The following is a 57,483-nucleotide window of genomic DNA, read 5'->3' on the forward strand; positions in this document are numbered from 1 at the left end:
GCGGCCGGGCGATGGTCGAGGCCGGGCTGATGACGCGCTGGAACATCGCCGAGATCTACGGCATGCACAACATGCCCGGCCTCCCGCCGGGGCATTTCGCGCTCCGCCCCGGCCCCATCATGGCGGCAACGGCCTATTTCGAGATCGTCGTCGAGGGGCGCGGCTGCCATGCGGCGAAACCGCATGAGGGGGTCGATCCGGTTGTCGTCGGCGCCCATCTCGTCGCGGCGCTCCAGACGATCGCCTCGCGCAATGTCGACCCGATCAAATCCGTGATCGTCTCGATCCCGATCTTCCAGGCGGGCGAGGCCGCGAATGTCATCCCGCAGCGCGCGCTGCTGCGCGGCACGGTTCGGACGCTCGATCCCGATATCCGCGAGACGGTGGAGGCGCGCTTCCGGGCGATCGTCGACGGCGCGGCGCGGATGTTCGGCGCCGAGATCCGGCTCGATTACCAGCGGCGTTACCCGGCGACCGTCAACCACCCGCGCGAGACCGGCATCGCGACGGACATCGCGCGCGGCGTCGCCGGCGCGGCGGCGGTGAACGCCGATGCCGAGCCGAGCATGGGCGGGGAGGATTTCTCCTACATGCTGCTGGAGCGGCCCGGCGCCTTCATCTTCATCGGCAATGGCGACAGCGCCGGGCTCCACCACCCGGCCTATGATTTCAACGACGAGATCCTCCCCGTCGGCATGCAATACTGGACCGAGATCGTGAAGGCGCGCAGCGCGGCGTAGGGCGGAACCGGTCTGCCTGAAATCAGGCCGCCCGCCCCTCCTCCACCGCGTGGCAGGCAACGCCGCCGCGCATGGCCGGCGCCTCGCGCCGGCAGCGGTCATCGGCGAGCGGGCAGCGCGGATGAAAGGTGCAGCCCGATGGCGGATCGATCGGGTTCGGGATCTCGCCCGAGACCGGGATCCGCCCCCGTCCCGACATGTCGAGATCGGGCACGGCATCGAGCAGCATGCGTGTGTAGGGGTGTCGGGGCGCCGCGAAGAGCTGGCGGCCGGGGCTGATCTCCACGATCCGGCCGAGATACATGACGCCGATCCGGTCGGCCATGTGGCGGACGACCGCGAGGTTATGGCTGATGAACAGGTAGGTCAGCCCGAATTCGCGCTGCAATTGCCGCATCAGGTTCAGGATCTGCGCCTGCACCGAGACGTCGAGCGCCGAGGTCGGCTCGTCGCAGACGATGAATTCCGCGTTCGAGGCGAGCGCACGGGCGATGGCGACGCGCTGGCGCTGGCCGCCCGAGAATTCATGCGGGAATTTTTGCCCGTCATCCGGGTGGAGGCCGACAAGGGTCAGCAATTCGCCAACCCGCGCCGCCACGGCCGCGCCCCTGAGCAGCCCGAAGGCGCGGATCGGCTCGGCGATGATCCGCTCGACGCGCCAGCGCGGGTTGAGCGAGGCGTAGGGGTCCTGGAAGATCATCTGGATGCGCCGGCGCAGCTTCTGTCGCGCGGCACCGTCGGCGGCCGCTTGCATCGAGACGCCGTCGATCGTCACCTCGCCGGCGCTCGGCGCCAGAAGCCCCACCGCCATGCGCGCGACCGTCGACTTGCCCGAGCCGGATTCCCCCACCAGCGCGAAGGTCTCGCCCTTGCGGATCGAGAAGGAGACACCGTCCACCGCCGTCAGGAGCGCCCTCGGCTGCCCCTCCAGCACGCGGTTGAGCCAGGGGCGCGAGACATCGAACACGCGGTGCAGCGCCTTGACCTCGACGAAGGCCGGGCCCTGGTCCGCGGCGGCATCCGGAACGGGCGGGCTCATTGTGGCGCCTCCGCGAGATGGCAGGCGACGCGGTGGCCGGGCTCGACATGCTCCCGCCGCGCGATCGCCGGATGCGGCGCGATCGGCTCCGGCCGCTCGGTGCGGCAGCGCGCGATCGCCAGCGCGCAGCGCGGGTTGAAGGCGCAGCCGGGCGGAATCCGGTCGAGACGCGGCATCGCGCCGGGGATCTGGACGAGCTCCTCCGCCTCGCTGGCAAGGGTCGGGATCGCGCCCATCAACCCCTTGGCATAGGGATGGAGCGGATGCTTGACCACGTCGCGGACCGGGCCGATCTCGGCGATGCGCCCGGCATACATCACCGCAACCCGGTCCGCCGTCTCGGCGATCACGCCCATGTCATGCGTCACCAGCATCACCGCGGTGCCGCGCTCGCGGCACAAGCGGCGGATCAGCGCGATGATCTGCGCCTGCACGGAAACATCGAGCGCGGTTGTGGGTTCGTCGGCGATGATGAAATCCGGCTCGGCGCAGAGCGCGAGCGCGATCACCACCCGCTGGCGCATGCCGCCGGAGAATTCGTGCGGATAGCCGTCGATCCGCCGCTCCGGCGCCGGGATCCCGACCTCGGCGAGCAGATCGATGGCGCGCGCCCGCGCCGCGCGCGGCGAAAGCCCGGTATGGGTGAGGATGGTCTCGACGAGCTGGTCGCCGACCCGGTAGAGCGGGTTGAGCGAGGTCAGCGGGTCCTGGAAGATCATGCCGATCCGCCGGCCGCGGATCCTGCGCATCGCCTCCGCCGGAAGATTGTCGATGCGCGCGCCCTCGAGCCGGATCTCGCCGCCGGCGATGCGGCCGGGCGGCTCGATCAGCCCTATGATCGCCGCGCCGGTGACGGATTTGCCCGCCCCGCTCTCGCCGACGACGCCGAGCACCTCGCCCTTCGCGATCTCGAAGGAGACGCCGTCGATGGCGCGCAGCACGCCGCGCCGGGTGACGAATTCCACGACGAGATCGCGGACGGAAATGACGGGCTCTGCCATGCCGGGGCCTTGCAGGTTCATCGCAGCTTCGGGTTGAGCGCGTCGCGCAGCCAATCGCCCAGCAGGTTCACGGCCAGGACGAGGATGGCGAGCGTCGCGCCCGGAAAGGCGACGATCCACCAATCCCCCGAGAACAGATATTTGTTGCCGATCGAGATCAGCGTTCCGAGCGAGGGCTGGGTCGGCGGCAGCCCGACCCCGAGGAAGGACAATGTCGCCTCGGTGATGATCGCCAGGCCGAGATTGATGGTCAGGATCACCAGAACCGGGCCGATCACGTTCGGCAGCACGTGGCGGATCATAATCACCGGCGCCGGCAAGCCAACGAGCCGGGCGGCGGCGACGTAATCCTTGCTCTTCTCGACCAGCGTCGAGCCGCGGATGGTGCGCGCATATTGCACCCAGAACGACAGGCCGATCGAGATCACCAGCACCGGGACCGCCGTCTCCTCGCGCGCATGGCCGCGCAGCAGCGCCTGGACGACGCCGTCGATCAGCAACGCGATCAGGATCGCCGGGAAGGTCAACTGCACATCCGCGATGCGCATGATGATCGCATCGACCCGGCCGCCGAGATAGCCGGCGACGAGCCCGAGCGTGATGCCGATCGCCGCCGCGAGCAGCACGCCGAGCCCGCCCACCACGAGACTGACCCGCAGGCCGTAGAGGATCGCGGAATAGAGATCGCGCCCCTGATCGTCGGTGCCGAAGAGGAAGCGCGGGTCGCCGCCTTCCTGCCAGCGCGGCGGGATCGAGGCATCGGACAGGAAGATCTTGGCGGGGTCGAACGGATCGAAGGGCGCGATCAGCGGCGCGAAAGCCGCGCCGAGGAACATCGCGACCACGATCACGGCCGCAACCATGGTCAAGCCCGAGGCGCGCAGGCTCAGCAGGATATCGGAGTCAATCAGCCGCGCGACGCGCCCGCCATGGCCCCCGCCGACCAGCCCCTTGCCCTCCTCCGATGTCGGATGCGGCATGGCGTGTCAGCTCCTGAGCGCGATCCGCAGCCGCGGATCGACAAGGCCATAGGCGAGATCGACGATCAGGTTGATCGTCACGAACAGGAAGCCGATCAGCATCAGATAGGCCGCCATGATCGGGATATCGACATTGTGCACCGCCTTGAGGAACAGCAGCCCCATGCCGGGCCAGTTGAACACGGTCTCGGTGATGATCGCGAAGGCGATGATCGAGCCGAGTTGGAGGCCGGCGATGGTGATGACCGGCACGAGCGTGTTCTTCAGCGCGTGTCCGAAATGGATCACCCGCGTCCGCAGGCCGCGCGCCCGCGCGAACTTGATGTAATCCGTCCGCATCACCTCCAGCATCTCGGCGCGCACCAGCCGCATGATCAGCGTCATCTGGAACAGGCCGAGCGTGATCGCCGGCAGGATCAGCGCCCTGAGGCCGGAGCGGGTGAGCAAGCCCGTCGTCCACCAGCCGCCGAGCGTCACCGTCTCGCCGCGGCCGTTGGAGGGCAGCCAGCCGAGCTGCACCGCGAAAAGATAGATCAGCAGTATGCCGATCAGGAAGGTCGGCAGCGACACCCCGACGAGGCTCACCGCCTGGAATACGCGCGCGAGCACGGAATCGCGCCTGAGCGCCGAATAGACGCCCATCAGCACGCCGACGACCAGCGCGAACCCGGCCGCGGTGAAGGCGAGTTCGAGCGTCGCCGGCGCGCGTTCGGCGAGCAGCCGGGTCACGGGCTGGCGGAACTGGTAGGAAATGCCGAAATCGAGCTGCGCCGCGTTGAGGATGAAGCGGCCGAACTGAACCAGCATCGGATCGTTGAGGCCGAGCGCGGCGCGCAGCCGCTCGACCTCGGCCTGCGGCGTGTCGACGCCGACCATCTGGTTCACCGGGTCGCCGACGAACCGGAACATGGCGAAGGCGATCAGGCCGACCGCCAGCATGACGACGACCGACTGCAGAAAGCGCCGGATGACGAAGGCGAGCATGGTCGAGGTTCCCGCTCGGCCGGCCGGCGGCGGCGCGGCTCAGCCCCGCCGGCCGGTCCGGCATTCCCTATTTCTTGGTCGCCCAGTAGAGCAGCACGGAATTGTCGGCGCGCTGCGAGAGGGTGACATTCAAATTCACGCCCCAGCTCAGCGCCTGCTGGTGGAGCGGCACATAGGCGAATTCCTTCGTCGTGATCTCGAAGGCCTGCTTGATCAGCGCGTCGCGCTTGGCCGGATCCGCCTCGACGAGGATCCTGTCGGTGAGCGCGTCGACCTCCTTGTTGCAATAGCCGCCGAGATTGCTCTCGCCGCGCGGCGATCCCTCGGCCCGGCAGCCATGGATGTCGTGCAGCACGTTATGGCTGTCGAAGGTGCCGGGCGTCCAGCCGAGCAGGTAGAACGAGGTCTTGTAGCCGCCGGCCTTCAGTACCTTGGCGAAATACTGCGCCTTGGGCTGGGCATTGAGGTTCACCTTCACGCCGATGCGGGCCAGCATGCCGACGATCGACTGGCAGATCGGGCCGTCATTGACGTAACGATCGTTCGGGCAATCCATCCCCACTTCGAAGCCATTCGGGTAGCCCGCCTCCGCGAGCAGCTTCTTCGCCCCCTCGGGATCGAATTTCGGGCTCGCGAAATCCTTCGAATGCGTGAACAGCGAGGGCGCGATCATCAGCGCCGAAGGCGTCGAGAGCCCGCGCATCACCGAGCGCTGGATCGCGGCCTTGTCGATCGCCATGTTGAAGGCCTGCCGGACCCGGACATCCTTGAACGGGTTCTTGCCCTTGACGTTCGATTCGAGCAGCTCGTCGCGCGTCTGGTCATAGCCGAGGAAAATCGTGCGCAGTTCCGGCCCGGCGAGAACCTTGGCATTGGCCGAGGAATTGACGCGCGGAATGTCCTGCACCGGCACCGGCTCGATCACGTCCACCTCGCCCGAAAGCAGCGCCGCGACGCGGGTCGCGTCGTTCGGGATCGGGGTGAAGATGATCTCGTCGAGATTGTGCTCCTTCTTGCCCCACCAGGCGGGGTTGACCTTGAACACGGTCTTGACGCCGGGCTGGTGGCTCTCGATCCGGAACGGGCCGGTGCCGTTGGTGTTGAGCGAGGCATGGCTCGGCGTCGTCGCCGAGGCCGGGGTCGGCGCGGCGGCGTTGTTCGCCTCCGCCCATTTCTTCGACATGATGTACCAGGTATCCCATTGCGCGTTCAGGATCGGGTTCGGGCTTTCGAGCAGAACCTCTACCGTGTGGTCGTCGATCTTGGTGAACTTGGCGCCTTTGGGCACGCGGGTCTGGAAATTCGAGCCCGTGGCCCGCACACGGTCGGCCGAGAAGATCACGTCATCGGCGGTGAAATCCTCGCCGTTGTGGAACTTCACGCCCTTGCGGAGATGAAACACCCAGCGCTTGGCGCCGTCGAGAACCTCCCAGCGCTCGGCGAGGCCGGGGCCGATCCTGAGATCCTTGCCGCGCGAGGTCAGCCCCTCGTAGACATGGCCGAGATGGGCATTCGCGGTCGTCTCGTTGAGCGTATACGGATCGAGCGATTTGAGATCGCCCTGGTTCGCGTAGCGCAGGGTGACAGCCTCGGCGGAAACGCCTGAAAGCGCGAATGCGGCGAGGGCCGCGAGCCAATGACGTCGGATGGACATTTTCCAGCTCTCCCGGTGGAAACCATATGATTTTTCTGCCACGGCAGCCATATGTGGGAACCTATTCTGCAATATGAATATTCCCGCGCTCTGCCGGCCTGACCCCGAGCCTAGACGGGTTCTTCTCCGGCGGTCAACGGTCCGACGCATTTTTGCCATCGCCGCGTCACGTGCCGGGACTTGGCGCCCGGGTGGCTGCCCTGTCCCTGGCCGTCATCCCGGCCCCTGCCCGCCTGTGCGCCAGCGCACAGCGCGTGCTTGGCCGCACATGCGAGCCGTGCGATCCTCGCCGCGTCGAGCCGAAAGAGAGACAGGGCCGTGAAACGCAAGATCACCGCGATCCTCGCGGCGGATATCGCCGAATATACCCGCCTGATCGCCGAGGATGAGGAGGAGACCCTCGCCCGGCTCGAAGCCTGGCGGCAGGTTTTCGACGATTTCATCCACAAGGCCGGCGGGCGCATCTTCAACACCGCCGGGGATGGCGTGATGTGCGAGTTCGCGAGCGCCGTCGAGGCGACCCGCGCCGCGATCGACATCCAGGAATCGCTGCGGACGCGCAATCTCGCCTATCCGTCGAGCCGGCAGATGCATTTCCGCATCGGCATCTCGATCGGCGACGTGGTCGAGCGCGACGGCGACCTGCTCGGTGACGGCGTCAATGTCGCCGCGCGGCTCCAGGCCATGGCGGAGCCAGGCGGAATCTGCGTCTCCCGCAACGTGCAGGAGGCGGTGCAGAACAAGATCTCGGTGCCGTTCCGCGATCTCGGCGAGCGCGAGGTCAAGAACCTGCCGCATCCGGTGCATGCCTATCGGGTCGAGATCAATCCGCGCGCCCGGATCGCGCAGCTGGCGGCGCCGCATCCGCGCACCGAGGCGGGGCGCGGGCTGCCGCTGCGCTGGGTGGCGGCGGCGCTGGTGCTCGCCGCCTCCGCCGCCGGCGGCGCCCTGCTCGTGAGCCGGACGAGCCCGCCGCCGCGCGAGGCGGCGGACCAGGCCGGGTCAGGCCGCGACGCGGCGGGGCGCACGGAGGCTTCCCGCATCGAGGCGACGCGGCCGCCGGCCACCGGCCAGACCGCGCCGCCGCGCCAACAGGCGTCGATCATCGTGACCGAGGCGCTCTCGCCGGCCCAGGCATTCGAGAAGCTCGCCAAGAGCGGCGGCCTCGTGAAGGATCCGGCGAGCGCACCGGAACTCTATCACAATGCCCGTTCCTTCGAGGCGCGCGGGGAATCCGCCGCCGCGCGGCGCGATTACCTCGCGCTCATGCGGCTCGGCGGCGAACAGATCGACCCCGTGCTGCGCTTCGCGGCGCTGCTGCGCGCGCAGGATGGCCGCGCCGGCGCCCGCGAACTCCTCGGCGAGATCGCGCAGGGCGGCGGCCGCGCCGTCGCGCTCGGGCAGATCCTGCAATTCGAGGGCGCCGAGCGGCAATCGCGGCTCGTCGCTTTCGCCGAGGCCAACCCGGATTATGCGCCGGTGCATGCGCTGTTGGCGCGCGAATTCGGCGAGGCGCGCCAGAACGGCCAGACGATCGACGAGCGGCGGCGCGAACTCGCGGCGTTGCGGCGCTTCCTCGCCGCCGAGCGCGAGGGGCGGCTCGTGCCCTTCTTCCTCGATCAGAGCGTGCTCGCAGGCTGGCTTGACGAGGCCCGCCGGCGCGAGGCGGCGGCGGCCGGCTTCTTCGCGGCGAACCGCGACCGGATCGATGCGCAATTCATGCGCTCCAATGCCGGCTGGCTCGTCTCGGTGATCGTGCCGGAAGCCGCGGGCCGGATCGAATACCGGCTTGGCGATGGCCGGTTCCGGGCGACCGGGACGCTGCAGGTCGCCGATCCGCGCACCGGCCGGCCGATGGCGAACCCCACCTTCGAGCTGCCTGACGCCCAGAACCCGGCCGAGATCGCCATCCGCTATCAGGATCAGAACGGCGTCGACAGCGCGGTGACGACGATCAGCTTCGATCCGCGCGCGGTGCTGATCCGCGGCCAGCGCGACATTCTCGAGCGCTTCACGCAGAGCTGGCTCGCCTTCGGCCAGGGCCACAATGCCGGCTTCCTCTATTTCACCCATCTCCTTTCCTATCGCTGCGCGATCGAGAAGGCCGAGATCGGCTTCAACGGCGCCGCGCCCGCCGAGCGCCTGCCCATGCCGCCCTGCGACGAGGCCAATCCCCACGCCATTCCGGCGAATGCCCTGCCCTATCTGCGCCTGAAGCCGGAGATCGAGAGCGCGACGATCCGGATCACCTTCGTCGGCGGCGAGGTTTCCGAGACCAAGACGTTCCTGCGGCCGAAATGAGCCGCGCCGCCGGCTTGCGCAGCCGGCGGCGATCCGCTTCCATGGCGGGACAGGACGGGAAACGCCATGCTGCCGACAGAAGAACAGCTCATGATCCGCGACGCCGCCCGGGACTTCGCGCGCGGGCGGCTGAAACCGCATTCCGCCGAATGGGACCGGGAGCGCCGCTTCCCCGCCGAGGCGCTGCGCGAAATGGGCGCGCTCGGCTTTCTCGGCATGACGGTTCCCGCGGAATGGGACGGATCGGAGACCGGGGATGTCGCCTATGCCATGGCGCTCGAGGAGATCGCAGCGGGGGACGGCGCGGTCTCGACCATCATGAGCGTGCACAATTCGGTCGGCTGCAAGCCGATCGCCGCCTTCGGCACGCCGGAGCAGAAGGAGCGTTTCCTGAAGCCGCTGGCGCGCGGCGAATGGATCGGCGGCTTCGCGCTGACCGAGCCGCAGGCCGGCTCGGATGCCGCGGCGCTCAGGACGCGCGCCCGCGCCGACGGCAACGCGCATTACATCCTCACCGGCACGAAGCAGTTCATCACCAGCGGGCGCAACGCCGATCTCGTGATCGTGTTCGCTGTCACCGATCCCGAGGCCGGCAAGAAGGGGATCTCGGCCTTCCTCGTCCCCACCGACACGCCGGGCTATGTCGTCGGCAGGGTCGAGGACAAGCTCGGCCAGCACGCCTCCGATACATGCCAGATCGTCTTCGAGGAGATGCGCATCCCGGCCGAATTCCGGCTCGGCGCCGAGGGCGAGGGCTACAGGATCGCGCTCGCCAATCTCGAAGGCGGGCGGATCGGGATTGCGGCGCAATCGGTCGGCATGGCGCAGGCGGCCTTCGAGGCGGCGCGCGATTACGCCCGCGAGCGCGAGAGCTTCGGCCGGAAACTGCGCGACCATCAGGCGATCGCGTTCCGGCTCGCCGACATGGCGACCGAGATCCACGCCGCGCGGCAGATGGTGCTGCACGCCGCCGCCCTGCGCGAGGCCGGGCGCCCGGCGCTGACCGAAGCCTCGATGGCCAAGCTCTTCGCCTCCGAGATGGCCGAGCGCGTCTGTTCGAAAGCGATCCAGATCCATGGCGGCTATGGCTATCTCGCCGATTACCCGGTCGAGAAGATCTATCGCGATGTCCGCGTCTGCCAGATCTACGAGGGCACGAGCGACATCCAGCGCCTCGTGATCGCGCGGGCCGTGGCGTGAGCGCGCCGCTCGCGGGGGTCCGGATCGTCGAATTCGCCGGGATCGGCCCCGCCCCGTTCGCGGCCATGATGCTCGCCGATCTCGGCGCCGACATCCTCCGCATCGACCGGCCGGGCGGGGCCGATCCCTGGACGGGGCCGATCATCCGGCGCGGCCGCCGGACTTTGACATGTAACCTCAAAGACAGCGCGCATCTTGCTGATGTAATTTCACTCTGTTCGGCTGCGGACGCGGTCGTCGAAGGGTTCCGGCCGGGCGTGATGGAGCGGCTCGGGCTCGGGCCGGCGGTTCTGATGGCGCGCAACCCGCGCCTCGTATATGCCCGGATGACGGGCTGGGGGCAGGACGGCCCCCTCGCACGCACCGCCGGGCACGACATCACCTATATCGCGCTGAGCGGGGCGCTGCACGCCATCGGGCCGCGCGAGCGGCCGATCCCGCCGCTCAACCTGCTCGGCGACATGGGGGGCGGCGCGCTCTATCTCGTGGCGGGCCTGCTCGCGGCGATCCTCTCCGCCCGCGCGACCGGGCATGGCCGGATCGTCGATTGCGCGATCACCGATTGCACCGCGCATCTGATGGCGATGATCGCCGATCTCGCGGCGCAGGGGCGCTGGGATCCCGCCCGGCGCGAGAACAACATGCTCGACGGTGCCGCGCCGTTCTATCGCAGCTATCCGTGCGCGGACGGCCGGTTCCTCGCCGTCGGGGCGCTGGAACCGGTCTTCTTCGCGGAATTCTGCCGGCGGATCGGGCTCGACCCGATTTCCGAGGCGGAGCGTCTCGACCGCACGAACTGGCCGGCGCTGACAGAACGGATCGCCGCGCGCCTCGCCACGCGGACGCGCGACGAATGGGCTGCGATCCTCGGTGATTCCGATGCCTGCGCGGCGCCGGTGCTGACGCTCGACGAAGCGGCCGGCCATCCCCACAACCGGGCGCGCGGCGTGTTCGCGACGCGCGACGGAATCAGCCAGCCGGCGCCGGCACCGCGATTCGACGGCGTCGTGCCGGTGCCCCCGCCCCTGCTTCCCGATTTCCCGGATGCCCGGGCGGCGCTGGCCGCCTGGGGCGCGGGCTGAGCCCGATCAGGGCGCGGGATTGCCACGGAGCTGGTGCACGGCATCGATCCGCGCGAGAAGATCGTCCGGCAGCCTGACCGCGATCGACCCCACGGCCAGCCGCAGCTGCTCCAGGCTCGTCGCGCCGATGATGTTCGCGGTGACGAAGGAACGGCTGTTGACGAAGGCATGCGCCATCACCGCCGGGTCAAGCCCCGCCTCCCGCGCCAGCGCGACGTAATCGCGGATCGCCTCCTCGGCGCCCGGCTTCTGGTAGCGCTGGCCGCGCCGGAACAGCGTCTCGCGCGCGCCGGGCGGGCGGGCACCGTCGAGATATTTGCCGGTGAGGAAGCCCTGCGCCAGCGGCGAATAGGCAAGCAGCCCGACCTCCTCGCGCAGGGTGATCTCGGCAAGCGCGGTCTCGTAGGTGCGGTTGAGAAGGTTGTAGGCGTTCTGGATCGATTGCATGCGCGGCAGGCCATGCACCTCGCTCTCGAACAGGAAGCGCATGGTGCCCCAGGCGCTCTCGTTGGAAAGCCCGACATGCCGGACCTTGCCGGCCCTGACGAAGCCGTCGAGCGTCTCGAGAATGTTGCGAAAGCTCTCGCCGTCATCGGGGCTCGTGTAATCGGCGGCCTTGAACCGCGTCGGGTTCGAACCCCAGGGCATCGGCCTGTCCGGGAAATGGAGCTGGTAGAGGTCGATGTAATCGGTGCCGAGCCGGGCGAGGCTGCCCTCGAGCGCCTCGGTCATCTGGGCGCGGGTCAGGCGGGATTTCGCGCCGTCCTTGCGGAACCAGGTCATGTCCGAGCGGCCGACGACCTTGGTGGCGAGGATGACACGGTCGCGGTTCTTCCGGGCGCGCAGCCAGGATCCGATGATCCGCTCGGTCGAACCCTGGGTCTCGGGACGAGGCGGGATCGCGTAGAGTTCGGCGGTATCGAGGACGTTCACGCCCTGCTCGAAGGCGTAATCCATCTGCGCATGGCCCTCGGCCTCGCTGTTCTGTTCGCCCCAGGTCATGGTGCCGAGGCAGATGACGGAGACATCGAGGCCGGTGCGGCCAAGCTTGCGGTATTCCATGGCGGGATCCTTGGATGACGGTCGGACAGGATGGGATGGCCGCAGGCGGCCGCCCTCAGGAGAATGGCGTCCCGCGCGAACGTGCCGGCAGGGCGACGGGCGCGGCGGGCTCGGCCTCCGCCTCATCCTCGCGCACCGGCACGGCGTAGACACCATTGAACCAGCGCGCGAGATCGAGATCGGCGCAGCGCTTCGAGCAGAAGGGGCGGAAGCGCTCGACCGTCAGCTTGCGGCAGATCGGGCAGCGTTGCGCGCGGATGGGTTCGGCGGCGGGATCGGGCATCAGGTGATTTTCAGCGTCAGGCCGCCATCGACGGGCAGTTCGACCCCCGTGATGTAGCGGCTTTCGTCGGAGGCGAGGAAGAGCGCGGCGCTCGCGACGTCGAACGCATCGCCCATATGCCCCATCGGCACCTGCGCGTCGCGCGCGCGCCACATCGCCTCCACATCGCCAGCGGCATAGGCGGCGGCGAGCCCGGCCGAACGCTCGACCATCGGCGTCTTCATCAGGCCGGGGAGGATCGCGTTCACGCGGATCTTCTGCGGGGCGTATTGGGCTGCGGTCACGCGCGTTAGATGGTTGAGGGCGGCTTTGCTCGCGGCATAGCTCGCATAGGCGACACCCGTGTAACGGATCGAGGCGACCGAGGAGATATTGATGATCGAGCCCCCGATCGCGGTGCGCGGGTCCGGCGCGGCCGCGAATTGCCGCGCCATGACCGGGATGACATGCTTCATCGTCAGGAAGCAGGAGGTGAGGTTCACATCCATGACCCGGCGCCATTCCGCCTCCGGCAGCTCGACGACGCCGCCGGTCTCGGCGATGCCGACATTGTTGTCGAGCACGTCAATCCGGCCGTGTCGGGCGACGATATCGGCAACGAGCGCGGCGATCTCCTCGGATTTCGTGACATCGCAGCGCCGGGCCTCGGCCCGCCCGCCGGCATTACGGATCAATTCGGCGCATTCCTCGGCGGCGGCGGGGTTGTAATCGGCGCAGATGACGAGGGCGCCCTCCTCGGCAAAGCGGAAGGCGGTCGCCTTGCCATTGCCCCAGCCGGGGCCAGACGAGCCGGCGCCCATCACGATCGCGACCTTGCCTGCGAGACGATCCGCCACGGCCATGCCTTTCTCAAGAAGCGGGAATCCGGCCGGGTCAGCCGGCGCGAGTCCAGCGAAGATGGACCGGGAAACCGGTTCCGGCAAGCAGCGCCGCGGTTTCATAGAGCGGCAGCCCGACGATTGCGCTGTAAGACCCGATCAGCCTGGTGACGAAGGCGCCGGCGATGCCCTGCACCGCATAGCCCCCGGCCTTGCCCTGCCATTCGCCGCTCGCGAGATAGGCGTCGATCTCGTCGAAGGACAGGCGCTTGAACCGCACCCGCGCCTCGACGAGGCGCTGGGATTGCCGCCCGGAGGGCAGCATCACCACGACGCTGGTATAGACGCGGTGCGCGCGGCCCGAGAGCAAGCGCAGGCATTGCGCCGCCTCCTCGGCGAGTTCGGTCTTGGGCAGGATGCGCGAACCGAGCGCGACGACGGTATCCGCCGCAAGGATATGGGCGGCGGCGCGGGCGGGCTCGTGGCGCGTCGCGCGATGCGCCGCCTCGGCCTTCTCCCGCGCCATGCGCTCGACATAGACGCGCGGGCGCTCGCGGATGCGCGGGGTCTCGTCGATCGAAGCGGCGATGACGTCATCCGGCGTGACGCCGATCTGCTCGAGGAGCTGGTAGCGGCGCGGGGAAGCCGAGGCGAGGATAAGCCGACCCAGACCCTCGACCGCCATGTCCGCCCTCCCCGCGCATCGCGCGCACCCTTCGCCGGCGCCGGTTCTAGCCCCGACGCCGCGCGAGAACAACAGGGCGTGCGGGCCCGGCATCGGTGTGACCGATCGCGCTCCGCGATTGTCGACAGGCAAAACAAGCCTTGCGTCGGCGGAAGAACTCGGATTTGCTTCGCGGGCTTCCGGTGCCTCCCCCAGGGGAGGTGAAACGGGAACGCCGTGCGGGCCGGGAATTTCGCTTTCCTGCCCAATTCGGCGGCTGCCCCCGCAACTGTGAGCGGCGAGCCCCACGCGAATCCACTGGCTCCGCCATGGCGGAGCCGGGAAGGCGCGCCGGGGCGTTCGAGCCGCGAGCCAGGAGACCGGCCGGAAGTTGAACGCAACCCCAAGCCTGGCGGTGGGCCAGGAAAGGTCTCCCATGTCTGATCAACGCACAGCTTCGTGCCGTGCGGCCTTTTTGGCCGTCGCGGCTTTCGTCACCGCTCCCGCTTTCGCCGAGGATGCAGCCCCCTCGCCGGCATCCGGCCTCGAGATCACCATCTTCGCCGAGCGCATTCCGACTGCCATCCAGCGGACGGGCAGCGCCGTCACGATCCTGAAGGCCGAGGACATCGCGCGCGCCAACCCGCTCTCGCTCGCGGATGCGCTGCGCCAGGTGCCCGGCCTCGACATCACCGAGACGGGCGGCCCCGGCAGCAGCGCGGTGATCCGGCTGCGCGGCGCCAATGCCGGGCAGACGCTGGTGCTGATCGATGGCATCCGGATCAACGACCCCGCGAGCGCCAGCGGCGAGTTCAACGCCTCGCTGATCGCGCCGGCCTTGATCGAGCGGATCGAGGTCCTGCGCGGACCGCAATCCGCGCTCCATGGCTCGGATGCGATGGGCGGCGTCATCAACATCGTCACCCGCCACGGCGGCGGCGCGCCGCGCTACAGCCTGACGACCGAGGGCGGTTCCTATGGCTCGCTCTCGACCAGCGGCGCCGCCAGCGGCAGTGCCGGTGCCTGGTCCTATGCGGCATCCGGCCTTGCGCAGAAGAGCAACGGCTTCTCGCGCTACGGCTACCGGATCGGACGGCTGACGCCGGCCCATGGCGGCTACGAATCCGACGGGCTCTCGCGTCTCGCCGGGTTCGGGCGGCTCGGCTACGATCCCGGAACCGGGTTCCGCCTCGATCTCTCGGCGACCGCGCATCAGACCCGCGCCGATTACGATGCCGCCTTCGGCTCGACGCCGGATTCCTCGAGCCGCCTGCGGCAAACCTTCAGCCAGGTGGCCGCCAAGGCCGAACTCGACACGCTCGATGGCCGGCTGACGCATGGCCTCCAGATCTTCGCGAATCGCACCGACCGCCGCTATTTCGACGTCCATCCCGGCTTCGGCAGTTCCTCGCGCAGCGATTTCGTCGGCGACAGGCTTGGCGCCGAGTATCAGGGCCTGATCCGCCTCGCGCCGTTCGGCACGCTGATCCTCGGCGGGCGCTACGAGCAGGAACGCGTGGCGCTGTTCAGCCAGAATTACGCGCCGACGGCCTCGGCCCGCGCCAAGACGCTCGGCGCCGAGCAGCAGACGCGCGCGCTCTTCGCGCTCTGGCAGGTGCCGGTCGGCGAGCGGCTCACCGTCTCGCTCGGTGGCCGCTACGATTCCGTTGCGGGAATCGACGCCTTTCCGACCTGGCGCACGACGCTCGCCTACCGGATCCTCGAGACCGGGACCAAGCTCCGCGCCAGTGCCGGGACCGGCGCGAAGGCCCCGACGCTCTATCAGCTCCGCTCACCGGATTACGGCACGCCGACGCTGGCGCCGGAGCATTCCTTCGGCGTCGATGCCGGGTTCGACCAGAGCCTGTTCGAGGGCCGGGCGACGGGTTCGGTGACGGTCTTCGCCAACCGGTTCCGCAACATGATCGATTTCGCCGCCGGCTCGCATTGCCGGCCGAGCCAGACTTTCGGCTGCTACCTCAATGTCGCGCGCGCCTCGACGAGCGGCATCGAGACGGCGCTCGACATCGACATCGCCCCGGAGAGGCTGCGCCTGCGCACGACCTATACCTATCTCCACGCCAAGGACCGCAAGACCAACCTCACCCTCGCGCGCCGCGCGCCGCATTTTGGGCGGGTGGCGCTCCAGATCACGCCCTTCACCGGGCTGCTGATCGAGCCGGCGCTGCTGCTGTCCTCGGAGCGCTTCTCCAGCACCGGCGAACGCAACCGGCTCGCGCCCTATGCGCGGCTCGATATCCGCGCCGAATACGCGCTCTCGACGACCTATCGGCTGCATGGCCGGATCGAGAACCTCACCAATGCACGCTATCAGGAGGTCTTCAATTACGGCACGACCGGCCGCGCCTATTACGCCGGTCTCAACGCGACCTGGTAGGAGAGCCACCCCGAGCCGTCATGATCCGCCTTATCCCGCCCCGCCGCGCCAGCCAATGCCGCGCCAGACACCGCCTGGCCTTGCCCCTCGCGGCCGCGCTGCTGGCCTGGATGCCGGGCCCGACGGGCGCACAGGACGCGGCGGCCGCGGGCGGGATCGCGTCGCTCAACATGTGCACGGATCAGCTGCTGCTCGATCTCGTGCCCCGCGCGCGGATCGTCGGGCTCAGCCCCTATGCCCGCGACGCCGACCGCTCCTGGGCGGCGGCCAAGGCCGAGGGCCTGCCGCTGCTCTCCGGCGGCGCCGAGGAGATCATGGTGCTGCGCCCGTCCCTGGTGGTCGGCGGGCGGTTCGGCGCCCGCGCCACGCGCGCGTTTCTCAAGGCGCGCGGGGTGCGGGTCGCCGAGTTCGATTTCGCCCGCTCGATCGCCGATGTCCGGGGGCAGCTTCGGGCCTTCGGCGCGCTGACCGGCACCGGAGACGCGGCGGCAGAGCGCATCGCCGCAATCGATTCCGCGCTGGAGCGGCTCAGGGCCGTGGCGGCGCAGCGGCCGCTGCGCGTGCTGCCGCTCGCCCGGCGCGGCTGGGTTTCCGGGCAGGAGACGCTGATGTCGGATCTGCTGGCCCAGGCCGGGCTCGTCAACGCCGCGGGCGAACTCGGCATCGGCCAGGGCGGGTTCGTGGCGCTGGAAGCGGTGATCCGGCTGCGGCCGGACGCGATCCTGATCGCCACCGACACGGTCGTCCCCGAGGATCAGGGCAGCGCGCTGCTCGAACATCCGGCGCTGACGCGGCTGTTCCCGCCAGAGCGCCGCATCCATCTGCCCGAGCGGCTGACCGTCTGCGGCGGCGCGATGCTGGCCGAGGCGATGGACCATCTCGCCCGCGAGATCGGGCGGCTCAGCCCGCGTCGGGACGCGCCCCGCGCCGATTGAGCGGGATCGGCCGCCGCCTCAGCCGGACGCGACCTCGATGAAGGCGCGGACGAAATGCAGGTCGCGCTTGTCCTCCGGCGTCGCGAGATCGGTGCGGAACGGCATCGCCAGCTCGACGATCGGGCGCAGGACGAGATCCTCGGTCGGGAACACGCTGTCCTCGAGCAGGATGCCGATGCCGATGCCATGCAGCACCGCCTCCTTCACCACCGGGAAGGCGGTCATCTCCACCACGCGCTCCAGCCGCAGGCCGTGCTCGCCGAGGGCGCGATGCACGACGCGCTGGGTGAGCGAGCCCTCTTCCGGCAACACGACCGGCTCGCGGGCGAGATCCGCGAGGCTCAGGGCCGGGCGCGCGGCCAGGAGATGCCCGCGCGGCAGGAAGGCGGCGTAGCGGCTCGTCGTCAGCGGCCGGCGGAACAGCCCCGCCCCCTCGTCCGGCTCGGTGATGATCGCGATATCGACCTCGCGCGCCGCCAGGCGCTGCATGGCGAGCGTCCAGCTCAGCAGCGAGAAGGCGATCCGCACGCCGGGATAGCGGCGGGTGAAGGTCGCCACCAGCGGCATGGCCGGGCGCGGCGCGTTGGCGATGATCGTCAGATGCCCGCTCTCCAGCGCGCCATAGGCGTCGATCCGCTCCGCGACGAGCTGGTCGAGGATGCGCATGCGGTCGGTCAGCGCGAAGAGTTCGAGCGCCGGCTTCGTCGGTTCGAGGCCCGTGCGGTGGCGCAGGAACAGCCGGGTGCCCATCCGCCGTTCGAGATTGGCGAGATGCTGCGTCACCGCCGATTGCGTGATGCCGAGCGCTGCGGCGGCACGCGAGATCGAGCGCTGGCGGAAGATCTCGGTGAAGGCCGCAATCTGGTGCGGGCTGATCTTCATGCGCCCCCGATCCGCCAGTGCGGGCCAGCGCGGCCGCTTCCGGCTCATTGATCCATCGGTTGGACTAATATTCCGTCATGCCAACGTCAATGCGACTTGATAACGACGCCGGGACGGGAGGCGCAGCCATGGCCGAGATCGCGCTGGGCGAAATCCACAAGCGGTTCGGAGAGACGATCGTGCTTAACGGCGTCTCGCTCGAAATCGGCGAAGGCGAGTTCGTCGCGCTGCTCGGGCCGTCGGGCTGCGGAAAATCGACGCTGCTGCGCATCATCGCCGGGCTGGAACAGGCCGATTCCGGCACGGTCCGCATCGGCGGGCGCGACATGGCCGACCTGCCGCCCGCCGCGCGCAACCTCGCGATGGTGTTCCAGTCCTACGCGCTCTATCCGCATCTGAGCGTGCGCGCGAACATGATGGTGCCGCTGCGGATGCGCGATCTCACCGGGTTCGAACGCCTGCCCCTGATCGGCGCGCTGGCGCCAGGCCGGCGGGAGAAGCTCGCCGTCATGGCGGCCCGTGTCGAGATGGCGGCGGAAACGCTGAAGATCGGCCATCTGCTCGACCGCAAGCCGGGTCAGCTTTCCGGCGGCCAGCGCCAGCGCGTGGCGCTCGGCCGGGCGATGGTGCGCGAGCCGGCCGCCTTCCTGATGGACGAGCCGCTCTCCAATCTCGACGCGGCTTTGCGCGTGCACATGCGCACGGAGATCGCCGAGCTTCACCGCGCGCTCGGCGCCACCTTCGTCTACGTGACGCATGACCAGGTCGAGGCGATGACGATGTCGAGCCGGATCGCGGTAATGCTCGACGGCGAGATCGTGCAGATCGGCGCGCCGGCCGAGATCTACGAGGATCCGCGCGACCTGCGCGTCGCGGAATTCATCGGCAGCCCGCGCATCAACGTGATCGAAGCCGTCGCCGACGCGGCGGGAGCGCCGGTCGCCGGCCATGGCGCGACGCTCGGCGGCAGGTTCGCGGCAGCGCCCGGCGCGGCATTGCGGGTCGGGATCCGGCCCGAGCATCTCGCGCTCGCCGAACCGGCGCGGGCGCCGCTCGCGGGCCGGGTGCGGCATCGCGAAAATCTCGGCGCCGAGATGCTTCTGCATGTGGCGGTGCCGGGGATTGCGACGCCGGTCGTCGCGCGCGTGGCGCCGCAGGCGGCGCGGGCGCTCGGCCCCGAGGCGCAGGTCGGGCTCGTGTTCGATCCCGCCGATCTGCGCGTCTTCGACGCCAATGGCCGGCGGGTCGCGGCGCTGGCACGGCCGGAACGGAGCCGCGCCTATGGCTGAGATCGCGCTCGCCGCCCTGCCCGCCACAAAGGCGCCGGCGCGGCGGGCAGGCCGCCGGCGGCTCGGCCGGACCGGCTTTCTGCTGACCCTGCCCGCCCTACTGCTGATGCTCGCGCTGCTGATCGGCCCGGTTCTCGCCGTCATCATCATGTCGCTGACCGATTACCAGCTCGGCGCGGCGGAATTCGCGTTCATCGGCCTGCGGAACTACGCGGAATTGTTCGCCGACAAGGTGTTCTGGAAATCGCTCGGCAACACGCTCGCCTATGCCGCGATCGTCGTGCCGGGTTCGGTCGCGCTCGGGCTCGGCATAGCGCTGCTGATCCAGGCCGGGCCGGGGCTGCGCGCTTTCTACCGGGCGGTGTTCTTCGTCCCGGTCATGGCGACGCTGATCGCCATGGCGATCTCGTGGGAATTCATGCTCCATGCCCAGTTCGGGCTGATCAACCTCACGCTGAAAGCGCTGGGGCTGACGCCGCGCGCCTGGCTGGCGGAGCCGGATCTGGTGCTGCCGACGCTGGCCGTGATCGGCATCTGGCAGCTCTTCGGCTTCAACATGGTGCTGTTTCTCGCCGGGCTGGTCTCGATCCCGCGCACGCTCTACGACGCGGCGGCGATGGACGGGGCGCGCTCGGCCCTGGCGCGGTTCCGGCTCGTCACCTGGCCGATGCTCGGGCCGGTGACGATGTTCGTCGTCATCATCTCGGCGATCCGCTCGTTCCAGGTCTTCGACACGGTGCATGTCCTGACCAAGGGCGGCCCCAGCAAATCCTCCGAGGTGCTGCTCTATTCGATGTATTCGGAAGGGTTCGAGTTCTTCCGCTCCGGCCTCGCGGCGGCGATCGCGGTCGTCTTCCTCGGCTTCGTGCTGGTGCTGACGCTGGTGAAGGCGCGGGTCATCGAGAAGAAGGTGCACTATTCATGAGCGGCGCGCGGATCGGGCCTGTCGGCGCGGTGCTGCGCCACGCGGTGCTGCTCGGCGCGGCGGCTTTGGCGCTGATGCCGTTCCTGTGGATGCTCGCGACATCGCTGAAGCCGCAGAACGAGATCTTCCTTTCCGAAATCCGCTGGTGGCCGCAGCGACTGCACGCCGCCGAGAACTACGCCAAGGCCTTCGAGCGGGCGCCGCTCGCGCGATTCCTGCTCAACGGGGTGATCGTCACCGGCACGATCTTCCTCGCCCAGATCGCGGTGGCGCTGCCGGCGGCCTATGCGCTGGCCAAGATCCGCTTCCTCGGTCGCGAACTGGTCTTCGCGCTCGTGCTCTTCGCGATCCTGATCCCGCCGCAGGCGATCGCGGTGCCGCTCTTCCTGCTGTTCCACCAGCTCGGCATCCTCGACACCTACGCGGCGCTGATCGCGCCGTTCACGATTTCGGTCTTCGGCATCTTCCTGATGCGGCAATTCTTCATGACCGTGCCGGACGATCTCGTCGATGCGGCGCGGATGGACGGGATCAGCGAGTTCGGGATCGTCTGGCGCGTGATGCTGCCGACCGCGATCCCCGCCGTGACGGCCTTCGGCATCTTCTCGGTCGTCGCGCATTGGAACGATTATTTCTGGCCGCTGATCGCGGTGAATTCCCGCGAATTGTTCACGCCGCCGCTCGGCGTCGTCGCCTTCCGCAACGAGGAGGCCGGCACCGATTACGGGCCGCTGATGGCGGCGGCCACCGTGATCATCGCGCCGCTGATCCTCGCCTTCCTCATCGCGCAGCGCCGCTTCATCGAGGGTATCACGCTCACCGGCATGAAATAGCGGCGACGCCCCGGAAACCAGAACGAGACGGGCGGCCAACGCCCGCGCCGAGCCGAAATCACAACAGGAGAGAGACATGCTGAAGCACAGCCTGCTTTCGGCCGCGCTGGCGCTTTGCGCCATCCCGGCCCTCGCGCAGCAGACCGAAATCGTCATCCAGTACCCTTACGGCGAACTCTTCAACGAGACGCACAAGCAGATCGCCGAGGAATTCGCGAAGCGCAACAAGGACATCAAGGTCACGTTCCGCGCGCCTTACGAATCCTACGAGGAAGGCACGCAGAAGGTCCTGCGCGAGGCGATCACCCGCCAGATGCCGGACATCACCTTCCAGGGGCTGAACCGCATCCGCATCTTCGTCGATCGCGGCATCGCCCAGCCGCTCGACGGCTATATCCAGGCCGACAAGACCATGGAGGCCGACGGCTTTCATGCCGCGATGTATGATATCGGCACGATGAACGGCAAGGTCTACGCCCTGCCCTTCGCGATCTCGCTGCCGGTCATGTATGTCAATCTCGACCTGGTGAAGAAGGCCGGCGGCGACGTCAACGCGCTGCCCAGGACTTGGGACGAGGTGCTCGCCCTCGCGAAGAAGGTCAAGGCGCTCGGCGGGGACACCAACGGGGTCACCTATGCCTGGGACATCACCGGCAACTGGCTCTGGCAGGCGCCGGTCTTCGCGCTCGGCGGCGCGATGCTGACCCCCGACGAGCGGAAGGTCGCCTTCGACGGCCCGGAAGGCCAGGCGGCGATCCGCACCATCGCCCGCCTCGTCACCGAAGGCGGCATGCCGAACCTCAACCAGCCCGACATGCGCGCCGCCTTCGCCGCCGGCAAGACGGGCATCCATTTCACCTCGACCTCCGACCTCGCCAAGATCACCGAGATGATCGGCGGCAAGTTCGCGCTCAAGACCGTGACCTTCCCCGGTGTCGCCGCCGACAAGGGCCGGCTGCCGGCCGGCGGCAATGTCGGCATCATCCTGACCCAGGACGCCAAGAAGCGCGAGGCCGCCTGGACGGTGCTGAAATTCTGGCACGGGCCGGAAGCGGCGGCGATCGTCGCCCGGACGACAGGCTACATGCCGCCGAACAAGAAGGCCAACGAGGTCTACCTCAAGGATTTCTACGTGCAGAACCCGAACAACTATACCGCCGTGAGCCAGCTCGCGCTGCTCACCAAATGGTATGCCTTCCCCGGTGAGAACGGTCTCAAGATCACCGATGTGATCAAAGACCATCTCAACTCGATCATCATCGGCAAGCGCGCCAACGAGCCCGAGAAGGTGCTCGCCGACATGGCCGCGGACGTGCAGAAGCTCTTGCCGCACAAGACCAACTGACATCCGGCCACCAACCCCGGAACGGCCGGCCCCGCGGCCGGCCGTTCCCCCTGCCGCCGGGCCGCCCGCTCAGCGGCGCGCCGACGCGATCGACCAGGGGATGGCCCCCTCGGGCAGCAGCGCGGCGAGCCGCTCGATCGCCAGCATCAAACCCAGCACCACCGCGAGCGTCGCGATGCCGAGCGCCGCCGCCTCGTTGGCGAGCCCGGCCTCGTCGAGGCTGAACAGCACCACGCCGAGCGTCCGCGTGCCGGCGCTCCACAGCAGGGCCGAGACCGTCAGCTCGTTGAAGGCGGTGAGGAAGACCAGCAGCATCCCGGCGGTGAGCGCCGGCAGCACCGCCGGCAGCAGCAGCATCCCGAGCCGCCGCGCGAAGCGGGCCCCGTCGAGCGCGCCGGCCTCCTCGATGGCGCCGTCGATCTGGCGCATCGCCGCCCCGACCGGCTTCAGCCCGAGCGCAAGGAAGCGCGCGACATAGGCGAGGATGATGATCCAGGCCGTGCCGTAGAGGCTGACATGCAGCAGCGGCAGCGGGCGGAGGAAGAGCAGGATCATCGCGATCGCCACCACCACCCCCGGCAATGCGTAAGGCAGGTCGATCGCGAAGCGCAGGACGACATCGAGCGGGCCCTGCCGCCGCTCCAGCCGATAGGCGAGCGGCAGCGCGATGAGTCCGATCGCCAGCGCCGCGATCCCGGCGAAGAGGAAGGAATTGGCGAGCGCGTCGAGCGTCACGCGCTGGCGCAGCAGCACCTCCTCGAAGGCGCGCAGCGTGATCGTCTCCGCCCGCAGCGGCACGCCGAGCGCCGGCACGAGCGCCGTTGCGAGCAGCGAGAGCACGGGCAGCACGAAACCGATGCCGATCACCAGGACCGCCGCGACCTCGACCAGCGGTCGCGCGCGGCCGAGCGGCCAGAACGGCTCGAGCCGGCGCCCGAACTCGATCGGCACCGCCTGCCGGGCGAGGATCCGCCCCGAAACCAGCATGGCCGCGCCGGCGATCAGCCCGAGCAGCAGCGAGAACAGCGCCGCATCGCCGATCGCATCCGGGCCGAAGCTCGTCATGCGGCGGTAGATCAGCGTCGGGATGGTGAGGTAATTCACCGGCAGGCCGAGCAGCGCCGGGATGCCGAAATTGCCGATCGCCGCTACGAAGGCCAGCAGCCAGGCCGCGGAGAGATGGCCGCCGAGCACCGGCAGCAGCATGTCGCGCAGGATCCGCCCCGGCCGGGCGCCGTCGACCCGCGCGGCCTCGACGATCTCGCGCGGCACCGTGCGCAGGCCCGCGAGCACGACCAGCATCACCAGCGGCGCGTGGTGAAGCCCGAGCACGAGAATGATGCCACCGCGCCCGAGCATCGGGTTCGGCGCGCCGGGCGCCGGAGCGAGGCCGAGCGCGCCGAGCACCGGCGAGGCCGGGCCGGCAAGCGTCTTGAAGGCCAGCGCGATGACCTGGGGCGCGACGAGCATCGACATCGCGAACAGGAAGGCGAAGACGCGCTTTCCGCGCATGTCGGTGATCGCCAGGGCCAGGGCGGCGGCGGTGCCGAGCAGCATCGCGATCGCCGAGGAGACGAGCCCGGTCTCGAGCGTGTTGAAGCTCGCGCGCAGCGCCGCGGGGCGGAGAAGCTCGGCGAGGATCGCCGCGCTGCCGGCGCGGAACGGCTCCGTGAAGAGCCGCAGCATCGGCAGCGCGCAGAGCAGCAGCGCGAGCGCGGCGCCGGCGCGGAGGAGCCAGCGCCCCTCCCCGGCGAGCGGCGCCTCCCGCGCCGGAAGGCGGCCGCTCACTGGCCGAAGATGTCCGCGAAGTCCTTGCGGACGCGATCCTGCTCCTTGAGGAGCTTGCCGGCGTCGAAAGGCATGAGGCGGATCGCGTTGCGCGCGGGATAGCCCGCCGGCAGCGCCACAGCCGGATGCGCCGGGACATAGCCCTGCTTCAGCGCCAGTTCCTGACCTTCACGCGAGAGCATGAAATCGATGAAGGCCTTGGCCGCAACGGGGTTCTTCGCGGTGCTGAGGATCGCGACCGGCTCCGAGACCGCCGAGACGCCCTCCTTCGGGAACACGAACTCGACCGGCGCGCCCTTGGCCTTCTCGCGGATCGGCATGAAATCGACGATCATGCCGAACAGCTTCTCGCCGGTCGCCACCGCGCGCAGCACATCGCCATTGGCGCCGCCGGCCTGGGCAGCGTTGTCCTTGAGCTTGCGGTAATAATCCCAGCCGCCCGGCAGCGTGCCGGTCAGCGTCGCGGCATGGATCAGCGCCGCGCCGGAATTGAGCGGGCTCGGCATCACGAGCTGGCCCTTCGCCTCCGGCTTGAGGAGATCGGCCCAGCTCTCCGGCTTGAACGGCGCCTTGGTATTGTAGACGATGCCGGTGGTGATCAGCTTGGTCGCGAACCAGAATTTCTGGGGGTCGTGGATCCCGGCCGGATAGGCGGAGAGATCGGCGCCGGCATGGCTCATCAGCCGCCCCTCGGCCTTGAGCGCCTCCATCGTCACGCTGTCGGCGATCAGCAGCAGATCCGGCTGCGGGGCGCCCGCCGCGATCTCGGCGCGGAGCTTCGCCATCACGCGCGGCGTGCCGTCGCGGACGAAGGTGATGTCGACCTTCGGATATTTCGCCTTGAAGGCGTCGATCGTCTGCTGCGCGTCGGTATTGGGCTGGCTGGTATAGAGCAGCAGCGGCCCCTCCTGCGCGAGAACCGGCAGGCCGGCGAGCAGCGAGAGCGTGAGGGCGGTGAGGCGGCGACCCAGCATGGCAAGCTCCGGAATGGAATGAATGCCGCCTCTTGCGCGCCCTGCGTGACAGCGTTGTGACAATCTGCCGGCGCATCTGCACCCATGACGCAGACCGGCCTTGCAGGATGCCGGGCGCGGACCGAACAGATTGTCGCAGTCGCAATAACAGCGCATTCCACGCAACCACCAAACTTGACATATCTGGTCGAATTTTTCTAACATCATGAAAAGTAAGAGTTTTTAATCGTTCTAAAGTAGCCCCTATGGATCTGACCCTCGAAACCGAACGCCCCCGCCTTCCCGCGACGCTGCACCCGGCGCGCGGAGTCGAGTTGCCCGAGAGCGCCTGCCCGGTCGCGCGGCTGCGGATGAAGCTGCGCAAGGCGGGGCTAAGGCCGACGCGCCAGCGCATGCAACTCGGCTGGCTGCTCTTCGCCAAGGGCCATCGCCATATCTCGGCGGAGGACTTGTTCCACGAGGCGAACAAGGTCCAGGCGCCGCTGGCACTGGCGACCGTCTACAACACCCTCAACCAGTTCCGTGAAGCCGGGCTGATCCGCCAGGTCAATATCGGCGGCGACCGCGCGGTGTTCGACACCGATACCGGCGATCACCACCATTTCCTGTTCGAGGATGACGGCGCCATCGCCGATATCCCGCCCGAGATGGTGGCGATCTCGTCGCTGCCCGAACCGCCACCCGGCTACCGGATCGCGGGGCTCGACCTCGTGGTGCGGCTGGAGCGCATCCCGGAGAGCGGGGCGGCATGATCATCTGCTCCTGCAACGCGCTGACCAGGGCGCAGATCCTCGAAGCCGCGGCGTCCGAGCCGCCGCACGCGCCGCGCTCGCCGGCGCAGACCTATCGCTGCCTCGGCTGCGCGCCGGATTGCGGGCGCTGCCTCGTCACCGTCCGGCGGATTCTCGGCGAGGCGCGCGCCGGCGCCTGCGCCGTCAGCTGCCCCGCCTGTCCGGGCCATGCCGCGGCCGAAACCGAGGATTCCGATGCGGTTCCGGCCTTCGCCATCGCGGCGGAATGAGCGGAGAGCCGATTCCGGCTGGACTTTCGCTCGCATGCACCTAGTTTAGAATTGCTCCAATCCGGAGCAATCCAGAGAGGTGCCATGAAGGGCGACAATAAAGTTCTCGACTATCTGAACAAGGGCCTGCGCAGCGAACTGACGGCCATCAGCCAATATTGGCTGCATTACCGTCTGCTCGACAATTGGGGGCTCAACGAGCTTGCAAAGAAATGGCGGGAGGAATCCATCGAGGAAATGCAGCATGCCGACCGGTTCGTGGACCGGATCCTGTTTCTCGAAGGCTTCCCGAACATGCAGGTGCTCGATCCGCTCCAGATCGGCCAGAACGTCCAGGAAGTGATGGAGGCCGATCTCGCGGCGGAGATCGGTGCGCGCGCGCTCTACCAGGAAGCCGCCGCCTATTGCGAGAGCGTGAAGGATTTCCCCTCGCGCGAGCTTTTCCAGGAACTGATGGCCGATGAGGAAGGCCATATCGACTTCCTCGAAACGCAGCTTGAACTCGTCAAGAAGCTCGGCGAGGCCATGTATATGCAGGCCCATCTCGGCGGACTCGGCGAAGGCGGCACGCCCGGCCTGCGCGGCGAATGACCAGGACCGTCCCGGCGTGACGTCCGCTCCGGCGGAGACGCGCGCCTCCTCCTCATGATCCGACCCGCGCCCGTGAGGTGACCTCGGCCAGCCGAGATGGCAGCGCGCCGCCGGAACCGTCATGAGATCGTCACCTCGCCAAGATACGTCGATATCCGTCGACATATCGACCGATAGGCGGGTCCGGCGTGATGACGGGTGGCTTCGATCCCGAACGACTGGTGCGGCAATTCCAGGCGCTGGGCCAATCCTCGCGTCTCGCAGTGGTGCGGCTGCTGGCGCGCTACCGGCCCTTCGGCCTCGGCGCGGGCGAGATCGCCCGGCTCGTGGCGGTGCCGCACAATACGCTCTCGACCCATCTGGCCGAGTTGGAACGCGCCGGGCTGATCCGCTCGCGGCGCGACGGCCGCTCGATCGTCTACGCGCTCGACCCCGAAACCGCGGAGGCGATCCCGGCCCAGCTCGCCGAAATCCTGCGTCCGCCCGGCCGTGCCCCCGGGGCGACAACCGTCTTCCTTCCCATCCGGAGAACCCCGATCGTGACCGACAGGACCTACAACGTGCTGGTGTTGTGCACCGGCAATTCCGCACGCTCGATCCTCGCCGAGGCGCTGATCAACCGCGAGGGCAAGGGCAAGTTTCGCGCCTTCTCGGCCGGCTCGCATCCCAAGGGCACGCCCAATCCCGTCGGGCTGAAGCTTCTCGCCGAACTCGGCTACGACATTTCCGGCTTCCGCTCGAAAAGCTGGGACGAATTCGCCGGGCCCGAGGCGCCGAAGATGGATTTCATCGTCACGGTCTGCGATTCGGCCGCCGGCGAAGCCTGCCCCTATTGGCCCGGCCATCCCTTGACGGCGCATTGGGGCATTCCAGACCCCGCCGATGTCGGCGAGACCGAGGAGGAGCGGCGCGCCGCCTTCCTCGACGCCTATCGGCGGCTGGCGGCGCGGGTGACGGCCTTCGTCAATCTGCCGGTCGAGACGATGGATCTCGGCGCGCTGAAGGCGGCGCTGGCCGAGATCGGCCGCCTCGAAGGCGCGACCGAGCTCGCGCTTGCCGGCAAGGTGGCGTGATGCCCGCCCCCCTCGCCCGCCGCCTGGCCGCCGAGGCGCTCGGCACCGGCCTGCTCGTCGCCACCGTCGTCGGATCAGGGATCATGGCGACGCAGCTCACCCGTGACGTCGCGCTCCAGCTTCTCGGCAACACCGTGCCGACCGGCGCAATCCTCGTCGTGCTGATCACGATCCTCGGCCCGGTCTCCGGCGCGCATTTCAACCCTGCGGTGAGCCTCATCTTCGCGCTGCGCCGCGAACTCGCCGCGGCGGACCTGCTCCCCTATATCGTCGCGCAATGCCTCGGCGGCATCGCGGGAACGGCGGTCGCGCATCTGATGTTCGGGCTCGCACCGCTCGAGATCGGCACCACGGCGCGCGCCGGGGCCGGGCTCTGGTTCGCGGAGGGCGTCGCGACCTTCACGCTCGTCCTCGCGATCCTCGGCACGCTGCGGGCGCGGCCGGAGGCGGTGCCGATGGTGGTGGGGCTGACGATCACCGCCGCCTATTGGTTCACCGCCTCGACCTCCTTCGCCAATCCGGCGGTGACGCTCGCGCGCGGCTTCACGACCAGCTTCGCCGGGATCGCGTTGCATCATGTGCCGCTTTTCGTGCTGATGCAGGGGCTCGGCGCGCTGGCGGGGCTCGCGGTGGCCGGCTATGTGTTCCGCGCCAGGGCGGATTGAGCGATCTCGCGCGGCGCCCCCAGGGCCTCGGCGATCGACACCTCGTCCAGCGCCTCGAGAAAGGCACGCATGCCGCGGCCGAGCACCTCGTCGGTGCGCCGCTCCAACCGCGTCGGCGGCGTCGCGGCGGCGAGCCGGTCGGCCGGGCCGCAGGCCTGGAAACGCGGCTCGACCCGACGCAACACCTGCCCGACGCTGATGTCTCCGGGCGCCATTGCGAGCCGCACCCCGCCGCCGCGCCCCCGCGCCGAGGCGACAAAGCCGCATTTGGCGATGATCTTCATCAGCTTGAACAGGTTGAACTCGGTGATCCCCGTCGCGCGCGCGATCTCCGCAACCGTGATGGCGTTCGGATAATGCTCGGCGAGCACGCCGAGTGTCAGCAGGGCATAGCGCGATTGCTCCGTGAGGCGCATCCATCCATCCCTTTCGAAGATCGCGGCCCGGAGATCCTTCCGCCCTTTTTTCGCATAGCATGCCATGCGCCTTGCGCCAGATCAAAGCCACGCCGAAGGCGCCTTGTTCAATAGACCTTCATGGTCTATTTTACGGGTTCAAAGTCGGATATTCAGAATCGGGGCGAGGATGGCGACGACGATGGAGCAGATGCGCGCCTGGCAGGGGCCGGCGGTGCTGTCCTACGGATTTCGGCCGTTCTTCTTCGGCGCGGGGCTGCTCGCGGCGTTGCTGATCGCGCTCTGGGTGCCGTGGTATCTCGGCTTCATTCGGGTGCCGAGCGCCTTCGCGCCGCTCAACTGGCATATCCACGAATTGCTGTTCGGCTATGTTCCGGGCGTGATCGCGGGGTTCCTGCTGACGGCGGTGCCGAACTGGACCGGGCGGCTGCCGGTGGTCGGCTGGCCACTCGGGGCGCTGTTCGCGCTGTGGCTCGGCGGCCGGGCGATCGTGGCGTTCTCGGCCGGGCTTGCGCCGGACCTTGTCGCCGGCGTGACGATCGCCTTCCCGCTGGCGCTCGGCCTGCTGCTGGCGCGCGAGGTCATGGCGGGGCGAAACTGGCGCAACCTCAAGGTTCTCGTCGCGCTCGGCGCGCTGATTCTGGCGCAGGGCTTCTTCCATTACGAGATCGCGGTGTTCGGCCGGGCCGAGACCAGCACCCGGCTCGGCATCGCCGCGACGATGATGCTGATCATGATCATCGGCGGCCGCATCGTGCCGAGCTTCACCCGCAACTGGATCAAGCGCGCCAATCCGGGCCGCGAGCCACGCGAATTCGGCCGCTATGATCTTGCCGCCATGCTGCTCGGCGGCATCGCCCTCGCCGGCTGGATCCTTGCGACGCACCTGCCCGGCCTCGCCGCGCCGATCGGCGCGGCGCTGGCGGTGGCGGCGCTGGTGCATCTCTGGCGGCTCCTGCGCTGGGCCCCGGACCGGACCTGGCGCGAGCCGCTGGTGATGGTGCTGCATGTCGCCTATGCCTTCGTGCCGCTCGGCTTCGGCCTCGCCGCCATCGCGGTGCTCGGCGAGGATCCCGGCTGGCACCAGGCAGCGATCCATGCCTGGACCTCGGGCGGGATCGGGCTGATGACCCTCGCCGTCATGACCCGCGCGAGCCGCGGCCATTCCGGCCGGCCGCTGACCGCGCCGCTCGGCACGGTGCTCGTCTATGCCGCGATCACCGCCGCGGCGTTGCTGCGGATCGCCGCGGCGCTGCTGCCGGAGGCGATGCTGGTGCTGCTCGGCCTTTCCGGGCTGTCGTGGTGTCTCGGCTTCCTCGGCTTCGCGTTGCTCTACGCGCGCATCCTGCTCTGGCCGCCGCTGCGCTGAGCCTCAGGGCGCGGCGGCAAGTGCCTCGAACCGGCGCAGATCCTCGCCCCCCCTGCGGGCCGCCTCGCCGATCGTGTCGAAGAGCAGCGCCAGTTCGGTGAAGACCGTGATGTCCGGCTCCTCGACCGGCAATTCGTCCAGCTCGCGCAGCAGGTCGAGCATGGCCGCAATGCGCTCGCATTGCTGGCGCGCGTCGTGGATCAGCCCGCGCAAGGCGCGACGCCGCTCCAGCGTCTCGAACCGGGCCAGTGCGACATCGAGCTTCTCGCGGCAGGCACAATCGAGTTCGACCATGCCGATGATGGCCCGGATTCTGTCCAGCGAGACATCGGGATTGCCGGCCTTCCCGGAGCCCCCGGCCTTTCGGCCCCTGTCGCCGTCCTGACCCATGGGCGTCTCCGTCAGGGCCTCGCCAGGCCCGGAATGCCGGCGGCGGGCCGGCCGATTCCGCCTTCGACCGCATCAAGGAGCGTCTCGAACACGCCCGGCGCGTCGCCGGGCTCGATCGCGATCTCGCGCGCCAGCGGCCCCGCGAAAAGCCGCCAGCTCTCGATGTTGCGCCATGGCACGCCGATGATCAGCGGCAGGCCGGCCTCGGCGATCTCGGCGATCAGCGGCCGGAAGCCGCCGCCCTCGCTCTCGGTCTTGCCGAACTTGTTGAGGATCACGAGGTCCGGCCCCTCCGCCAGCGCACGGGAGACATGCGCCATCGCCTCGCCGAGCTGCGCGAGATCGAGCATGCAGCCGCGGGCATGCGGCCCGCGATCCTCGGAGATGCCGACCCGCTCGCCGGTCGCGAGATCCTCGAGCAGCATGTCGCAGCGCGAGCGGCCCGGCCGGGAATCGTTGTGCTGCACGAGGCCGGCAAGGCGGAAACCGCGCGCGGCGAGCGCGCGCGCCAGGGCGCCGAGCAGGCGGTCGGCGGCGGCGCTGTCGGAATAGACCAGGGCGGTGATCGGGGTTGCTGCGGCCGACATGATGCATCCTTCGTCTGGTTCAGGCGCCCGGCCGGCAGGCCGCGCAGAAGGCCGGATCGGTTTCGAGCCGGTCGCCGCCGATCAGGTCGAGGCAATAGGGCACCGCCGGGAAGACGGCGGCGAGACAGGTCGCGATCGAGGCCGGCTTGCCCGGCAGGTTGATGATCAGGCTGCGCCCGCGCGTGCCCGCGAGCTGGCGCGACAGGATCGCCGTCGGCACCTCGCGCAGGCTCGCCTGGCGCATCGCCTCGCCGAACCCTGCCAATTCGCGGGCGATGACATCGCGGGTCGCCTCCGGCGTCACGTCGCGCGGCGCGGGGCCGGTGCCGCCGGTGGTGAGGATCAGCGTGCAGCGCTCGCGATCGGCGAGATCCGCCAGCGCGGCGGCGATCGCGGCGCGATCGTCCGGCACGAGCCGGTAGACGCTGCGGAACGGCGTGACGAGCGCGCGGCCGAGCCATTCCTCGATCGCCGGGCCGCCGCGATCGACGTAGAGCCCGGCGCTGGCGCGGTCGGAGGCCACGAGGACTCCGATGGGCACCGGCATCGCGGGCTCGGATGCGGATGGGGGCATGGATGTCTCCCGCTCGCTCACGGCTTCGGGCCTCCCTGCCCATTGCAACAGACGCAGCCTGCCGGATCATGGCCCGGTTGCGGCTCCTCCTCAAGCGCCAGCGCCGAGAAGGCCGCAATGGCCTGCCGGCGCTTGGCGCTCTGCGGCTCGACCGGATCGAGCACGCATTGGTCGATCGAGGACAGCGCGTCCCGCTCGGCGACAGAGGTAAGATGCGGCCCGAGATCGCGGAGGATGCCGTCATCGACCGCATAGATCCAGCCGTGGAGATTGAGGCTCTGGCCGCGTCCCCAGGCATTCTCGATGATCGGCGTCGCCGCGAGGCGCCGCACCTGCATCTCGACATTGATCTCGCAGAGGCGGTTCAGTCGTCGGACCGGATCCTCGATGGCATCGAACACGGCCCGATGCTTGCGGTAGAACATGGTGAGCGGCTGGAGCCAATGGTCGAGCATCGCGCCGCGCCGCTCGGTGATGGCGCGGCTCACGCCGCCGCAGCCATAATGGCCACAGACGATGATGTGCTGCACCTCGAGATGCTCGACCGCGTATTCGAGCACCGAGAGAAGGTTGAGATCGCTAGTATGGACGATATTGGCGATGTTCCTGTGCACGAAAACCTCGCCGGGATCGAGGCCGAGCACATCGTTGGCGGTGACGCGGCTGTCGGAACAGCCCACCCAGAGATAATGGGGCGCCTGCTGCTCGGCCATGCGCCGGAAGAAATCCGGATCCTCGCGCGTCTTCGCGTCGGCCCAGGCGACGTTGCGGTCGAAGAGGTGATCGAGTGTGCGGCTCATCCGGCCGCCACGCCGCGGCGTGCCTTCATGTTCTGGCTGATGCGGCGCAGATCGCCGCGCGTGAGGCGGGCGCGGGCCAGCGCCAGCACGATGCCGTTCTCGATCGCCAGATGCCGGTGCTCGCCTTGCGCGAAATCCTGCATCGCGGCGCAGGTGCCGGCATCAAGCCGGACCGGATCTGCCGTCTCGGCTGCGCGCAGCGCCGAAACGAGCTTGGCGATCAGCGGCTCGGCGTGGCGGTGATCCTCCAGGAGCCGGGAAAGCGCGGCATCGAGCGCGTCTTCCGGCAGTGCCCTCCGGCGCAGCGCCGGGAAGAGATCCAGTTCCTCATCCTGATGATGCAGGGTGTAATCGCCGGTGAGGAAGGTCAGCAGCGCATCAGCCTCGCGGCGGCCCACCAAGCCGCTCTCGGCGATGCAGCGCAGCGCGGCAAGCAGGCTGCGCTGGCGGAAATGATCCGCCAGAATGAAATCCAGCGGCGTATCGAGCAGCGCGACCGGCGGCGAGACGAGCGCCAGCACGTCGCGGGCCGGCGCGCTGGCGTTCTGCGGCGACCGCTCAGGCAGGCGCATGGCAGGATCCTCCGCCCCCGCAGCCGCATGTTCCACCCTCGCCGTGCTCCCTGGCGGCATGCGCCGCCTCGGCGGCGTCGCGCGCGAGCGCCCAGCGCAGCATGCGCGCCAGCACGGCGCGGCCGGGATCCTCGGCGCGCTCGATGGCGTTCATCAGCGCGAGCCAATCCTCGTCGCTCGCGAGCCGGGCGAAACGCTGCACGGCGCCGGAAACGTATTCGCCCGGGCTCTCGTCATGGGCGACGCGCGCCGCGTCGATCTCGGCCGCGAGCACGATGTCGCCCAAAGCCGCAAGCGCCGCGGCGGCGCTGTCCTCGTCCCGTAATTCACCGATGAGCGTTCCGAGCAGCACGGGCGCCTCCCCTATTGCACGAGCGGCGTCGCGGCGCCGTCGAGTTCGATCCCCTCGATCACCGCGCGCCCGGCGAGCAGCGTCAGGTATTGCCGCTCGGCGATGCGGGCGACGCGATCACCGAGATAGCGGACGATGATCGGCTCGGCCGCCTCGAAGGGCAGCGCCCGGCCCTCCATCCGCCGTTCGAGCCGCACGATGTGGTAGCCGTAGCGGGTCTCGACCAATTCGGGATGCACGGCGCCGGGTCTCATCCGCGCCAGCGCCGCCTCGAATTCCGGAACTGTCTGGCCGGGGCCGATCTGGCCGAGCGCGCCGCCCTGCTCCCGCGAGGGGCAGGCCGAATGCAGCCTGGCGAGACCCTCGAACGCCGCCGGATCGGTGGCCAGCGCCGCAAGGATCGCCGCCGCCTTGTCCCGCGCCGCCGCATCGGCGGCGGCATCGGCGCCGCGCGGGATGAGGATATGCGAGACGGCGTGGAGATCCGGCATGCGGAACCGCGCCCGGTTCTGCTCGAAATAGCGGCGGCAGGTCTCGGTATCCGGCGCCGGAACCGCGACCTCGCGCGCGATGAGCGCGCGGATCTGCGCCTCCTCGTCGGTCTCGCGACGGCCCTCCTCGTCCCTGAGCGGCACGGCCTCGATGCCGAGGCGGCGCGCCTCCTGGAGCAGCAATTCACGGATTGCGAGCGCCCGCGCCGCAGCCTTCCAGGCATCGATCGGCCTGGCGGCCGGGTGGTGCTGGGTCTCCCGCGCGATCGCCTCGCGCGGGATCTCCGTGCCGTTGACGCGAATGGTCTTCGGCTTACGGTCGATGGCCGGGCGGATCGCGCAGCCGGCGGCTTCCGGCGCAGGCCGTTTTTCGGCGGTCATGGCGCTCACTCCGCCGGCTGGCGGGGCGCGGCGAGATCGCGCCGCGTCCGCACGACCTGATAGCCGCGCCGGCCGAGATACCAGATCGGCGCCGACCAGATATGCACGAGCCGCGAGAACGGGAAGATCAGGAAGATCGTCATCCCGAGCACGAGATGGACGAGATAGGGCCAATCCAGCCCCTGGAGCGTCCTGGCGTCGACCGGCTGCACGGTGAGGATGCCCTGCGCCCAGTGCGAGAGCTGGATCATCACCGAGCCGTCGGTGTGCTGGAGCGAAAAGGGCAGCGTGATGAGCCCGAGGCTCAGCTGCACCCACAGGATGATCAGCACCGCAAGATCCATATAGGTCGAGGTCTGCCGGATGCGGCTGTCGGTCAGGCGGCGATGGAGCAGGATCGTCAGGCCGATGAAGCACACGGTTCCGGCGATGCCGCCGGCGATGATCGCGATCAGCTGCTTCTCCGCCGGGGTCAGCAGCAGCGAATACACCGCCTTCGGCGTCAGCAGCCCGACCGTATGGCCGAGGAACAGGAACAGGATGCCGAAATGGAACAGGTTCGAGCCGAGGCGGAGCTGCTTCGCGCGCAGGATCTGGCTCGACCCGGCGCGCCAGGTATAGGGCTCGCGGTCGAACCGGATCAGCGATCCGAACACGAAGGAGGACAGGCAGACGTAAGGATACCAGACGAAGAGGATGTGGAAGATCGTGTCGCGCATGGTAGGCCTCCTCAGGAGCGGAGCTGGTGCGAAATGATGGTGCGGGGCCCGGCGCCGGGCGGCGCCTCCAGGCCGGGCGCCGGGCGGCGCGCCTGCCGGAGCTTGGCGGCGAGCCCGTCCTTGCCGCAGGATTCGGCCGCGGCGCCGGGACCGAACAGCACCTCCTCCTCCTCCCAGGCCGCGTCGAGGGCGGCGAGGTCATCCGGCTCCGGATCGGGCTCGGCGAGGAGCCGATCGAGGATCTCGGCATCCGGCCGGACCTTTGCCAGCGCCAGCAGGGCTGCGAAGACCGCCTCATACGGCGACTTGCGCTTGGCGAGCCGCTCGCGCAGCGCCGCGAGCACATGGGCCGGCTGGCCGATGAGCTCGAGCGCCTCGGCCGGCGGGCGGGTGGCGGCATATTCGAGAAACAGCGGCAGGAAATCCGGCAATTCCTTTTCGGTGGGCGTATAGCCGCCCTCCTCGTAGAGCTTGAGGAGATCGACCATCGCCTGGCCGCGGTCGCGGCTCTCGCCGTGGACATGCTCGAAGAGATGCAGCGAGAGCGCGCGCGTGCGGTCGAAGAGCAGGATGAAGCGCTCCTGCGCGTCGTAGAGATCGGCGGCGGCGATATCGTCGATCAGCGCCCGCAGCGCCGCGCGCTCGCCGTTCGGCAGCAGCCCTTCCGCATCGAGCGCCGCCGCCAGTTCCCCGGCCGCCGCCTGCATCTCGGCGGTCGGGTAGGTCAGGAGCGCCGAGAGAACCTTGAGGGTCTTCATCTCAATAGGCTCCCACCCGCGGCTTGTCGTTCTTGAGCTTGACGCCGCCGAACAGGTTGGTGTCCCGGTCCGAGGGCAGGCAGCCATCGCCGAACGAGAAGCCGCATTGGCCGCGCAGCTCGTAGGCATCCTCCGTCACCTCGCGATGCGTGGTGGGGATGACGAAGCGGTCCTCGTAATTGGCGATCGCCATCACGTGATACATCGCCTCGATCTGTTCGGGCGTCAGGCCGACGCGGTTCGCAACCGCCTCGTCGATCACGCCGTCGATCGTCTTGGCGCGCATATAGGCGCGCATGGCGAGCATGCGCTCGAGGCCGCGCGCGATCGGCGCCTCGTCGCCGGCGGTGAGGAGGTTGGCGAGATAGCGCAGCGGAATGCGCAGCGACTTCACATCCGGCATCCCGCCATCCATCCCCATCTTGCCAGCCTCGGCGGCCGCGGTGATCGGGGAGAGCGGCGGCACATACCAAACCATCGGCAGCGTGCGGTATTCCGGGTGCAGCGGGAAGGCGACGCGCCATTCCATCGCCATCTTCCAGATCGGCGAGTTGCGTGCGCCTTCGAGCCAGGATTCCGGCACGCCGTCGCGGCGCGCCTGCGCGATCACCTTCGGATCATTGGGATCGAGGAAGATCGACATCTGCGCCTCGTAGAGCGCCTTCTCGGAAGGCACGCTCGCGGCCTCCTCGATCCGGTCGGCGTCATAGAGCATCACGCCGAGATAGCGGATGCGTCCGACGCAGGTCTCCGAGCACACGGTCGGCTGGCCGGCCTCGATGCGCGGATAGCAGAAGATGCACTTCTCGCTCTTGCCGCTCGACCAGTTGAAATAGATCTTCTTGTAGGGGCAGCCCGAGACGCACATGCGCCAGCCGCGGCACTTGTCCTGATCGATCAGGACGATGCCGTCCTCCTCGCGCTTGTAGATCGCGCCCGAGGGGCACGAGGCGACGCAGGCGGGATTGAGGCAATGCTCGCAGAGCCGCGGCAGATACATCATGAAGGTGTTTTCGAACTGGCCGTACATCTCCTTCTGCACGCCCTCGAAATTGTAATCCGCCGAGCGCTTGGAGAATTCGCCGCCGAGGATCTCCTCCCAGTTCGGGCCCCACTCGATCTTCTCCATCCGCTCGCCGGTGATCAGCGAGCGCGGGCGTGCGGTGGGGAACGCCTCGAGTTCCGGCGCCTTCTGAAGATGCTCGTAATCGAAGGTGAAGGGCTCGTAGTAATCGTCGATCTCGGGAAGATCCGGATTGGCGAAGATATTGGCGAGGATACGCCATTTTCCGCCGATCCGGGGCTCGATCCGGCCGTTCGACTTCCGGGTCCAGCCGCCCTTCCAGCGCTTCTGGTTTTCCCAATCCTTCGGATAGCCGATGCCGGGCTTGGTCTCGACATTGTTGAACCAGGCGTATTCCATGCCTTCCCGGTTCGTCCAGACGTTCTTGCAGGTGACGGAACAGGTGTGACACCCGATGCATTTATCGAGGTTCAGCACCATCGCGATTTGCGCGCGGACCTTCATGGGATGTCTCCTTACTCGGCAGCGACGGCGGAGGCGGCGCCGGGCGCGCCCTGGACGGGTTCGGCATCGGCGGCCGGCCTTTCGAGCCAGTCGACATTCTTCATCTTCCGGACGATCACGAATTCGTCGCGGTTGGTTCCGATCGTGCCGTAATAGTTGAAATCATAGGCGAACTGGGCATAGCCGCCGATCATGTGCGTGGGCTTGAGCACGGTGCGGGTCACCGAGTTGTGGATGCCGCCGCGCTGCCCGGTCATCTCCGAGCCCGGCACGTTCACGATCTTCTCCTGCGCGTGATACATCAGGCACATGCCTTCATTCACGCGCTGGGAGACGACCGCGCGGGCCACGAGGGCGCCGTTCGAATTGTAGGCCTCGATCCAGTCGTTATCGACGATGCCCGCCTTGGCGGCGTCCTTCTCCGAGATCCAGACGATCGGCCCGCCGCGCGAGAGCGTGAGCATCAGCAGGTTGTCGGTATAGGTCGAGTGGATGCCCCATTTCTGGTGCGGCGTGATGAAGTTCAGCACCACGTCCTTCTCGCCGTTCGGCTTCATGCCCCGGACGGGCGCGATCGTGCGCAGATCCACGGGCGGGCGATAGACGCAGAAGCCCTCGCCGAAGGCCCGCATCCAGAGATGATCCTGGTAGAGCTGCTGGCGCCCGGTGAGCGTGCGCCACGGGATCAGTTCGTGGACATTGGTGTAGCCGGCATTGTAGCAGACCTTCTCGCTCTCGAGCCCCGACCAGGTCGGCGCCGAGATGATCTTGCGCGGCTGGGCGACGACGTCGCGGAAGCGGATCTTCTCGTCCTCCTTCGGCAATGCGAGATGGGCGTGCTCGCGGCCGGTGGTCTTGCCGAGCGCCTCCCAGGCCTTGACCGCCACCTCGCCGTTGGTCTCCGGCGCCATCATCAGGATGACCTCGGTGGCGTCGATATCGGTGACGATCTTCGCGAGCCCCTTGTTGGCGCCCGAGAGATGCACCCCGTTCAGCGCCTTGAGATGCTCGACCTCATGGCCCGTCTTCCAGGTCATGCCCTTGATGCCGTTGCCGATGTTTTCCATCAGCGGGCCGAGGGCGGTGAAACGCTCGTAGACATGCGGGTAATCGCGCCCCACCGGCATCACGACCGGCATGGTCTTGCCGGGGATCGGCTCGCATTCGCCCTTCTTCCAGTCTTTCGGCTCGAAGGGCTGCGCGATCTCCATCGCGGTATCGTGCTTGATCGGGTTGAGGACGATGTCCGTCTCTTCACCGAGCACTTCCGGCGCGACCCGCGAGAACGCCTTGGCGATGCCCTTGTAGATCTCCCAGTCCGAACGCGCCTCCCAGGCCGGATCCACCGCGCCGGTCAGCGGATGGATGAAGGGATGCATGTCGGAGGTGTTGAGATCGTTCTTCTCGTACCAGGTCGCGGTCGGCAGCACGATGTCGGAATAGACGCAGGTCGTCGACATGCGGAAATCGAGCGTCACGAGCAGGTCGAGCTTGCCTTCGGGCGCCTCGTCCCGCCACACGACCTCCCTCGTCCCGGCCTTCTCGGCCGAGCCGAGATCCTTGCCGAGCACGCCATGCGAGGCGCCGAGCAGGTGCTTGAGGAAATATTCGTGGCCCTTGCCCGAGGAGCCGAGCAGGTTCGAACGCCAGACGAACAGGTTGCGCGGCCAGTTCTTCGGATTGTCCGGATCTTCCCAGGCGAATTTCAGCTCACCCGATTTCAGCCCGCGCGCAACGTAATCCTTGGCCTCGAGCCCGGCCTCCTTCGCCTTCTTCGCGATGTCGAGCGGGTTCTGTTCGAGCGTCGGGTAGGCCGGCAGCCAGCCCATGCGCACGGCGCGGAGATTGTAATCGAGGATCGCGCCGTCCCACGGATTTTCACCATCCTTGCCCTTCGGCGCGATCGGGGAGACGATGTCGCCGGTGGTGATGGTCTCGTAGCGCCATTGGTCGGTATGGACATACCAGGCCGAGGTCGAGTTCTGCTGGCGCGGCGGCCGCCCCCAATCCAGCGCGAAGGCGAGCGGCGCCCAGCCGGCCTGCGGGCGGAGCTTCTCCTGCCCGACATAATGCGACCAGCCGCCGCCGGACTGGCCGACGCAACCGCACATGACCAGCATGTTGATCACGCCGCGATAATTCATGTCGGCGTGATACCAATGGTTCATGGCGGCACCGATGATCACCATCGAGCGGCCGTTGGTCTTCTCGGCATTGGTTGCGAATTCGCGCGCGACCTGGATGATCTTGTCGCGTGAAACGCCGGTGATCTTCTCGGCCCAGGCCGGGGTATAGGGCACGTCCTCGTCGTAGGAGGTCGCGACATTCGCGCCGCCGAAGCCCTGATCGACGCCGTAATTGGCGACGAACAGGTCATGCACGGAGGCGACCAGCGCCTCGCCGTCGGCGAGCTTCAGCGTCTTGACCGGCACGTTGCGCACCAGCACGCTCGCATGGTCCGAATGCTGGAAATGCTCGTTGCGGATATTGCCGAAATACGGGAAGGCGACCTCGGCGAGGCGGTCCTTGATGTCGGCGAGAGAGAGGCGCAGCTTCGTCTCGGCGCCGGCGGCCTTCTCCTCGAGGTTCCACTTGCCCTGCTCGCCCCAGCGGAAGCCGATCGTGCCGTTCGGCACGACGATGCCGCCGGAGATCTCGTCATAGGCGACGGTCTTCCATTCCGGATTATTGGCCTCGCCGAGATTCCTGTCGAAATCCGAGGCGCGCAGGAAGCGCTCCGGCACCAGCTTGCCGTCCTGCTCCACCAGCCGGACGAGCATCGGCATGTCGGTGTATTTCCGGACATAATCCTGGAAATACGGCACCTGCCGCTTCACGTGATATTCGGTGAGGATCACGTGGCCCATCGCCATGGCGAGGGCGGAATCCGTGCCCTGCTTCACCGGCAGCCAGATATCGCCGAATTTCGAGGCTTCCGAATAATCCGGGCAGATCACCGCGCTCTTGGTGCCGCGATAGCGCGCCTCGGTATAGAAATGCGCGTCCGGCGTGCGGGTCTGGGGCACGTTGGAGCCCCAGAGGATGATGAAGCCGGCATTGTACCAATCCGCGCTTTCCGGCACGTCGGTCTGCTCGCCCCAGGTCTGCGGCGAAGCCGGCGGCAGGTCGCAATACCAATCGTAGAACGACATGCAGACACCGCCGATCAGGCTCAGATAGCGCGAGCCGGCGGCGTAGCTGACCATCGACATTGCCGGGATCGGCGAGAAGCCGAAGATGCGGTCCGGCCCGTAGGTCTTGGCGGTATAGGCATTCGCGGCCGCGACGATCTCGGTCACCTCGTCCCAGGAGCCGCGCACGAAGCCGCCCGCGCCGCGCTTCTTGACATAGGATGCACGCTTCGCCGGATCCTCGACGATCGATTTCCAGGCCGCGACCGGCGGCAGGGTGCGCCGCGCCTCACGCCAGAGGCGGATCAGCCGCGAGCGGACGAGCGGATATTTCACCCGGTTGCCGGAATAGAGATACCAGCTGTAGGAGGCGCCGCGCGAGCAGCCGCGCGGCTCGTGGTTCGGCAGATCCGGCCGCGTCCGCGGGTAATCGGTCTGCTGGGTTTCCCAGGTCACGATCCCGCCCTTGACATAGATCTTCCAGGAGCAGGAGCCGGTGCAGTTCGCGCCATGGGTCGAGCGCACGATCTTGTCGTGCTGCCAGCGCTTGCGGTAGCCGTCCTCCCAGCGCCGGTCCTCATCGGTCGTGATGCCGTGGCCATCGGCAAACGGCTCGCGGACCTTGGTGAAGAAGGTGAGACGATCGAGAAAATTGCTCATGGTCGTTGTTCCTGTCCGGAGAACCGTTCACTGGGCCGGCCGCATGGCGGGGCCGGCCGACGCGGCGGGACCACCGCCGTGCTCGATGTCGTAGAGAAGTCCGCCCTTGCGGGTGTAGAACCACCAGGTCACCGCGATGGAGATCAGGTAGAAGCCGAGGAAGGCGTAGAGCGCACCGGCCGCAGACCCGGTCATGGCGATCGAGGTCCCGAAGGTCTTCGGGATGAAGAAGGCGCCGTAGGCAGCAACCGCCGACGTGAAGCCGATGATCGCGGCCGCCTCCTTGTCGGATTGCCGGGTCAGCTCCACGCCCTTGAGACCGGGCTCGAGCCGCGCGACTTCCTTGCGCATGATCGCGGGGATCATCTGGAAGGTGGAGGCGTTCCCCACCCCGGTCATTGCGAACAGGAACATGAAGCTCGCGAAGAAGACCGGGAAGGCGGTCGGGCTGCCCTTCATGCCGATGGCATAGAGGATCCCGGCAACACCCACGCACATCAGGATGAAGGTCCAGAACGTGATGCGGCCGCCGCCGATCCTGTCGCAGGCCTTGCCGGCCGCGACACGGGCGAGCGCGCCGACGAGCGGGCCGAGGAAGGCGTATTGCAACGCGTTGACCTCCGGGAACAGCACCTTCGTCAGCAGCGGGAACCCGGCCGAATAGCCGATGAACGATCCGAAGGTGCCGGTATAGAGCCAGCACATGATCCAGTTGTGCCGGCGCCGGAAGATCACGGCCTGATCGGCAAAGCTCGCCTTCATCGACGCGATGTCGTTCATCCCGAACCAGGCCGCGAACGCGGAGGCGATGATGAACGGAACGAAGACGAAGCCCGCGTTCTGGAGCCAGAGCGTCGAGGTCACGCCGTTGATGGTCGCGGTCTGGGGCATCCCGCCGAGCCAGCCGAAGACCCCGCTCGTGATCACCAGCGGCACGACGAACTGCACCACGCTCACGCCCAGATTGCCGAGGCCGGCATTGATGGCGAGCGCATTGCCCTTCTCCGCCTTCGGGAAGAAGAAGGAGATATTGGCCATCGACGAGGCGAAATTGCCGCCGCCGAAGCCGCAGAGCAGCGCCAGCAGCAGGAAGACCCAATAGGGCGTATTCGGGTTCTGCACCGCCATGCCCATGCCGAGCGCCGGAATGAGCAGCGACCATGTGGCAAGCGTCGTCCACAGCCGGCCGCCGAACATCGCCGGCATGAAGCTGTAGAAGATGCGCAGCGTCGCGCCCGAAAGGCCGGGCAGCGCCGCGAGCCAGAAGAGCTGCTCGGTGGCAAAGGCGAAGCCGACGCTGGGCAGCCGCGCAACCACGACCGACCACACCATCCACACCGCGAAGGAGAGCAGCAGGCACGGCACCGAGATCCAGAGATTGCGCCGCGCAATGGCCCGCCCCTCCTGCTCCCAGAAGACGGGGTCCTCCGGCCGCCAATCCTGGATCGCGCCGCGCCCGGCCAGCGCGCCCTCGTGCTTCGCTTCGTGGATCGGCTGCATTTCGGGGAGCTGCGGCAGCTTCGTCAGCTCTGGCCCTATCGCCTGCTTCTCCATCGACCGGATCGCGGCGTGCATCCAGATCAGGGAGATCGCGACGATGGCGAAGAGCAGCCAGAAGCAGGATTGCCAGACCCCCGTCAGGTCGTTGAGCGCGCCGAAGGCGATCGGGAGCAGGAACCCCCCGAGGCCGCCGACAAGACCGACGACACCGCCCACCGCGCCGACGCGGTCCGGGTAATAGACCGGGATGTGCTTGTAGACCGCCGCCTTGCCGAGGCTCATGAAGAAGCCGAGCACGAAGGCCGTCACGATGAAGCCGATGATCCCCATCCGGGTCGAGAATTCGACCGGCCCGCGAATACCCTCGACGACATAATGCGTCGGCGGATAGGAGAGGATGAAGGTGCACACCACCGAGACGATGAACGTCCAGTACATGATGGTGCGCGCGCCATATTTGTCCGACAGATGACCGCCATAGGCGCGGAAGATCGAGGCGGGGATCGAATACATCGCGCCGATCATGCCGGCGGTGGCGATGTCGAGCCCGTAGACGCCGATCAGATAACGCGGCAGCCACAGCGCCAGGGCGACGAAGGCGCCGAACACGAAGAAGTAATAGAGCGAGAAGCGCCAGACCTGGATGTTCTTCAGCGGCTCCATCATCGCCGAGAGCGGCTCGGGCTTTGCGCCGCTCGCGCGGCGGCGGGCCAGATCCGGATCATCCTTGGTGAAGAGGAAGAACAGCACCGCCGTCACGGCCAGCGCCGCCGCCCAGATGAGCGCAACGCTCTTCCAGCCATAGGCGACCATCACCACGGGCGCGGCGAACTTCGTCACCGCCGCGCCGACATTGCCGGCGCCGAAGATCCCGAGCGCGGTGCCCTGCTTCTCCTTGGGATACCATTTCGCGACATAGGCGATGCCGACCGAGAAGGACCCGCCAGCAATGCCGACGCCGAGCGCTGCGATCAGGAAGGTCAGGTAATCATAGGCGTAGGTGAGGAAGAAGGTCATCACCGCCGCAGTCAGCATCGTGAAAGTATAGACGATGCGGCCGCCATATTGGTCGGACCAGATACCGAGGATCAATCGGATCAGCGAGCCTGTCAGGATCGGTGTTCCGACCAGCAGGCCGAACTGCGTGTCGTTGAGTCCAAGATCCTTCTTGATCTGGATTCCGATGATCGCGAAGATCGTCCAGACGGCGAAACAAACCGTGAAGGCGATCGTGGACAGCCAGAGTGCACGGCTCTGGTCGGACGGATTGACAGTGGCACTGGACATGACCGGGCCCGATGAATCGACACATCGCGGATTGGATGCGTGGAGCATCAGGGCGATCCGCGGCCATGGGAACCTTGACGTGGATCAACAGCTTCAAGCCATTCCAAACTTTCAAGATCGGAGGAAAATTCTGTCAAATACAGCGATCTATTCCGTCAATACTGATCGTCAATGTTATCAATTTTATTCTTGACTAAAGTCAATGATGGAATTGAATAGCCCGCACAGGTTCGAGGCAGCCATCGTTCCGGAATGTGGGAGCATATGCCATGCGGGCTGAAGAGCTGGCCGAGATGGGGCGACTGCCCCTGTTCGTCGACGTCACGGAGGCACATGTCGCCGCCATGCTGCGCGGTGCCTTCCTCCAGCGCTTTCCCGCCCATGTCGAACTCGTGCGCGAGGGCGAGCCGGCGGATTTCCTGCACGTCATCGTCGACGGCCAGGTCGAGGTCTTCGCCGCCTATCGCGACCGCGAGACCACGGTCTCGGTCCTCGGCACGGGACACAGCTTCATCGTCGCGGCGGTGCTGCTCGATCGGGTCTATCTGAAATCGGCGCGGACTCTGTCGCCCGCGCGTATCCTGCTGGTGCCGGCGGAGACCGTGCGCGCGTATTTCGCGATCGACGCCACCTTCGCCCGCGCGCTGGCGGTGGAACTTGCGCTCGCCTATCGCGGGGTCGTCAAGGAGCTGAAAAACCAGAAGCTGCGCTCGAGCCTCGAAAGGCTCGCCAACTGGCTGCTGATCCGTGATGCCGAGACCGGCGGGACCGGGCGCTTCGACCTGCCCTTCGACAAGAAGATCCTTGCCTCGCGGCTCGGCATGGCGCCGGAAGTGCTCTCGCGCGCCTTCGCCTCGCTGGCCCCCTACCATGTCCGTGTCGAGGGGCCGCAGGTCCGGATCGGCGACCCCGCGGCGCTGGCGGGCCTGGCCCAGCCGAAGCCGACGATCGACGACCCGAACACCTGACGCGTCACGGATCCCGCGAGGGCGCGCCGGGTGTTTCGGCTTCGGGTGGCAGGAAGCGGATGCGGCAGCGGAGACCGGCCGGCAGCCGATATTCGGGATTGGGCAGCCTGAGCCGGATGCCGAACGTGCTGCTCGCGGCATCGATAACCGGATCGATGACGATGACGGTGGCGATGTGGCGGCCGCCGATCGGCTCCTCCGGCCGGATCTCGGCCCGGGCTCCGAGCGCGGTCTGACCGAAGAACGCGACCGGCACGAAAACCTCGACATGGAGCGGGTCGATGCGCGCCAGCGTCATCAGCGAGGCCTGATCGTGGCGATATTCGCCGGCGGCCATGGTCCGCTCGATCACCACGCCGTCAAGCGGGCTCAGCACGCGGCGCTGCGCGAGGCTCGCCTCGCTGCGCCGCGCTTCGAGACGCGCGGATTCCATCGCGAATTCGGCGTCGCGGATCAGGATTCCGGCGACCTTGGCCTCCGTCAGCGCTTCGTCGAGCTGGGATTCCGTCACGGCACCGGCATTGATCTGCTTCAGCCGCTGCAACCGCTCCGCCGTGCGGCGCGCGCGCTCGAAGCGCGCCCGCGCCGCCTCGATGGGCTGGTCATTGGCCGCGCGGGACCGCGCGAGATCGAGATTGGCGCGCTCGACGCTGGAATCGAGTTCGACCAGCAACTGCCCTGCCCGGACGCGGTCGCCCCGATCGACATGGACGCGCTCGATCAGCCCCGCCGCGCCGGCCGCGACCTTGACGCGGGAATGCGCGTCCATCAGGCAATCGAATTCGGCCTGATCGAGCGGCGGCGCCGCTCGCGGCGCCCCGGCGAGCCCCATCGCCAGCAGACCGGAAACAACCAGAACGCGCATCGCCATGATGATCCGCCGCAAACCGGGAAGCCACAAGGAATATCGCGGCCGAAAACGCCATGGAACCGCGCTGCGATCAAGTCCTCGCACGCATTCCGCCGCGACACAATTGCCCTCTCCCGTCCTGTCATGCCAGTGTCATCTTGCTCTGGGACACGGCGGAGCTCGACCATCGACGGTCCGGGCCGTTTCCACGGTACTTTAAGTCAGAAACAGGGTCAGCACGCATGACGACGGCACAATCGGGGCAGGAACAGAAGACGGAAGCGGCCGAGGCGCCGGACGGCGCGGTGCCGGTCGTGTGGGACGACAGCAAGATGACGACCCAGTTCGCCAATGTCGTCAACATCCAGAGCACCCTGGAGCAGATCGACCTGTTCTTCGGCACCAACAAGACCTGGAACGTCTCGAACGAGCGCCAGGTCAAGGTTGATCTCACCAACCGCGTCATCCTGAGCCCGCATGCCGCCAAGCGGCTCTGGGCGGCGCTCGGCGGCGTGCTCAAGGAATACGAGAGCCGGCACGGCGCGCTGAAGATCGACGGACGCTGAGCGGAGCGCGCCCGCCATGGGGAGCGCCCGGGATGCTCCCGCGCCGATGATCCCGCCGCCGGCGGCGGAAGCCGGCGGAATCCACGATCCGGCGCTCTGGAAACGGCTCGCCGAGACGGCCGATGACGGTGAATTCGCCGCTTCCTGGCTCGCGCTCCAGGCCGGCTTCATCGCCGGCACGCGGCGGGCCCTGGTGCTGCTGCCGGCCTCGGATGGCGCGCCGGCACCCGTCCTCTGGCCCGACGGCGCCGCGATCGCGGATCTCCTTCCGGTCGCGGCCCAGGCGATCGCGGCGGCCAAGGGCGTCGCACAGCCCGATCCGGACGCGGCGCTGTGCCGGCTGGCCTTTCCCGTCCCGACCCGGTCCGGCGCGACCGGCGCGGTCGCGCTCGAATGCGCGGCGCGCGACGAGCAGGCGATCCGCCGCGCGATGCGGGACTTGCAATGGGGCACGGGCTGGCTGCGGGCCCGGTTCGGGAGCGCAGGCGATCCCGGACGGCTCGGTGCGATCGTCGACCTGATGACCGCCGCCGCCGAGGCGGAAAGCCATCGCGCGGCCTGTCTCGCGGTCGCGACCGAGGCGGCGCAGATCCATGGCTGCGATCGCGTCTCCATCGGCTTCGTGCGCGGCAATCGCTGCCGGATCGCGGCGATCTCGCACAGTGCGCTGTTCGGCCAGCAGATGAACCTCGTCCGGATGCTCGAAGCGGCGATGGACGAGGCGATCGACCAGCAGGCGATCCTCGTTCATCCGGCACCGCCCGATGAAACCAATGTCACCCATGCGCATGCGGAATTCGCGGCACGGCAAGGGTCGGCGATTGTGCTCACCTGCCCGCTCGTGCTGCATGACCGCTTCACCGGCGCCATCACGCTCGAACGCCCCGCCGGGCGGCCCTTCGATTCCGCCACCATCGCCGCGATCGACGCGCTCGCCGGGGCGCTGGCGCCGATCCTGGAGGACAAGCGGCGGGGCGACCGCTGGGCGATCACCGTGGCGGGCGCGGCGCTGGCGCGCGGCGCGCGGGCGCTGCTCGGGCCGGGCCATGCCGCCGCCAAGCTCGCGCTGCTGACCACCGCCGGGCTTGCGGCGCTCTTCGCGTTCTGGACCGCGCCCTACCGCGTGACGGCCGAGGCCGTGATCGAGGGCAGCGTCCAGCATGCCGTCGTCGCCTCGTTCAACGGCTTCATCCGCGAGGCGCCGGTGCGGCCGGGCGATGTGGTCGCGGCGGGGCAGCTCGTCGTCGCGCTCGACGACCGCGAACTGGCGCTCGAACGGCTGCGCTGGGTGACGGAGCGCCAGCGTCGGGTCATCGAATACGACCGCGCGCTCAGCGACCGCAACCGCGCCGAGACGCGGGCGCTGGCGAGCATGATCGAGCAGGCCGAGGCGCAGATCCGGCTCGTCGACGAACAGCTCGGACGCACCCGGCTCACCGCGCCCTTCGCCGGGCTCGTGGTCAGCGGTGATCTCACGCAATCGATCGGCGCCGCCGTGCAGCGCGGCCAGACCCTGCTCGAGATCGCGCCGGTCGACGATTACCGCGTGGTGCTCCAGGTCGATGAGAGCCAGATCGGTGATATCCGCGCCGGCAGCGCGGGGGCGCTGGTCGCAGCCTCGCTGCCGCACCAGGCCTATCCGGTCTCGATCGCCCGCATCACCCCGGTCTCGACCGCGCGCGAGGGCCGCAACACCTTCCGCGTCGAGGCCCGGCTCGAACGGCCGGTGCCGGAGCTGCGCCCCGGCATGCGGGGCGTCGCCAAGATCGAGATCGACACGCGGCGTGTGCTCTGGATCTGGACGCGCGCCGCGCAGAACTGGGCGCGGCTGGCGCTCTGGCGCTGGTTCGGCTGAGCCATGGCCGGGCCGCTCTACAGCCCCTCCTGGTATCGCGTCGCCGAGTTGCGGCCAAGGCTGCGGCCGCATGTCGAGATCCACCGGCAATCGCTGCGCGGCGATGTCTGGTATGTCGTCCAGGATCATCAGACCGGGCAGTTCCACCGGCTGTCGCCGGCCGGTTATTTCGTCCTCGGGCAGATGGACGGGCGGCGCAGCGTCGACGAGATCTGGCGGCGCGCCTGCGCGCGACTCGGCGACGAACAGCCGACGCAGCAGGAACTCGTCGAGTTGCTAGCCCAGCTCCACGGCGCCGACCTGATCCTCGGCGACGTGACGCCGGATCTCGCCGAGATGGATCTCCGCGCCGCCCGCCACCAGAAACGCACGCTGCTCTCGCGGCTGCGCAACCCGCTGGCGCTGCGGCTGCCACTGCTTGACCCCGACCGTTTCCTCGCCGCGACCCTGCCGCTTGTGCGGCCGCTCTTCACGCATGCGGGCTTCGCCGCCTGGCTTCTGCTGGTCCTCGCCGGGATCGTCGTCGGCGCCGTCAATTTCGAGGCGTTCGGCGCCGGCATCGCCGACCAGGCACTCACGGCCGAGAACGTGCTGCTGATCCTGCTGCTCTACCCCGCGGTCAAATGCATCCACGAACTCGGGCATGCCTATGCCACCAAGGTCTGGGGCGGCGAGGTGCACGAGATGGGCGTGATGGTGCTGGTCTTGATGCCGGTCCCCTATCTCGACGCCTCGGCCTCGACCGGCTTCCGCGACCGCCGGCAGCGCATGATCGTCGGCGGGGCGGGCATCCTTGTCGAACTGGCGCTGGCGGCGCTGGCGATGATCGTATGGGCGCTCGCGGAGCCGGGGCTCCTGCGCGCCGTGGCATTCAACGTGGTGCTGATCTGCGGCGTCTCGACCCTGGTGTTCAACGCCAATCCGCTTTTGCGTTTCGACGGCTATTACGTACTCTCCGATCTCCTGGAGATCCCCAATCTCGCGAGCCGCGCCAACAAATACGTGCTCTACCTCATCGAGCGTCACGGGTTCGGGGTCAGCGAGGCCATTTCCCCCGTCACCGCGCCAAGCGAGCGCGGCTGGCTGCTCGCCTATGCGATCGCCTCCTTCCTCTACCGGTTCGCGATCATGCTGACGATCGCGCTCTATATCGCGACGCAGCTGTTCTTCGTCGGCGTCGGGCTGGCGCTGATCTCGGTGTTCGGGGCGGTGGTCTGGCCGCTGCTCAAGGGCATCCGGCATCTTGCAACCGGCGCGAGCCTGCGCGGCCGGCGCCGGCGCGCCCTTGCGGTCAGCGCCGCCGCCGCAGGGGCGATGATCCTGCCGCTGCTCGCGCTGCCCCTGCCCCATGCCACCATGGCCCAGGGAATCGTCTGGGTCGGCGAACAGGCGGCATTGCGCGCCGAGGCCGACGGGATCGTGACCGCGATCATCGCCCATAGCGGCGCGCGCGTGGCCGCCGAGGCGCCGATCCTCGTCGCGGAGGACCGCGTCCTCGCCGCGATGCTCGCGGTGCAGGGGCATCAGCTCGCGGAATTGCAGGCGCGGCTGGAGGCGGTGCGGCTCACCGATCTCGTCCAGGCCAACCTGCTGCGCGAACAGGTGCGCAACCTCGAGGGCCAGATCGCCGAGAGCCGCCGCCGGCTCGCGGGGCTGGAGCTGCGGAGCGCGCGCGCCGGCCTGTTCCTCGCCTCCGACATGACCGACCTGCCCGGCCGGCTGCTGCGGCGCGGCGACGTGGTCGGCTATGTGCTCGGCGAGGAGGATCCGGTGGTCCGCGTCGTCGTCACGCAGGCCGATGTCGATCTCGTCCGCCGCAGCACGCGGGCGATCACGATCCGCTTCAGCGAGCGCATCGAGGAGGCGCTGCCCGCGACGTTGCTCCGCGAAGTGCCCGCGGCGCAGGCGGAATTGCCGCATCTCGCGCTTGCCACCAGCGGCGGCGGCACGATCCTCCTCGATCCGATGGCGCAGGATCGGCCGCGCGCGCTCGAACCGATCTACCAGTTCGACCTGCGCCTGCCGCCCGGCGCGGCACCGCCCCGGCTCGGCGGGCGCGTCCATGTCCGGTTCGCGCATCCCGACGAACCCGCCGGGCCGCGCCTGCTGCGCGCCGCGCGCCAGGTGTTCCTGAGGCAGTTCGGTGTCTGAAGCGGCACTCCCCGCGCGGCACAACCTGCCCAATCCCCGCCGCCGCGCCGAGCGCGAGATCCGGCACGAGACCCTGCTCGACCGCTGGCTTGCGGAGGCGGAAGCCGCGATCGTCGCCGCCATCGCGCCGCTGCGCCGGCACGGGCTCGCGCGGATCGTTGCGGAAGTCCGCCGCCGCGAGGCCGCGCTCGCCAGGCTCTCCGATGCGGAGATCCGCGCCGCGGCACGGGATTGCGGGCGGCGCATGCGCGGCGGAGCGCTGACCGCGCCGGCCCTCGCGGGCGAGGCGTTCGCGCTGGTGCGCGAGGCGTCCGGCCGGGTGCTCGGCAAGCGGCATCACGATGTGCAGCTCATCGGCGGCTACGCCCTGCTCCGCGGCATGCTCGCCGAGATGAATACCGGCGAGGGCAAGACGCTGACCGGCACCCTCGCCGCGATCAGCGCCGCGCTGGCCGGGATCCCGGTGCATGTGGTCTCGGTCAACGATTATCTCGTGCGCCGTGACGCCGAGGCGCTGGGGCCGCTCTATGCCTTTTTCGGCCTGCGGGTCGGGATCGTGGTCCATGGCCAGAGCCCGGCCGAGCGCCGCGCGGCCTATGCCTGCGACGTCACCTATTGCTCGAACAAGGAGCTGGCCTTCGATTACCTGCGCGACCGGCTGGCGCTCGGTCGCACGCGCGGCGCCAACCGCGCGCGGCTCGCGGCGCTCGCCGGCGGCGAGGCCGCCGAGGCCGCCCTGCCGGTGATGCGGGGGCTGCATTTCGCGATCATCGACGAGGCGGACAGCGTGCTGGTCGACGAGGCGCGCACGCCGCTGATCCTGTCGCGCAACCTCTCCTCCGAGGAGGAGGCGCGGCTCTATGCCGAGGCGCTGGCGCTCGCGGGCGCACTCCGCGAGCCGGAGGAATACCGCCTCCACCGCGCCGAACGGCGCATCGAGCTGACCCCGGCCGGCAAGGCGGCGCTGGCCGAACGCGCCCGGAAGCTCGGCGGCCCCTGGCTCAGCCGTCCGCAGCGCGAGGAGCTGATCCACCAGGCGCTGACGGCGCGGCACCTGATGATCCGCGACGAGCATTACATCCTGCGCGACGGCAAGGTGCAGATCGTCGATGAATATACCGGGCGCATCATGGCCGACCGGTTCTGGACCGACGGCCTGCACCAGCTGGTCGAGATCAAGGAGGGTTGCGCGCTCTCCCAGCGGCGGGCGAGCCTCGCGCGCCTCACCTACCAGCGCTTCTTCCGCCGCTATCTTCGCCTCGCCGGCATGAGCGGCACCGCGACCGAGGTCGCGGCCGAGCTCTGGCGCGTCTACCGGCTGGCGGTGGCGCGCGTGCCGCCGCACCGCCCGTCGCGACGGCGGCTGGCGCCCGACCGCATCTTCGCAACCGAAGCCGAGAAATGGGCGGCCCTGGCCGCCACCTGCGCCCGGTTGCGCGCGCAGGGCGTGCCGATCCTGATCGGCACGCGCTCGGTCGGCGCGTCGAACGCCGCCGCGGCGCGGCTCGCCGACGCCGGCATTCCCCATCAGGTGCTCAACGCCGCGCAGGATGCCGAGGAGGCCGCGATCATCGCCGGAGCCGGCGCGCCCGGCCGCGTCACCATCGCCACCAACATGGCCGGGCGCGGCACCGACATCCTGCTCGCCGGTGCCGCCGCGGAAGCGGGCGGGCTGCATGTGCTGCTGACCGAACGCCACGATTCGCGCCGGATCGACCGTCAGCTCATCGGCCGCTCGGCGCGGCAGGGCGATCCCGGCTGGGCGCAGGCGCTGCTCTCGCTCGAAGATCCGCTGCTCGAGGCCGTGAAGGGCGAATTGGGCCTGCGGCTCGCGCGGCTGGCGCTCGCTTCCGGATGGGAATGGCCGGCAAGGCGGATCATCCGCCGCGCACAGCGGCTCGCCGAGCGCCAGAACGCGCGGATCCGCGCCGAATTGCTGCTGCGCGAGGACGGCCTCGATCAGGCGCTGGCCTTCTCCGGCCGGCCGGAATGATCCTCAGCGGCGCGGCAGCGTGAGCCAATCCTCGCCGGATGCGGCAAGGAAGGCGGTGGGCACCGTCTCCGTCGCCTCGATCCAGAGCCAATCCGGATCCGGCTCCGCAAGGCCCGGGCCGGCGGCATCGGGCCGCGCCTCGGCGAGCAGGTCGAGCCTGGCGGCGAGCACACGGTCGAAGCTGGTGACGCGGCGCGGCGCCCCGGCGCCGAGAACGAGCGCCGCGCCGGCCATCAACCCCGGCGTCAGGACCATGTCCGCACCCGCATCCGGCATGCTCCCGCGCGCGCGGCGCGCCGCATCCGGGGCGGCCCCGTGCCGGGGCTCCGGCTCGGGCGCGAGACCGGGCGCGTCCTGCCCGGAACCGCGGCCGGCGGTCGCACCGGACATGCCGCCGGCGGAGGGAAGCGCGCGCCGGACGCGATCCTCGGCATCGGTGCCGGCCGCCGCCACGGCCGAGCCGGGCGCATCGGGCGCGCGGCCAAGCGGATCATAGGGCACGAGATACGGCGCGCCCTCGTCGGAATAGGCGTCGGGATCGACCGAGGCGGTCTTCGGCGGCACCTTGCCGCCCCCGAGGATCAGTTCGCTCGGCGCGCCGTAATCCGGCGCGAAGAACCCCGCGGCGCCGGGGCCGGTGCTCGTCATGACCGGCAGCAGGGCGGGCGCCAGCCGCTCCGGATCGGCCTCGATGGGCGGCGTCACCTGGATCGCGAACGTGACGAGGGCGATATCGGTATCGTCATCCGCCACGGCGAGCCGGATCTGGAACCCGCCGAGCGCGCGATAGGCGTGATCGACGCGGAAGCCGCGCGTGACCGGATCGACCGCGATCCGCTCGACCGTGCCGTCGCCCCAGTCGATGGTCACGACATGGGTATCGAGCGTCCCGGTCTCGGTGAAGAAACCCTCGACGAAGGTGCGCTCGCCCGGCACCAGCCCCTGCCGGGTGATCGTCGCCGTCAGGACCGGCGCCGCATTGGCGACGCGGATCTGCGCGAGCGCCTCGGTGCTGGCGCCGTCCTTGTCGGTCACGCGCAGGCGGATCTGGTAATCGTCGCCGGAGGTCGCGGTGGGATCGTCGTCGAGATAGCTGTGCTCGGCCGAGAAGCGGTAGAGCCCGGCCTGCGCGTCATAGGTGATGCCGCCGCCCGGCGCGGTGGTCAGCGTCAGGCGATGCGGCCGCGTCACGCCGCCCGCCGCCTTCTCGCCGAAGCTGATCTCGAGCGTATAGGGCGCATCCGCCGCGCCGCCGGCATCGGAGAACGCGCCTTCGAGCCGCAGCCGCCCGTTCTCGAGCAGGGTCAGCGTCACGGGCGGCAACGCGCCGGAAATCCCGCCGGAAACGTCGCGCCAGATCGCCGGGCGCCGGATCCCGTCGGCGAGGTCGGTCAGCGCGATCGCGCGGAAGACCGGCGGCGCGTTGAGCACGCTTACGTCGACCGTCTCGCGATCGCTGTCGCCGCGCTCGTCCGTGACCGTGACACCGATCGTGTAGGGCGCATTGCCGGGGCGGTTGTCGGCGTAGACATGGCGGACCATGAAGCTGCGGTTGACCGGATCGACGACGATATCCGCGCCGATGCCGGCCGAGCGCGAGAGGGTGCCGTCGCCCCAATCGATGACGATCGCATGCGTGTCGAGCGGGCCGGGATCGGTGAAGGTGCCGGTCAGCACCACCGCGCTGCCCTCCTCGGCAGGGCTCGGCGCCACGTTGAGCGCGGTGATCGCCGGCGGCAGGTTGAGCACGGCGAAGCCATGCGTCACCTGCGTCGCGCCGCCGTCATCGTCGGCGATCGCGACCGTAACGCGGTAATTGCCGTCCTGCGCGAATTGCCGCGCCAGGCTGAAATCGCGGGTGCCGGTGACGAAAGTCAGCCCCGAGGCATCCGGATCGACCGCGAACACGCTCCAGAGCCCCGGCGCATGCTCGACCTCCCAGGTCACGACCATCCGATGCACATCGAGCGTGCCCGGATCGGCGAAGCGGCCCGACACGATTGCGAAGCCGTTCTCGAACACTGGCAGCGCGCCGCCCGCGCCTGCCACCGCCGAGGCGGTGATCACCGGCGCGACATTGTCGACCACCAGTTCATGGGCGCCGAAATCGTATTGGCCGCTGCCATCCACGGCCCAGATCCGGGCCTGATAGGTGCCGTTGTCGAGATAGCGATGCGTGAAGCGCGCCGCGGTGATCGTCTCGCCGTTCGGCGCGAGCGTCCGCGTGCCGCCGGGGAAGGTTTCGCGCGTGCCGTCGCCCCAATCGACGATCCAGTCGCGGATCACGTCGGCGCCGGGATCGCGGACCGTGATCGTGAGCGTGCTGAGCACACCTTCCGGCTGTGCATCGCGCGTCACGCCGACCAGAACCGGCGGCACCTCGTTGATCCGGATTGTCGTCAGCCCCTCGGCGACGCCGCCATCCTTGTCGATGATCTGGCCGCGCACCGTCAGGGAGCCGGATTCCCGCAGCCATTGCGCCGGGATGGTGCCGGTGAAGCCTCCGGAATGCGGCGTGACAATCTGGTTTAAGATCTCAATCCATGACGCGGATGCCGCATCGAAAACATCGATCCGATACCGCAATCGATCCTGATCCGGCGCCGCAGGGTCGCCGGTACCCGCGAAGGCGACGGAGGCGCTCGCGGCGCCCTCGTCCACCGTGCTGCCGGTGAATGCCAGGAACGACGGCGCGACATTGGAGACGGTGAGCGCCGTCGCCCCGCCCTGCTGGAGAAGCGCGCCGTAGCGGACCTGGAGCGACACGGCATAGGTGCCGGAATCGACCACCCCGTTCTGGCCCCAGGCGAAATCGAGAACCGGCGCCGCGCCGCTGCTGATCGTGACCGCCGAGGGGCCGGTGCCGATCGTCCAGAGATATTCCGTCGGCGCCCCCGGCGCGGTCGCGGTCAGGGTCACGCGGCCGCCCTCGCGGATCGCGTAAGGCCCGCCCGGCGACAGGTCCTGCTGCCGGACGCGGATCTCATAGGCATAGGCGGCCGACCAGGTCGGCACCGGATCACCGGCGGCATCGCGCGTCGCAGGATCGTCGTCGATCACGCCGACCCGCAGCGTGAAGCGGCCGGGCTGCGCGAAGACGCGCGTCGCCGCGGCGCTCGTCGAGCCGAAGATCTCGTCGACCGTGCCGTCGCCGTCCCAGTCGATCACCCAGTTCACCGCCCGGTCGACGGCGGAGGCGTCGATGGCGAGGAAATCGCGGATCTCGAAGGGCTGGCCGACATAGCCCACCGGCGGCACCGTGGCCGTCACTGCCGGGCGGCGGTCGGCCAGCGCGACGCGCGCGGCGGCCGAGCCCGTCAGCGGCACATTGTTGGTGGCGCGGGCGGCGATGGCGAACGGCGAGAACCGGCTCTCGCGCAGGCCGAGTTCCACGAGCCGCGCCCAGGACAGGGTGACATCATAGAAATTGGAGGCCGGCCCCTGGCGGATTCCGGTGACATCGCCGAACAGCCCGTCGCCGTCGATGTCGAACACCACGCCCGGCGGCGCGACGCTGCCATCGCCGAAGGGGATGACCTCGACGCGGATCGTCAGGTCCTGCCCCTCGATTGCCGACAATTGCGTCTGCTCAAGCCCGGTCGCGGGGTCGATGAAGCGGATCACAGGCGCGGCCGCGATCGCGTAGCCCTCGAAGCTCGTATAGACGAGGCGGCCGCGGCCGGGCAGTTCCAGCGCGCCGTCCGGCAGGAGCGGACCGGGAACCGGGCTGCCGGATGCGTCGAAGGCCGAGATCGTGGCGGCAGGCGGCACCACGAAGCGCAGCCGGTCGCCCGTCGCGCCGCCCGTCGGGTCGTCGCCATGGGCGATCGTCATCGCATCGGCCGGGAGATTCTCGGCGAACACGATCACCTCGTCATCGCCGGAACCGGCGAAGACCCGCGTCACCGCGCCGGGGCCGACGCGCTCGATCGTGATGATGTCGGCGCCGCCGCCGGGGCTCGTCCGGTCGTCGTCGCCGTAGATCTCGGTCACGGCGCGGGCGCCGGTCGAGACGATGGTGATGCGGTCGTCGCCGCGCCCGCCGAACAGGGTGAGGGCGCGGTCGGCACTCTGCGCGCGCAATTCGGCCGTATCATCCCCCGCGCCGAGTTCGATGCGGGTCGAGGCGCCGAAATCGGCGACGACAACCCCGTCTGCGCCGCCATTCGTGCGCACGAGGGTCGATTCGACGATGGCGGGCGGCGCGAGCGCGATCTGGACCCGGTCGTCGCCGTCGCCGGTGACAAGCCCGATCGCCTCGACATGGTGATGCTCGGTCACGAAGCGCGATGGCGGCGCCTGCGGCGAGAGATCGGCGACGAAGCGCGCGAAACCGCCGATCTCGACCGGCATGCCGAGGCTGCCGACGAACACCTCCAGCGTGTTGGCGACGGGATCGTATTGCCCCAGCGCCAGCGCCGCCGGGGTTTCGAGGCCGCGGATGCCGGCGACATCCTCGCGCAGCACCTGCGCGAATTGCAAAGCCGGCAGCAGGGTTCCGTCCTGTCGCTCGCGCACGAACACCGCGAGCGTGTTGCCGGCGCCGCCGGTGACGAGGACATAGCGCCCGTCCGGCGTCACCGCGATATCGCTCGGCGCCGCGAGGCCACGCACCCCGTCCTGGCCGTTGCGCAGCGTCTGGACATGCTCCAGCGGATCGCCCGGCCGGCCGGTGGCGCGGAAGACCGCCAGCGTGTCGGAGGCGCCTCCGGTCACGAACAGGAAGCCGCCATTGGCATCCTGGTGATAGGCGAGGTCGGCGGCGCCGGCGAGGCCGAGGCCGAAGCCCGCGAAGCTCTGCACCACGGCCCCGCTTGCGAGATCGACGACGCGGAGCGCGTCGCCCGCCGCGTCGGCGATGAAGGCGAGATTGCCGTGGGTCACGATCTCGGTGCCGGGCGCGGCGGTCACAAGGGTCGCGGCGCCGAGCGCGCCGGAGGCATCGAGCGTCAGCCGGATCGTGCCGCCGGCGCCGCTCGCGAACACGGTCGTGCCTTCGATCCGCAGCGCGTCGTGGAACTGGCCGGCGACCTGGGTCGCGCCGAGGAACCGGAGATT

General features: G+C 68.8%; 47 protein-coding genes, 1 pseudogene and 1 riboswitch (1 of these 49 only partly in view). Of the genes and pseudogenes, 21 read left to right on the forward strand and 27 right to left on the reverse strand.

The features are described 5' to 3' along the window. The coding region (locus FWJ24_RS13820; protein WP_150288423.1) for an amidohydrolase at positions 1-740 on the forward strand (740 nt) is incomplete at its 5' end. A gap of 22 nt (positions 741-762) precedes the next feature. Here FWJ24_RS13820 and FWJ24_RS13825 read toward each other — a convergent pair. From FWJ24_RS13825 to FWJ24_RS13845, 5 genes are all read right to left on the reverse strand, one after another. Next, positions 763-1,707, reverse strand: coding sequence for an ABC transporter ATP-binding protein (locus FWJ24_RS13825; RefSeq protein WP_425468943.1), 945 nt, complete (start codon positions 1,705-1,707; stop codon positions 763-765). A gap of 68 nt (positions 1,708-1,775) precedes the next feature. Next, complete coding sequence (locus tag FWJ24_RS13830; RefSeq protein WP_150288465.1) at positions 1,776-2,780, reverse strand: ABC transporter ATP-binding protein; 1,005 nt, start codon at positions 2,778-2,780, stop codon at positions 1,776-1,778. 17 nt (positions 2,781-2,797) lie between these two features. Next, a complete protein-coding gene (locus FWJ24_RS13835; RefSeq protein WP_150288425.1) occupies positions 2,798-3,760 on the reverse strand; it encodes an ABC transporter permease in 963 nt (320 codons plus the stop codon). A gap of 6 nt (positions 3,761-3,766) precedes the next feature. Beyond that, positions 3,767-4,744 carry an ABC transporter permease gene (locus tag FWJ24_RS13840; RefSeq protein WP_150288426.1) on the reverse strand — a complete coding sequence of 326 codons (978 nt, stop codon included), beginning with the start codon at positions 4,742-4,744 and terminating at the stop codon, positions 3,767-3,769. 67 nt (positions 4,745-4,811) lie between these two features. Further along, entirely contained in the window at positions 4,812-6,398 is a 1,587-nt protein-coding gene (locus FWJ24_RS13845; protein WP_150288427.1) for an ABC transporter substrate-binding protein, read from the reverse strand. 318 nt (positions 6,399-6,716) lie between these two features. Between FWJ24_RS13845 and FWJ24_RS14750 the strand changes: the two genes are divergently transcribed. The 3 genes from FWJ24_RS14750 to FWJ24_RS13860 all read left to right on the forward strand — a co-directional run bounded on the left by FWJ24_RS14750 (position 6,717) and on the right by FWJ24_RS13860 (position 10,981). Beyond that, a complete protein-coding gene (locus FWJ24_RS14750; protein WP_206110859.1) occupies positions 6,717-8,699 on the forward strand; it encodes an adenylate/guanylate cyclase domain-containing protein in 1,983 nt (660 codons plus the stop codon). A 66-nt stretch (positions 8,700-8,765) separates the two neighbouring features. Further along, a complete protein-coding gene (locus tag FWJ24_RS13855) occupies positions 8,766-9,899 on the forward strand; it encodes an acyl-CoA dehydrogenase family protein (RefSeq protein WP_150288428.1) in 1,134 nt (377 codons plus the stop codon). After that, on the forward strand, positions 9,896-10,981 hold the full coding sequence (locus tag FWJ24_RS13860; RefSeq protein ID WP_150288429.1) for a CaiB/BaiF CoA transferase family protein: 1,086 nt from the start codon (positions 9,896-9,898) through the stop codon (positions 10,979-10,981). Before FWJ24_RS13855 ends, FWJ24_RS13860 begins: the two co-directional genes overlap by 4 nt. A gap of 6 nt (positions 10,982-10,987) precedes the next feature. On the opposite strand, the gene FWJ24_RS13865 is transcribed toward FWJ24_RS13860, so the two are convergent. Genes FWJ24_RS13865 through FWJ24_RS13880 form a run of 4 tightly spaced genes read right to left on the reverse strand, consistent with a single transcriptional unit; the run spans position 10,988 to position 13,829 of the window. Beyond that, the gene (locus FWJ24_RS13865) at positions 10,988-12,043 is read right to left on the reverse strand and encodes an aldo/keto reductase (protein ID WP_150288430.1); all 1,056 of its coding nucleotides are present in this window, start codon (positions 12,041-12,043) and stop codon (positions 10,988-10,990) included. 55 nt (positions 12,044-12,098) lie between these two features. Beyond that, complete coding sequence (locus FWJ24_RS13870) at positions 12,099-12,326, reverse strand: DNA gyrase inhibitor YacG (RefSeq protein ID WP_150288431.1); 228 nt, start codon at positions 12,324-12,326, stop codon at positions 12,099-12,101. Beyond that, positions 12,326-13,168 (reverse strand): SDR family NAD(P)-dependent oxidoreductase, encoded by an 843-nt coding sequence (locus FWJ24_RS13875; protein ID WP_150288432.1) that lies wholly within the window; start codon positions 13,166-13,168, stop codon positions 12,326-12,328. Before FWJ24_RS13875 ends, FWJ24_RS13870 begins: the two co-directional genes overlap by 1 nt. Positions 13,169-13,199: 31 nt before the next feature. Continuing rightward, entirely contained in the window at positions 13,200-13,829 is a 630-nt protein-coding gene (locus FWJ24_RS13880; protein WP_150288433.1) for a Maf family nucleotide pyrophosphatase, read from the reverse strand. 163 nt (positions 13,830-13,992) lie between these two features. Continuing rightward, positions 13,993-14,211: riboswitch (cobalamin riboswitch) on the forward strand. Between the two features lie 33 nt (positions 14,212-14,244). Between FWJ24_RS13880 and FWJ24_RS13885 the strand changes: the two genes are divergently transcribed. Both FWJ24_RS13885 and FWJ24_RS13890 read left to right on the forward strand, forming a co-directional pair. Then, positions 14,245-16,206, forward strand: a complete 1,962-nt coding sequence (locus FWJ24_RS13885) for a TonB-dependent receptor plug domain-containing protein (RefSeq protein WP_150288434.1) — start codon at positions 14,245-14,247, stop codon at positions 16,204-16,206. Between the two features lie 20 nt (positions 16,207-16,226). Beyond that, positions 16,227-17,141 (forward strand): ABC transporter substrate-binding protein, encoded by a 915-nt coding sequence (locus FWJ24_RS13890; protein ID WP_246155697.1) that lies wholly within the window; start codon positions 16,227-16,229, stop codon positions 17,139-17,141. Positions 17,142-17,159: 18 nt separating this feature from the next. On the opposite strand, the gene FWJ24_RS13895 is transcribed toward FWJ24_RS13890, so the two are convergent. Next, positions 17,160-18,023, reverse strand: coding sequence for a LysR family transcriptional regulator (locus tag FWJ24_RS13895; RefSeq protein ID WP_166443734.1), 864 nt, complete (start codon positions 18,021-18,023; stop codon positions 17,160-17,162). Positions 18,024-18,151: 128 nt separating this feature from the next. Here FWJ24_RS13895 and FWJ24_RS13900 point away from each other — a divergent pair, with 128 nt between their 5' ends. From FWJ24_RS13900 to FWJ24_RS13915, 4 genes are all read left to right on the forward strand, one after another. Continuing rightward, complete coding sequence (locus FWJ24_RS13900; RefSeq protein ID WP_150288436.1) at positions 18,152-19,312, forward strand: ABC transporter ATP-binding protein; 1,161 nt, start codon at positions 18,152-18,154, stop codon at positions 19,310-19,312. Beyond that, the gene (locus FWJ24_RS13905; RefSeq protein ID WP_150288437.1) at positions 19,305-20,237 is read left to right on the forward strand and encodes a carbohydrate ABC transporter permease; all 933 of its coding nucleotides are present in this window, start codon (positions 19,305-19,307) and stop codon (positions 20,235-20,237) included. Before FWJ24_RS13900 ends, FWJ24_RS13905 begins: the two co-directional genes overlap by 8 nt. Then, entirely contained in the window at positions 20,234-21,070 is an 837-nt protein-coding gene (locus tag FWJ24_RS13910) for a carbohydrate ABC transporter permease (protein ID WP_150288438.1), read from the forward strand. Before FWJ24_RS13905 ends, FWJ24_RS13910 begins: the two co-directional genes overlap by 4 nt. A gap of 76 nt (positions 21,071-21,146) precedes the next feature. Further along, on the forward strand, positions 21,147-22,415 hold the full coding sequence (locus tag FWJ24_RS13915; protein WP_150288439.1) for an ABC transporter substrate-binding protein: 1,269 nt from the start codon (positions 21,147-21,149) through the stop codon (positions 22,413-22,415). A gap of 69 nt (positions 22,416-22,484) precedes the next feature. Here the strand turns inward: FWJ24_RS13915 and FWJ24_RS13920 are convergent, their stop codons facing one another. Both FWJ24_RS13920 and FWJ24_RS13925 read right to left on the reverse strand, forming a co-directional pair. After that, complete coding sequence (locus tag FWJ24_RS13920; protein WP_246155698.1) at positions 22,485-24,203, reverse strand: ABC transporter permease; 1,719 nt, start codon at positions 24,201-24,203, stop codon at positions 22,485-22,487. After that, the gene (locus FWJ24_RS13925; protein WP_150288440.1) at positions 24,200-25,177 is read right to left on the reverse strand and encodes an ABC transporter substrate-binding protein; all 978 of its coding nucleotides are present in this window, start codon (positions 25,175-25,177) and stop codon (positions 24,200-24,202) included. The genes FWJ24_RS13920 and FWJ24_RS13925 overlap by 4 nt, the downstream gene beginning before the upstream one ends. 245 nt (positions 25,178-25,422) lie before the next feature. On the opposite strand from FWJ24_RS13925, the gene irrA reads away from it, so the two are divergent. The 5 genes from irrA (at position 25,423) to FWJ24_RS13950 (ending at position 28,527) form a co-directional block, all read left to right on the forward strand. Further along, a complete protein-coding gene (gene irrA / locus FWJ24_RS13930) occupies positions 25,423-25,929 on the forward strand; it encodes an iron response transcriptional regulator IrrA (RefSeq protein ID WP_150288441.1) in 507 nt (168 codons plus the stop codon). After that, positions 25,926-26,198, forward strand: a complete 273-nt coding sequence (locus FWJ24_RS13935; RefSeq protein WP_150288442.1) for a (2Fe-2S)-binding protein — start codon at positions 25,926-25,928, stop codon at positions 26,196-26,198. Before irrA ends, FWJ24_RS13935 begins: the two co-directional genes overlap by 4 nt. Positions 26,199-26,282: 84 nt before the next feature. Further along, the gene (gene bfr / locus FWJ24_RS13940) at positions 26,283-26,789 is read left to right on the forward strand and encodes a bacterioferritin (protein WP_150288443.1); all 507 of its coding nucleotides are present in this window, start codon (positions 26,283-26,285) and stop codon (positions 26,787-26,789) included. A 191-nt stretch (positions 26,790-26,980) separates the two neighbouring features. Then, the gene (locus FWJ24_RS13945) at positions 26,981-27,862 is read left to right on the forward strand and encodes a metalloregulator ArsR/SmtB family transcription factor (RefSeq protein ID WP_150288444.1); all 882 of its coding nucleotides are present in this window, start codon (positions 26,981-26,983) and stop codon (positions 27,860-27,862) included. Then, a complete protein-coding gene (locus tag FWJ24_RS13950) occupies positions 27,862-28,527 on the forward strand; it encodes an aquaporin (protein ID WP_150288445.1) in 666 nt (221 codons plus the stop codon). The genes FWJ24_RS13945 and FWJ24_RS13950 overlap by 1 nt, the downstream gene beginning before the upstream one ends. Here the strand turns inward: FWJ24_RS13950 and FWJ24_RS13955 are convergent. Further along, entirely contained in the window at positions 28,500-28,943 is a 444-nt protein-coding gene (locus FWJ24_RS13955; protein ID WP_166443735.1) for an RrF2 family transcriptional regulator, read from the reverse strand. The two genes, FWJ24_RS13950 and FWJ24_RS13955, sit on opposite strands and share 28 nt — an antisense overlap. A gap of 169 nt (positions 28,944-29,112) precedes the next feature. On the opposite strand from FWJ24_RS13955, the gene FWJ24_RS13960 reads away from it, so the two are divergent. Then, a complete protein-coding gene (locus FWJ24_RS13960) occupies positions 29,113-30,312 on the forward strand; it encodes an NnrS family protein (RefSeq protein ID WP_150288447.1) in 1,200 nt (399 codons plus the stop codon). A 3-nt stretch (positions 30,313-30,315) separates the two neighbouring features. Here the strand turns inward: FWJ24_RS13960 and FWJ24_RS13965 are convergent, their stop codons facing one another. From FWJ24_RS13965 to FWJ24_RS14020, 12 genes and pseudogenes are all read right to left on the reverse strand, one after another. After that, entirely contained in the window at positions 30,316-30,702 is a 387-nt protein-coding gene (locus FWJ24_RS13965; protein ID WP_150288448.1) for a hypothetical protein, read from the reverse strand. A gap of 11 nt (positions 30,703-30,713) precedes the next feature. Further along, complete coding sequence (locus FWJ24_RS13970) at positions 30,714-31,289, reverse strand: DUF2478 domain-containing protein (protein ID WP_150288449.1); 576 nt, start codon at positions 31,287-31,289, stop codon at positions 30,714-30,716. A 19-nt stretch (positions 31,290-31,308) separates the two neighbouring features. Continuing rightward, positions 31,309-31,830: a molybdopterin adenylyltransferase gene (gene mog / locus FWJ24_RS13975; protein WP_206110863.1), complete on the reverse strand. Its 522-nt coding sequence runs from the start codon at positions 31,828-31,830 to the stop codon at positions 31,309-31,311. 251 nt (positions 31,831-32,081) lie between these two features. Continuing rightward, positions 32,082-32,663: pseudogene (locus FWJ24_RS13980) on the reverse strand (carbonic anhydrase); the annotation flags it as partial. After that, entirely contained in the window at positions 32,660-33,235 is a 576-nt protein-coding gene (locus tag FWJ24_RS13985) for a hemerythrin domain-containing protein (protein WP_166443736.1), read from the reverse strand. The pseudogene FWJ24_RS13980 and the gene FWJ24_RS13985, both read right to left, overlap by 4 nt. Next, positions 33,222-33,587 (reverse strand): hypothetical protein, encoded by a 366-nt coding sequence (locus tag FWJ24_RS13990; RefSeq protein WP_206110860.1) that lies wholly within the window; start codon positions 33,585-33,587, stop codon positions 33,222-33,224. Before FWJ24_RS13990 ends, FWJ24_RS13985 begins: the two co-directional genes overlap by 14 nt. A gap of 11 nt (positions 33,588-33,598) precedes the next feature. Next, entirely contained in the window at positions 33,599-34,459 is an 861-nt protein-coding gene (locus FWJ24_RS13995; RefSeq protein ID WP_150288452.1) for a peptidylprolyl isomerase, read from the reverse strand. A gap of 5 nt (positions 34,460-34,464) precedes the next feature. Then, positions 34,465-35,178, reverse strand: coding sequence for a respiratory nitrate reductase subunit gamma (narI, locus tag FWJ24_RS14000; RefSeq protein WP_150288453.1), 714 nt, complete (start codon positions 35,176-35,178; stop codon positions 34,465-34,467). 11 nt (positions 35,179-35,189) lie between these two features. Further along, the gene (gene narJ, locus FWJ24_RS14005; RefSeq protein WP_150288454.1) at positions 35,190-35,936 is read right to left on the reverse strand and encodes a nitrate reductase molybdenum cofactor assembly chaperone; all 747 of its coding nucleotides are present in this window, start codon (positions 35,934-35,936) and stop codon (positions 35,190-35,192) included. Between the two features lies 1 nt (position 35,937). Beyond that, complete coding sequence (gene narH, locus FWJ24_RS14010) at positions 35,938-37,464, reverse strand: nitrate reductase subunit beta (protein ID WP_150288455.1); 1,527 nt, start codon at positions 37,462-37,464, stop codon at positions 35,938-35,940. Positions 37,465-37,475: 11 nt separating this feature from the next. Then, complete coding sequence (locus FWJ24_RS14015; RefSeq protein ID WP_150288456.1) at positions 37,476-41,255, reverse strand: nitrate reductase subunit alpha; 3,780 nt, start codon at positions 41,253-41,255, stop codon at positions 37,476-37,478. 27 nt (positions 41,256-41,282) lie between these two features. Beyond that, positions 41,283-44,042 (reverse strand): nitrate/nitrite transporter, encoded by a 2,760-nt coding sequence (locus FWJ24_RS14020; RefSeq protein ID WP_150288457.1) that lies wholly within the window; start codon positions 44,040-44,042, stop codon positions 41,283-41,285. A gap of 269 nt (positions 44,043-44,311) precedes the next feature. On the opposite strand from FWJ24_RS14020, the gene FWJ24_RS14025 reads away from it, so the two are divergent. Continuing rightward, positions 44,312-45,010: a cyclic nucleotide-binding domain-containing protein gene (locus tag FWJ24_RS14025; protein WP_150288458.1), complete on the forward strand. Its 699-nt coding sequence runs from the start codon at positions 44,312-44,314 to the stop codon at positions 45,008-45,010. A gap of 4 nt (positions 45,011-45,014) precedes the next feature. On the opposite strand, the gene FWJ24_RS14030 is transcribed toward FWJ24_RS14025, so the two are convergent. Then, a complete protein-coding gene (locus FWJ24_RS14030) occupies positions 45,015-45,881 on the reverse strand; it encodes an efflux RND transporter periplasmic adaptor subunit (protein ID WP_150288459.1) in 867 nt (288 codons plus the stop codon). Between the two features lie 221 nt (positions 45,882-46,102). On the opposite strand from FWJ24_RS14030, the gene FWJ24_RS14035 reads away from it, so the two are divergent. The 4 genes from FWJ24_RS14035 to FWJ24_RS14050 are packed head-to-tail and all read left to right on the forward strand — an operon-like array spanning position 46,103 to position 52,425. Then, positions 46,103-46,426 (forward strand): DUF3467 domain-containing protein, encoded by a 324-nt coding sequence (locus FWJ24_RS14035; protein WP_150288460.1) that lies wholly within the window; start codon positions 46,103-46,105, stop codon positions 46,424-46,426. Between the two features lie 46 nt (positions 46,427-46,472). Then, positions 46,473-48,281 carry a GAF domain-containing protein gene (locus FWJ24_RS14040; RefSeq protein ID WP_150288461.1) on the forward strand — a complete coding sequence of 603 codons (1,809 nt, stop codon included), beginning with the start codon at positions 46,473-46,475 and terminating at the stop codon, positions 48,279-48,281. 3 nt (positions 48,282-48,284) lie between these two features. Continuing rightward, complete coding sequence (locus FWJ24_RS14045) at positions 48,285-50,432, forward strand: PqqD family peptide modification chaperone (protein ID WP_150288462.1); 2,148 nt, start codon at positions 48,285-48,287, stop codon at positions 50,430-50,432. Further along, the gene (locus tag FWJ24_RS14050; RefSeq protein WP_150288463.1) at positions 50,425-52,425 is read left to right on the forward strand and encodes a preprotein translocase subunit SecA; all 2,001 of its coding nucleotides are present in this window, start codon (positions 50,425-50,427) and stop codon (positions 52,423-52,425) included. The genes FWJ24_RS14045 and FWJ24_RS14050 overlap by 8 nt, the downstream gene beginning before the upstream one ends. A 3-nt stretch (positions 52,426-52,428) precedes the next feature. Here the strand turns inward: FWJ24_RS14050 and FWJ24_RS14055 are convergent, their stop codons facing one another. After that, on the reverse strand, positions 52,429-57,483 hold the 3' portion of the coding sequence (locus FWJ24_RS14055; RefSeq protein ID WP_206110861.1) for a beta-propeller fold lactonase family protein. It continues 1,092 nt past the right edge of the window; only the last 5,055 of its 6,147 coding nucleotides appear in the window; its start codon lies off the right edge, out of view; it ends in the stop codon at positions 52,429-52,431.

The sequence above is a fragment of the Rhabdaerophilum calidifontis genome (assembly GCF_008641065.1).
Taxonomy (GTDB): Bacteria; Pseudomonadota; Alphaproteobacteria; order Rhizobiales; family Beijerinckiaceae; genus Rhabdaerophilum; species Rhabdaerophilum calidifontis.

Excerpts from the sequence above, each read along its gene's own strand:
- FWJ24_RS13830 (WP_150288465.1), bottom strand. The coding sequence starts at position 2,780 with ATGGCAGAGCCCGTCATTTCCGTCCGCGATCTCGTCGTGGAATTCGTC.
- FWJ24_RS13835 (WP_150288425.1), bottom strand. The coding sequence starts at position 3,760 with ATGCCGCATCCGACATCGGAGGAGGGCAAGGGGCTGGTCGGCGGGGGC.
- FWJ24_RS13840 (WP_150288426.1), bottom strand. The coding sequence starts at position 4,744 with ATGCTCGCCTTCGTCATCCGGCGCTTTCTGCAGTCGGTCGTCGTCATG.
- FWJ24_RS13845 (WP_150288427.1), bottom strand. The coding sequence starts at position 6,398 with ATGTCCATCCGACGTCATTGGCTCGCGGCCCTCGCCGCATTCGCGCTT.
- FWJ24_RS13855 (WP_150288428.1), top strand. The coding sequence starts at position 8,766 with ATGCTGCCGACAGAAGAACAGCTCATGATCCGCGACGCCGCCCGGGAC.
- FWJ24_RS13865 (WP_150288430.1), bottom strand. The coding sequence starts at position 12,043 with ATGGAATACCGCAAGCTTGGCCGCACCGGCCTCGATGTCTCCGTCATC.
- FWJ24_RS13870 (WP_150288431.1), bottom strand. The coding sequence starts at position 12,326 with ATGCCCGATCCCGCCGCCGAACCCATCCGCGCGCAACGCTGCCCGATC.
- FWJ24_RS13875 (WP_150288432.1), bottom strand. The coding sequence starts at position 13,168 with ATGGCCGTGGCGGATCGTCTCGCAGGCAAGGTCGCGATCGTGATGGGC.
- FWJ24_RS13880 (WP_150288433.1), bottom strand. The coding sequence starts at position 13,829 with ATGGCGGTCGAGGGTCTGGGTCGGCTTATCCTCGCCTCGGCTTCCCCG.
- FWJ24_RS13885 (WP_150288434.1), top strand. The coding sequence starts at position 14,245 with ATGTCTGATCAACGCACAGCTTCGTGCCGTGCGGCCTTTTTGGCCGTC.
- FWJ24_RS13890 (WP_246155697.1), top strand. The coding sequence starts at position 16,227 with ATGATCCGCCTTATCCCGCCCCGCCGCGCCAGCCAATGCCGCGCCAGA.
- FWJ24_RS13895 (WP_166443734.1), bottom strand. The coding sequence starts at position 18,023 with ATGAAGATCAGCCCGCACCAGATTGCGGCCTTCACCGAGATCTTCCGC.
- FWJ24_RS13900 (WP_150288436.1), top strand. The coding sequence starts at position 18,152 with ATGGCCGAGATCGCGCTGGGCGAAATCCACAAGCGGTTCGGAGAGACG.
- FWJ24_RS13905 (WP_150288437.1), top strand. The coding sequence starts at position 19,305 with ATGGCTGAGATCGCGCTCGCCGCCCTGCCCGCCACAAAGGCGCCGGCG.
- FWJ24_RS13910 (WP_150288438.1), top strand. The coding sequence starts at position 20,234 with ATGAGCGGCGCGCGGATCGGGCCTGTCGGCGCGGTGCTGCGCCACGCG.
- FWJ24_RS13915 (WP_150288439.1), top strand. The coding sequence starts at position 21,147 with ATGCTGAAGCACAGCCTGCTTTCGGCCGCGCTGGCGCTTTGCGCCATC.
- FWJ24_RS13925 (WP_150288440.1), bottom strand. The coding sequence starts at position 25,177 with ATGCTGGGTCGCCGCCTCACCGCCCTCACGCTCTCGCTGCTCGCCGGC.
- irrA (WP_150288441.1), top strand. The coding sequence starts at position 25,423 with ATGGATCTGACCCTCGAAACCGAACGCCCCCGCCTTCCCGCGACGCTG.
- FWJ24_RS13935 (WP_150288442.1), top strand. The coding sequence starts at position 25,926 with ATGATCATCTGCTCCTGCAACGCGCTGACCAGGGCGCAGATCCTCGAA.
- bfr (WP_150288443.1), top strand. The coding sequence starts at position 26,283 with ATGAAGGGCGACAATAAAGTTCTCGACTATCTGAACAAGGGCCTGCGC.
- FWJ24_RS13945 (WP_150288444.1), top strand. The coding sequence starts at position 26,981 with ATGACGGGTGGCTTCGATCCCGAACGACTGGTGCGGCAATTCCAGGCG.
- FWJ24_RS13950 (WP_150288445.1), top strand. The coding sequence starts at position 27,862 with ATGCCCGCCCCCCTCGCCCGCCGCCTGGCCGCCGAGGCGCTCGGCACC.
- FWJ24_RS13955 (WP_166443735.1), bottom strand. The coding sequence starts at position 28,943 with ATGCGCCTCACGGAGCAATCGCGCTATGCCCTGCTGACACTCGGCGTG.
- FWJ24_RS13960 (WP_150288447.1), top strand. The coding sequence starts at position 29,113 with ATGGCGACGACGATGGAGCAGATGCGCGCCTGGCAGGGGCCGGCGGTG.
- FWJ24_RS13965 (WP_150288448.1), bottom strand. The coding sequence starts at position 30,702 with ATGGGTCAGGACGGCGACAGGGGCCGAAAGGCCGGGGGCTCCGGGAAG.
- FWJ24_RS13970 (WP_150288449.1), bottom strand. The coding sequence starts at position 31,289 with ATGTCGGCCGCAGCAACCCCGATCACCGCCCTGGTCTATTCCGACAGC.
- FWJ24_RS13985 (WP_166443736.1), bottom strand. The coding sequence starts at position 33,235 with ATGCGCCTGCCTGAGCGGTCGCCGCAGAACGCCAGCGCGCCGGCCCGC.
- FWJ24_RS13995 (WP_150288452.1), bottom strand. The coding sequence starts at position 34,459 with ATGACCGCCGAAAAACGGCCTGCGCCGGAAGCCGCCGGCTGCGCGATC.
- narI (WP_150288453.1), bottom strand. The coding sequence starts at position 35,178 with ATGCGCGACACGATCTTCCACATCCTCTTCGTCTGGTATCCTTACGTC.
- narJ (WP_150288454.1), bottom strand. The coding sequence starts at position 35,936 with ATGAAGACCCTCAAGGTTCTCTCGGCGCTCCTGACCTACCCGACCGCC.
- narH (WP_150288455.1), bottom strand. The coding sequence starts at position 37,464 with ATGAAGGTCCGCGCGCAAATCGCGATGGTGCTGAACCTCGATAAATGC.
- FWJ24_RS14015 (WP_150288456.1), bottom strand. The coding sequence starts at position 41,255 with ATGAGCAATTTTCTCGATCGTCTCACCTTCTTCACCAAGGTCCGCGAG.
- FWJ24_RS14020 (WP_150288457.1), bottom strand. The coding sequence starts at position 44,042 with ATGTCCAGTGCCACTGTCAATCCGTCCGACCAGAGCCGTGCACTCTGG.
- FWJ24_RS14025 (WP_150288458.1), top strand. The coding sequence starts at position 44,312 with ATGCGGGCTGAAGAGCTGGCCGAGATGGGGCGACTGCCCCTGTTCGTC.
- FWJ24_RS14030 (WP_150288459.1), bottom strand. The coding sequence starts at position 45,881 with ATGGCGATGCGCGTTCTGGTTGTTTCCGGTCTGCTGGCGATGGGGCTC.
- FWJ24_RS14035 (WP_150288460.1), top strand. The coding sequence starts at position 46,103 with ATGACGACGGCACAATCGGGGCAGGAACAGAAGACGGAAGCGGCCGAG.
- FWJ24_RS14040 (WP_150288461.1), top strand. The coding sequence starts at position 46,473 with ATGATCCCGCCGCCGGCGGCGGAAGCCGGCGGAATCCACGATCCGGCG.
- FWJ24_RS14045 (WP_150288462.1), top strand. The coding sequence starts at position 48,285 with ATGGCCGGGCCGCTCTACAGCCCCTCCTGGTATCGCGTCGCCGAGTTG.